The organism is Marinobacter lipolyticus (assembly GCF_018424605.1).
Taxonomy (GTDB): domain Bacteria; phylum Pseudomonadota; class Gammaproteobacteria; order Pseudomonadales; family Oleiphilaceae; genus Marinobacter; species Marinobacter lipolyticus_B.
In genome coordinates this window covers 57,672-114,661 of sequence record NZ_QTKT01000011.1, presented here as the reverse complement: position 1 = coordinate 114,661, position 56,990 = coordinate 57,672, and the positions used below count along the sequence as shown (strand labels likewise).

Genomic DNA, 56,990 nt, shown 5'->3' with positions numbered 1-56,990 from the left:
CGCCGTAGGAAATTTCCGCGGCGATGGTGTGGATTCGGCTCTCGAGGCCGACCTGATGCAGGGCCTTTTCCGCCGCTTCACGGACCAGTTTGTTGGAATGACGCGACGCGAACAGGTTGAAGCTGCCGGTGAAACGGCGCTGGGCGGCTACCGCACAGTTTTCCAGGCAGGTCACATCGGCGTAGATGTTGGTTTTCTGGAAGCTGCGGCCGATGCCGCGGCGCACGAACTTCCAGGGTTTCATGCCTTCGATCTGTTCGCCCTTGTGAAAGATGCAGCCGCTGGTTGGCTGCAGGGTTCCGCACAACATGTTCAGTAGCGTGCTCTTGCCGGCACCGTTGGGGCCGACCACACCGTGGAGCTGGCGGTCGTGGAACTGCAGTGAAATGTTGTTCAGTGCCTTGATGCCGCCCCAGTGTTTGCTGAGGGATTCGGTTTCCAGAATGATGTCGTTGGCCATGATTATTTCTCCAGCAGCTTTTCAAGGTAACCGGCCAGGCCTTTGCGCAGCAGCAGGACCATCAGGATGATGGCGCTGCCCATCAGCAGCATCCAGTCCTGGGTCATGTGCTCGAAGAGGTACAGCAGGCCCTCGTAGGTGATGGTGCCGAGAATGGCGCCGTAGATGGTGCCCATGCCGCCGAGTATCGCCATCACCAGCGCGGTACCGGACATTTCCCAGGTCATGAACTGCGGGTTGACGTAGCCGTACTGCAGGGCAAACAACAGGCCGGCATAGGCCGCCAGGGTGCTGCCGATGACGTAACTGATCAGGCGGAAGGCGAAGATGTTGTAGCCCAGGGCTTCGGTGCGCTCCGGGTTCAGGCGGCTGGCCTCCACAATGCGCCCGAAGCGTGAGCGCAGGATGACCTTGATAGCCAGCAGGGTGACCAGCACGGCCAGCAACGCCAGGTAGTAGAAGTGGGTGGGGTTATCCAGATTAAGGAAGCTCAGGCCGAAGATACTGGTTTCCGGCTTCATGAAAATGAACAGGCCGTCGTTGCCACCGAACTCCAGCGAATCGAAGAAGTAGTAATAGGCCATCTGCGATATCGCCAGGGTGATCATGATGAAGTAGATACCCGAGGTGCGCAGCACCACCGCCCCGATCACCAGCGCAATCAGGGCATTGAGCCCCAGAATGTAGAAGGCATACACCCAGAAGTTGACCGCCTCGTACTCCGGCGTGAGGATCACGAACAGATAGCCCCCCAGCCCGTAGAACAGAGCGTGCCCGAGGGTCACCAGGCCGACCCGGCCAACCAGGAAATCCAGCGACATCACGAACACCGCCAGAATCAGGATGGTGGTGACCTTGCCCACGAAGAAGGAGTTGGCCTCCAGGAACAGGGGAATACACAGGGCGATCGTGAAGAAGATCGCCAGGAAAATGCGCTCGGTGCGTTTCTCGAAAATCATGTTCGGCTCCCGCTTACTTGGCGAACAGGCCCTGGGGCTTCACCAACAGCACCAGGATCATGAAGATGTAGATGATCATGTTGGACATGGTGGGCATCAGCACCGCGGCAAACGTGCTGATAACGCCGACCAGTAACGCACCCACGAAGGCACCTTTGATGGAGCCCATGCCGCCGACGACCACCACCACGAAGCAGGTAATCAGCACGCTTTCGCCCATGCCGGGCACGATGGAGCGCATCGGCGCGGCGATGATGCCGGAGATGGCGGCCAGCATGACGCCGATGGCGAACACGATGGTGTAGAGGCTTTTGATGTTGACGCCCAGGGCCTCCACCATTTCCCGGTTGGATTCGCCGGCACGGATCAGCATGCCCAGGCGGGTCCGGCTCACCAGGAAGTAGAGCGCGGCGGCAATGGCCACGCAGATCAGCGCCGCGAAGATGCGGTACACCGGATAACTGGAGTTGTCGGTGAACGGCACAGCGCCGCTCAGGGCCTCGGGAACCGCAACGCCGTAAGGGTCGTTGCCCCAGAGAATGCTTTGCAGGGAATTGAATACGAAGATCATGCCGATGGTCAGCAGCACCTGATCCAGGTGGTTACGGTTGTAGAGCCGTTGTATCAGCACCCGCTCGATCAGTATGCCGAGCCCCAGTGCGATCACGGCCGAGAGTATGGCGGAGGCGGTAAAGCTGCCGGTCACGGCGACGAAGTACCACACCAGATAGGCTCCCACCATGTACATGGAGCCATGGGCCAGGTTGAGGATGCCCATCACGCCGAACACCAGGGTCAGGCCCGAGGCGATCAGGAACAGCAACAAGCCATACTGGAGACCATTGATAAGTTGTACGAAGAAAAGTTCGGTAGACATAGTGATACCCAACGGTTTTACGGATAAGTCAGTTCAGGGGCGGGCGGGCAGCGTGGGGGATGCCCCCGGCGGTTGCCGGGGGCTGACGGAACCCGGGCTCAGATCCTGCAGCCGCGGGCGGGATCTTCCAGCGCTTCCGCCGCCACCGCCTGAACCACATTCACGCCATCCTTCACCTCCCGCAGGTAGATGTTCTGGATCGGGTTGTGGGCCCTGGAGAAGGTGAACTCCCCCCGTGGGCTGTCGATAGTCAGTTGCTCCATGGTGCTGATCACGGCCTGCTTGTCCGAAATGTCACCCTCAAGCTGGTCAATGGTGCTGGCGATGGCCTGGCCCGCGTCGTAACCCTGTACCGCATAGATATCCGGGTAGTGGCCGTATTCGGTATGGAAGGCTTCGCGGAAGGCCTGGTTCTTGGGAACGTCGAGCTGCTCGGCGTAGTGCAGGCCGGTCATTACCCCTTCGGCCGCTTCGCCCTGGGCCTGCAGGGTGCCTTCGGTAAGGAAGCCGGAACCCAGCAGCGGAATCTTGCCGCGCAGGCCCATGGCGTCGTAGTCCTTCACGAACTTGATGGCGCCGCCACCGGCGAAAAAGGTAAACACGGCATCCGGCTGCTCGTCGGCGATGTCACTGACGTGGGACTGGAAGTTGGTGGAGGGGAACGGCAGCAGCACCTTCTCGACGATCTCGCCGCCGCCGGCGGTAAAGGACTCTTCGAACGCGTCCAGGCTCTCACGGCCCATGCCGTAGTTCCAGCTGATGGCGTAGACCTTCTTGTAGCCCTTATCCAGCGCGACCTTGCCCATGGGGTAGGAGGGCTGCCAGGAGGAGAAGGACGTGCGGAACACATTGGGTGCGCACAGCGGGCCGGTGGCGGCGGCAGAGCCGGCGTTGGGGATAATCATGATGGTGTCCTTGCCACGCAACATCTTGATCATGCCCATGGCAACGCCGGAGTGAACCGGGCCAATCACGAAGTCGGCTTCGTGCTGATTGAGCAGGGACGACGCCAGCTCCGGCGCGCGGGAGGGCTTGGCTTCGGTGTCCAGTTCGATGAACTCCACCTTGGAGCCATGCAGCTGCTCCGCCTGTTCTTTCAACGCCAGCTTCAAACCATCGCGACCGGCTTCGCCGAGTTGCGCGTAGATGCCGCTGAACGGCAGCATGATGCCAATCTTGACCGGGTCGCCGGCGGCCGCCAGGGCAGAGGTAGAGAACCCGGCGGTAAGGGTGGTTGCCAGTACAGCACTGGCAAGCGTAGTGATCCTGCTCATTTCAACACCTCAGATTGTTGTTGTGGGTTCTGTCATTAGAGGCGTGATAGCGCGGCAGCAATATCCATTTTCTGCACAGGGGTGTCCGGTGGTTGCAGAGGATGGCTGCCGCCCGGTTTTCTCAGTGGTTTGAGAGTGCGTGGTTCGAGTGCGCACTGAGATCGCCGTACAGTTGTTGGGTGAGCGCGCGCTGGACCTGCAAGCGGTCGGTGATGCCCTGCACCACTTCCATGCGGGCCACGGCTCCGGCCTGGATGTCCTTCATGGCCTGCAGGGCGTCCCCGGACTGGTTCAGGCACTGGTCGCAGGATGCGCGGATCTTCTCCATGCCGTTGCTCGCCTCAACAGAGGTGGCATTGAGGCTGTCGGCAATGGTGCCAATGCCTTCGCTGGAGGCGTTGGCGCGTACCGCCAGGTGGCGCACCTCGTCGGCCACCACCGCAAATCCGCGGCCGTGTTCCCCGGCGCGGGCGGCTTCAATGGAGGCATTCAGCGCCAGCAGGTTGGTCTGTTTGGCGATGTCCTGAATGTTGCCCACGATGCTGCCGATTTCGGCGGACTGTTTGCCCAGCTCGCTGAACACCTCATCAATCCGGGCCATGAAGTCGGCCAGTTCGCGGATGGACGCTTCAGACCCGGAGATGCAACTGGCGCTCTGGGTGACCTTGGCCCCGGACGCTTTGGCCAGCTTGCCGGCTTCCGCCATCTCCTCAAGAATGACATCGACGTTGCTGCGCAGCTCATCCAGGTGGCCAAGCAGCTCGGGATCGGGGGATGGCGGTGCCGGCGCCGGCGGTTCGGGCTCCTGCACCGCTTCGGGTTCAGGCTCGGAGGCCGGCGCCTGCTCGCGGATGGTCACCACGCGCGGCCGCAGGCGCGCACACAGGGTGAGGGCGGTGGCGTTCAGGGCGAGGGCGGCCGTCGCAACCAGGGCCGGGATAATGCCGTCCGCCATGATCAGCAGGAGTGTGGCGCCGGTCATGGCCGGCACCAGTGTTGCGTAAACCGGAGTTTTGGACGAGCCGGGCTCGGACGTTTGTTCGAAAGTGAGGGTGTTATCCATGGTTCTGTTTCCGCAGGGCAAGGGTTCGCATCGTGCGGAAACGCTAAGGGGTTCTGGGGGGCGAGCCTATCCGCTCAGTGCAGAGGTGTATCCGTATTCTGAAACGCCGGCGGTAACGAGATCGGGGCCGGCCGCGAACCGGCCCCGGAACACAGTAGGGGGTCAGCTCAGGTTGTCGAGTAGCAGCTCGGCCAGCCTTGGGGGGCATTCCACCGAGGGCACGTGACCGACCTGTTCCAGAATCACCAGCGCGGGTGCGCCGCTGCATTGAGACAGCGCCTGTAGCGCTTCCGGCGGCGTGGCCACGTCGTCCGCGCCGGCAATCAGCTGCAGCGGCACCCGGTGCGCACCGAGCTGCTCGCGGAAATCCGCTCTCCCCAGCATTTCACACAGCAGCGCGTAGCTGCGGTCGTCACCGCGCGCCATGATCACACGCCAGCCTTCAATCAGCGCTGGCTGCTGCTGGCAGGCCACCGGGCCAAACCAGCGCGGCACGATATCCACGGCCATGGTGGCCAGGCCAAGTTCCAGCACACTGGCCGAGCGGGTGTTCCAGGCATCGGCGGTACCAATCACCGCACCGGTGTTGGTGAGGGTGGCCGACAGCACCTTGTCTTCATGCTGGCTGACCAGTTGCTGACCGATCACGCCCCCAATGGAAGTGCCGACAAAGTGAAAGCGTTCGGCACCGGCGGTTGCCGCCAGTGTCAGGGCTTCCTGCGCCAGGTCTTCCGGCGTGATGTGGTCGGATTCTTCCGGCCAGGCGGCGCTGGCGCCATGCCCCGGCAGGTCCCAGGTCAGTACCCGGACGCGGTCCAGCAGGGCCGGCAGCAGGTCGTCCCATACCCCCTGGGTCATGCCCAGCGGGTGGGCGAGTACCAGCAGCGGTTTGTCTTTATCACCGAGCAGGCGATAGCAGATGGTGCGACCGTTGTGTTTCAGAAACGCCATGATGTCTCCTTGCCTCAGACCCGTTCGATGAGTGTAGCAATACCCTGGCCGACGCCCACGCACATGGTGCACAGGGCGTAGCGACCGCCAGTGCGCTGCAGTTGGTAGGCGGCGGTCATCAGCAGGCGGGCGCCCGACATGCCCAGTGGGTGGCCGAGGGCAATGGCGCCGCCGTTGGGGTTCACCCGCGTGTCGTCGTCGGCAACGCCCAGTTCCCGCAAGACCGCCAACCCCTGGGCGGCGAAGGCCTCGTTCAGCTCGATAACGTCGATATCATCCATGCTGATGGCCTGCTTCTCCAGCAGTTTGCGAACGGCGGGCACCGGGCCGATGCCCATGATGCGCGGTTCCACGCCGGCGGTGGCCATGCCCAGAATGCGAGCCATCGGCTTGAGGCCGTGGGCTTTTACCGCGTTCTCACTGGCCACCAGCATCGCGGCGGCGCCGTCGTTGACGCCGGATGCGTTGCCGGCAGTAACGCTGCCATTTTCGCGGAATGGTGTGGGCAGGGCGGCGAGTTTCTCCAGGGTGCTTTCACGGGGATGCTCGTCGGTGTCGAAGATCAGCGGCTCCTGCTTGCGCCGCGGAATGGACACCGGCACGATTTCCTCGGCAAAGATACCCGCCTGTTGCGCCCGGGCGGTTTTCTCCTGAGAGCGGAAGGCAAACAGGTCCTGATCCTCCCGCGACACCTTGTACTGCTCGGCCACGTTCTCCGCGGTTTCCGGCATGGAATCGATGCCGTATTGTTTTTTCATCAGCGGATTCACAAAGCGCCAGCCGATGGTGGTGTCTTCGATCTTCTGGCCGCGGGAGAACGCGGAGTCCGCCTTGCCCATCACGTAGGGCGCGCGGGACATGGATTCCACGCCGCCGGCCAGCACCAGATCCATCTCGCCGGCACGAATGGCGCGGAACGCCGTGCCCACCGCATCCATGCCGGAACCGCACAGGCGGTTGAGGGTGGTGCCGGGCACCGAGGTGGGCAGACCGGCCAGCAGGGCAGACATCCGCGCAATGTTGCGGTTGTCTTCGCCGGCCTGGTTGGCGGAACCCATCATCACTTCGTCGATGGCGGCGGGGTCGAGGCCCGGCGCCTGTTCCAGTACCGCTTTGAATATATGAGCGGCCAGGTCGTCCGGGCGCACGCCGGCCAGGGTACCGCCGAAGCGGCCAATGGCCGAGCGGCGGGGGTGGCAGAGATAAACGTCAGTCATGGTGAACCTCACTGTTGGCCGGCATGATGGGCGTTGGTGCGCGCTTTCAGGTCACGAAGGATTTCCAGCTCGTGGGCGGTCGGCTCCGGGGTGGTGTCCAGTTGATCCGCAAAACGGATCTCCCAGCCGGTGGCTTCGATCACGTCGTCGCGGGTCACGTTCGGGTGCAGCGAGGTCACCACCAGCTCTTTGGTGTCCGGGTCCGGCTTCAGGATGCACAGGTCGGTGATCACCACCGTGGGGCCGCGACCGATGTTGGGAACGTTGTCCCGGGCTTTGCCGTCACGGCCGAAGCCGACGGTGGTCACGAAGTCCACGTCCTTCACGAAAGTCCGCTTGGAGTGTTTCACGGTAATGAACACTTCCTTCGCGTTGGTGGCAATTTCCGGTGCGCCGCCACCGCCGGGCAGGCGCACTTTCGGTTCACGATAATCGCCAATCAGCGTGGTGTTCAGGTTGGCGTAACGATCGATCTGGGCGGTGCCCAGGAAGCCAACGCTGATGTGGCCACCCTGCAGCCAGTAACGGAACATTTCCGGCACCGACACGGTGGTGAGGGCGGATTCGCACAGCTCGCCGTCACCGATGGACAGCGGCAGCACATCCGGCTTGGTCTGCAGGGTGCCGGATTCGTAGATCAGGGTGACATCCGGGGCGTGGGTCAGGCGCGCCAGGTTGGCGGCCTCACTGGGCAGCCCGATGCCGACAAAGCAGGTCATGTCGCTGGTCAGTGCGCGGGCGGCAGTGACGCTCATCATTTCCGAAGAGGTAAATTCAAGGCTCATCACGCAGCTCCTTTTTCAAACACGTTGTCTTTCAGCCAGGTCTGGAAGGTTTCCCGGTCCCGGGCAATGCCGTCCCACTCTTTGTAGAAGGCGTTGTCGCGCTCGTAATAGCCCAGTGCGTAGGACGGGCTGGCGCCTTTCGGCGCTTCGGCGATGGCGGTGACCGCCCAGGACGGCAGCACGCAGGCGTTTACGCCGGCGTCCAGGTCATCGACGATTTCCTCAACGGTGACGATGCTGCGTTTGGCGGCCAGCACCACTTCCTTCTGGATACCCACGATGCCCTCAATCAACACGTTGCCCTTGCGATCGGCCCGCTGGGCGTGGATCACCACCACATCCGGGCGCACCGACGGCACCGCGGCCAGGCGCTCACCGGTGAACGGGCACTCGATGAATTTGATCTGGTCGTTCACTTTGGGCAGGTCGCTTCCCACATAGCCGCGCAGTACCGCGAACGGCAGTCCGGCGGCGCCGGCTTCATAGGCGCAGGCCATGGCAGCGTGGCTGTGCTCGAGGATCTCCAGTTTGTTCGGCCAGCCCTTCTCAACGGCATCCCGCAGACGATGCAGGGAGCCCACGCCCGGATTGCCGCCCCAGGAGAAGATCAGTTTCTTCGCGCAGCCAGCGCCGATCATCTGGTCGTACACCAGGTCGGGCGTCATGCGGATCAACGTCAGGTCACGTTTTTCCTGGCGAATGATTTCATGGCCGGCGGCGAACGGAATCAGGTGGGTGAAGCCTTCCATACAAACGGTGTCGCCGTTGCTGATGTGGCGGCTCACGGCCTCCTGGAGGGAGAGAAATTCAGCCATCACGGTATCTCCATTGCAGTGATTGTCAATAAGTTCGATATGCGAACATAAGTTTAATATGCGAACATAATGACGCGATGGTTTTGTGGTCGTCAAGTACAAATTTTCACCAATTGCCAAAAAGTGCACGGATGTTCGGATAGCGAACGAGCTGCTACCATGCGCAATGGCTGTCATGAGGCGAAGAAGGAGCAGGAATGGACGATCAGATTCTCAAGCCCGGCGACCGGGACTATGTGGGCGCGCTGGCTTCCGGGCTGGAGGTGCTGCAGGTGTTTGATGCCGAGCACCCCCGCATGACCCTCAGCGAGGTGGCGGCACGCACCGAGATGGATCGGGCCAAGGCTCGACGGTTTCTGCTCACCTTGCACGCCCTGGGGTTCATCAAGCGCAACGGCCGCCAGTTCGAACTGACGCCGCGGGTGTTGCAGCTGGGTTATGCCTACCAGGCCTCGAACCAGTACCGCGCGGTGATCCAGCAGTATCTGGAGGACATCACCGCCGAACTGGGCGAGTCGTCGTCGCTGGCGGTGCTGGACGGGGACGACGTGGTCTATGTGGTGCGCTCATCGGCACGGCACCGGTTGATGGCCATTACCCTCTCGGTGGGTACCCGCCTGCCGGCAGCCTATACCTCCATGGGCCGGGTATTGCTGGCGCAGTTGCCGGAGCCGGAACTGGACGCGTTTCTGGCCCGGGTGAAGTTGGAGGCGTTTACCGCTTTCTCCATCCACAGCGCCGATGCGCTGAAAAAGGACATCATCAAGGTCCGCAAGCAGGGCTACTCAATCGTCGACCAGGAGCTGGATTCCGGGCTTCGCTCCGTGGCGGTGCCGGTGTTTGCCGGCAATGGCGAACTGCTCGGAGCGATCAATATCAGCACCAATGCGGCGCGGGTGGATATGGATACGTTGCTGGGGGTGTATTTGCCAAGGTTGCAGCAGGCGGCCGAGGCGGTGCGGCGGACTACGCACTGAGCCCTCGGTGTCGGATTACGCTTCGCTAATCCGACCTACAGGTTGCATGTTCCCCCGTAGGTCGGATTAGAGCCGCTAGGCTCGTAATCCGACAAACCTCTCACGGATACCGCCCCGTCAACCGGTTCTCCACCAGTTCATCCAGAATGGTCTTGGCCAGGCGCATCACCGCATTGGGGTTCTCGCCCTTCCGCCGCGAGGCAATCACCGGCACGGTAATGTTGTCGTCCTCCAGGGGCATGTAGTCCACCCCTTCGCGCTGAAGTTTGCGAACCTGGTCGGGTACCAGGGTAAACCCCATGTCGGAAGCAACCAGCGACAGCGCGGTCTGCACGTCGTTGACCTGCTGCATCACGTTGATGCGCAGGCCGCGGCGATGGAACAGGCCCTGGGTCAGGTCGGCGAAATTGGGGCCCGGCCCGGTCGGGAAGGTGATCATTGGCCACTCCGCCAGTTCTTTCATTGACGGCGGATGGCGGGTCAGCGGGTGGCCGGCGGGGACGGCGGCGATCATCGGCTCATCGAACAGCAGTTCCTGCTCCACGTCGGGGTCATCGATCCGTACCCGACCAAAGCCGATATCGATCTTGCCGGCTTTCAGAGCATCGACCTGCTCCCGGGTTTTCAGTTCGTGCAGGATGATCTCAAGGTTCTTGTTGCGCCGCAGGCGCCGCACCATCAGCGGCAGCTGGCCGTAGAACACCGAGGGCACGAAGCCAATGGAGAACACCGTCTTGCGGTGCTGGGCAATGCGGCGGGTATCGTTCACCGTGGCTGCGACCTTGTCGAGTATCTGCCGTGCCTGTTCCAGAAAGTACTCGCCGCCGGTGGTCAGTACCAGGCCCCGGGGTTTGCGGATGAACAGCTCCACCCCCATTTCTTCTTCCAGCTGTTTGATGGCCCGGGTCAGCGGTGGCTGGGCGATGAATAGTTTTTCCGCCGCCCGGGTGAGGTTCAGTTCCTCGGCCACCGCCACGAAGTAGCGCAAGTGTCGCAGCTCCATCCATACCTCCAGGGTATCGGTTAGTACCTAATCAATATTGGTTCATACCCGTGAAACTTCGTACTGTTCGAATCACAGCCTTTTCAACCTGCGATTCGGAGCGTACATGTCCGCCACCATTCAAGCCATCGAAGCCATCCTGGTCGACATTCCGACCATTCGGCCGCACAAGCTGTCCATGACAACCATGGGGGTTCAGACCATGGTGATTGTGCGAATGAAGGACTCTGATGGACTTGAAGGCCTGGGCGAAGCGACCACCATCGGCGGTCTCGCCTACGGCCCGGAAAGCCCCGAAAGCGTGAAACTTACCATTGACACCTATTTCAGGCCACTGCTGATCGATCAGCCTGCTGACGCTATCAATACCCTCAGGGTAAGGCTAAACCGTGCGACCCGCGGAAACAACCTGGCCAAGTCTGCGATCGAAACCGCACTGCTGGACCTGCAGGGCAAGCGCCTGAACCGCCCGGTGTCAGAGCTTCTGGGCGGCGCATTGCATCAGCACCTGCCGGTGCTCTGGACCCTGGCCAGCGGCGATACCGCCAAAGACATTGATGAGGCCCATAGCCTGATCGCGCAGAAGCGTCACTGTGACTTCAAGCTGAAGATCGGCGCCCGCGCGGTGATGGACGACGTACGCCACGTTGCGGCTATTAAGGAAGCGGTGGGTGACCGGGCCAGTGTGCGGGTGGATGTGAACCAGGCCTGGGATGAAACCACCGCGACCAAAGGTATGGCCGAATTGCAGGCGGCGGGCATCGATCTGGTGGAGCAGCCTACCCCCATGAAGGACCTTGGCGCGCTGGTGCGGCTGTCCGAGAAGTTCAACATCCCGATACTGGCCGACGAGGCCGTGGCCGACGCCAAGGACATGTTTGCCCTGGCGGCCGCCGGATTTGCCGGTGCCGTGGCGATGAAGATTGCCAAGGCCGGTGGCCCGGCCCGCGCCCTGGAGCAGGCCACCGTGGCTCATGCCGCAGGCATCGGCCTGTATGGGGGCACGCTGTTGGAGGGCACCATCGGCACCGCCGCGTCCCTGCACGCCTGGTCCACCCTGGAAACCCTGCACTGGGGCACGGAAATGTTCGGCCCGCTGTTGATGAAAGACGACATCGTGGCGACGCCGCTGCGGTTCCATAACAACGGCGTTGATTTGCCGAAGGGCCCGGGCCTGGGGATCGCGCTGGATGAAGACAAGCTGGCCTATTACCGGCGCAAGCCATAGCGCGCCGCAGCCAGAGTACCGCAAAGATCAGTAACCGGAGGAAAGCACATGCTGTTCAAAGTCGAGATGAAGGTGAACATCCCCCACGACATGCCCGCCGACGTTGCCGCGGACATCAAGGCGCGGGAAAAGGCCTACGCCCAGGACCTGCAGCAGCAGGGCAAATGGCGCCATCTGTGGCGCGTGGCAGGCAGCTACGCGAACGTCAGCATTTTCGACGTTGAGGACAACGCCGAACTGCAGGACCTGATCAGCAACCTTCCGCTGTTCCCCTATATGGACATCACCGTTGCGCCCCTGTGCCGCCACCCGTCCTCCATTCATGAGGACGATCGCTGAGCAGGACCCGTTAACCCGAGACCGGCCCCGCCACTGAACCGGGGGCGGCAAAGATGATGTTGCCAATTGATGGGATGTCTTGAGCAACAACAACAAGAGACCGAGGAGACCGACAATGACCATTAAGACCATGCAAACTGCCGAGGTGAAAGAGCTGCTGGAAAAAGTCGCCGGCTTTGATCAGCAAGGCGGAAATGAGCGGGTAAAGAAGATTGTTCACCGCGTGATGCACGACATTTTCCAGCTCGTGGAAGACTTTGATGTCACGCCGGAGGAGTTCTGGAGCGCCGTTTACTACGTCGGCGAACTGGGTGCCAACGGTGAAGCCGCCCTGCTGGCGCCGGGCCTGGGCATGGACCGTTACCTGGATATCCGCCAGGACGCCGAAGACGAGCAGGCTGGTCTGACTGGCGGTACGCCTCGCACCATCGAAGGCCCGCTTTACGTGGCTGGTGCTCCCATCGCCGAGGGCTTTGCCCGCATGGACGACGGCTCCGACAAGGAGGCCGAGGTGATTCTGATCAAGGGCCGGATCACCGATGAGAACGGCGCGCCGCTGGCCAACGCCGTTGTGGACATCTGGCACGCCGACACCAAGGGCGCCTACTCCTACTTCGACCAGTCCCAGAGCGAGTACAACCTGCGCCGCCGCATCAAGACCGATGCCGAGGGCCGCTACGCCGCCCAGAGCATCATGCCGTCCGGTTACGGCTGCCCGCCTGAAGGCTCCACCCAGCAGTTGCTGAACCACCTGGGCCGCCACGGTCAGCGTCCGGCGCACATTCATTACTTTGTGTCCAAGCCGGGCTACAAACACCTCACTACCCAGATAAACATCGCTGGCGACGAGTACACCTACAGCGACTTCGCCTTTGCCACCCGTGAAGAGCTGGTGGTGGAAGCGAAGCAAGTGACGCAATCCGAGGACGGCGCCCGGCACGGCGTTACCGGCCCGATCACCGAGGTCGAGTTCAATGTGGCCCTGGTAGCCACCGACAAGCCTGAGCTTCAGGAGCGCCACGCCCGCCGCCGCGCCCTGGAAACCGACGCTGCGTAAGCGCCACCCAAGAACAAGACGGAGTGAACGACATGACCAGCAAACTCGAAAAACTCGCCGACAAGGTCCGCAACGCGGTGGTCGATGACCCGGAAACCGGTCGTTTCCAGTGTGACCGGAGCATTTTTACGGATCGCGAACTGTTCGATCTGGAAATGAAGTACATTTTCGAAGGCAACTGGGTGTACCTGGCCCATGAAAGCCAGATTCCGGAGCCGGGCGATTACTTCACGGTGACCGTGGGTCGCCAGCCGGTGATCATTACCCGCACCAAGGATGGCGAACTGAAAGCCATCCTCAACACCTGCTCCCACCGTGGCGCCACCCTGTGTCGCAAGAAGCGGGGCAACAAGACTTCCTTCACCTGCCCGTTCCACGGCTGGACGTTCCGTAACGACGGCCAGCTGCTGAAGGCGAAAGACCAGAAGAAGGGTGGTTACCCGGAGCAGTTCAACACCGACGGCTCCCACGACCTGAAGCAGATGCCGAAGTTTGGTAACTACCGTGGTTTCCTGTTTGGCAGCCTCAACGCCGATGTGGTTCCTCTCGAGGAGCATTTGGGTGAAACCACCAAGATCATCGACAACATCGTGGATCAGTCCGAGGACGGGCTGGAAATCCTGCGGGGCAGCTCGACCTACACCTACGAAGGCAACTGGAAGCTGACCGCCGAGAACGGCGCGGACGGCTACCACGTCGGCACCGTGCACTGGAACTACCTGTCCACCATGGGCCAGCGTAACTACGACAAGGGTGGCACCGAGGCGGTCGACGCCAAGAGCTGGTCGGCCGAAGGCGGTTTCTACTCCTTCGAGAACGGCCACATGATGCTGTGGACCCGCCTGCTGAACCCGGAAGTGCGGCCGATCTTCAGTCAGCTGGAGCGCCTGGAAAAGACCTACGGCGAGGCGCGGGCTGACTCCATCGTGCGCACCACCAAGAACCTGTGCCTGTACCCGAACGTGTACCTGATGGACCAGTTCTCCACTCAGATCCGGGTAACCCGGCCCATCGACGTCAACAAGACCGAAGTGACCATCTACGCCTTCGGGCCCAAGAACGAACCGGCGGAACTGCGCACCAAGCGTATCCGTCAGTACGAGGATTTCTTCAACGTGACCGGCATGGGTACCCCGGACGACCTGGAAGAGTTCCGTGCCTGCCAGAACGGCTACGAAGCCCGGGACATGCGCTGGAACGACATGAGCCGCGGCGCGGTGCACTGGATTGATGGCCCGGATGAGCACGCCAGCCAGATCGACATGAAGCCCACCATGAGTGGCGCGCGGCCCGACGACGAAGGCCTGTACGTGAATCACCACAAGCATTGGCAGGTGGAAATGACCCGCGCCATCGAGGCCGAGCGTGCCCGTTTCATTCCAGTGACTTCAGAGGAGGCGTCGGCATGAGCCTGAGCTATCACGACATCGAGCAATTCATCATCCGCGAGGCCCGTTTTCTGGACGACCGCGAGTGGGACAACTGGCTGGCCTGCTACCACGAGGACGTCACCTACTGGATGCCGGCGTGGGACGACGACGATGAGCTGACCGAAGATCCGCAAAGCGAGATCTCGCTGATCTATTACCCCAACAAGGACGGCCTGGAAGATCGCGTCTACCGCATCAAGACCGAGCGTTCCGGCGCCAGTTCCATGCCGGAGCCGCGCACCACCCACTTCACCAGCAACCTGGAGATCCTGTCCCAGGATGAAAACGAAGTGAAACTGCGGTTCAACTGGCTGACCAAGGCTTACCGCTACAAGCAAACGGCCGAATTCTTCGGAACCTCGTTCTACACCCTGGACATCAGCGGCGGGGAGCCGCTGATCCGCGAGAAGAAGCTGGTTCTGAACAACGATTGCATCAATCAGGTGTTGGACGTTTACCACCTGTAATTGATGGGGAGAGCATCATCATGAGTTACAACATCGCGCTGAACTTCGAAGACGGGGTTACCCGTTTCGTGTCCTGCAACGAAGGCGAAACGGTACTCGACGCCGCCTACCGTGCGCAGATCAATCTGCCCATGGACTGCTCCGATGGCGTGTGCGGCACCTGCAAGGGTGCCTGCCACCAGGGCGAGTTCGACATGGGGGAGGAATACATTGACGAAGCGCTGTCTGACGAGGAAGCGGAACAGGGCATGGTGCTGACCTGCCAGATGGTGCCCTCCAGCGATTGCGTGGTGGAAGTGCCGGTCGCTTCCACCCTGTGTAAGACCGGCAGTGCCGAAGTCACCGGCACCGTGGCCGAGGTCAACCTGATTTCGCCCACGTCGATCGAGCTGAAGATCACCGCGGACGCCGATATCGGCTTTCTGCCGGGCCAGTACGTGAACATTCAGGTGCCGGGCACCGACCAGTCCCGCGCCTACTCGTTCAGTTCCAGGCCCGGTAGCCGCGACCTCAGCTTCCTGATCCGCAACGTGCCGGGCGGGCTGATGAGTTCCTGGCTGGTGGGTAAGGCCCGCACCGGCGACAGGGTCACCCTGACTGGCCCCATGGGCAGCTTCTACCTGCGCCCGATCGAGCGTCCGGTACTGATGCTGGCCGGTGGCACCGGTCTGGCGCCAATGCTGGCAAAGCTGGAACACATGAAGGCCAACGGTTGTGACCTGCCGACCCATCTGGTGTACGGCGTCAGCAACGACGACGACCTGGTGTGCCTGGACATCCTGGATCGTTTTGCCGAGGCGCTGGATAACTTCAGCTATGTCACCGTCGTGTCCGGTGAGGAGAGCGACCATCCGCGCAAGGGCTATGTTACCCAGCACATGGACGAAGCGCCCCTGAATGAGGGCGATGTGGATGTCTACCTGTGTGGGCCGCCGCCGATGGTGGATTCCGTACTGGGCTTCTTCCGCGAGAAGGGCATCGAGCCGAATTCGTTCCACTATGAGAAGTTCACCCCGAGCGTGCCGGCGGCGAAGGAGAAGGTGGCATGAAAGCCCGTTTCACCGACAAGGTGATGGTGATCACCGGCGCCGCCCAGGGCATTGGCAAGCGTGTCGCCGAACTGGCGGCCGCCGAAGGCGCGCGGCTGCTGCTGGTGGATATCGCGGATTACGTGCAGGGTGTTGCCGCGGAACTGCGCGACCAGGGTGCAGACGCTGCTGCGGTTCAGGCCAACCTGGAAACCTGGGCCGGTGCCGAGATGATTATGGCCGAGGCGCAAAAGCAGTTCGGCCGTATCGACATCCTGATCAACAACGTGGGTGGCACGATCTGGGCGCAGCCGTTCGAGCACTACACGCCGGAGCAGATCGAAAAGGAAATCCAGCGCTCGCTGTTTACCACCCTGTGGTGTTGTCGCGCCGTGCTGCCCTACATGCTGGAGCAGAAGGGCGGGGTGATCGTGAACGTGTCGTCGGTGGCGACCCGGGGCCTGATGCGCGTGCCCTACGGCGCGGCCAAGGGCGGCGTGAATGCTATGACCGTGAACATGGCCTATGAGTACGCGCCCCACAATATCCGCGTGAATGCCGCAGCGCCCGGTGGCACCGAAGCGCCGCCGCGCCTGACTCCCCGCAATGCCACCGAGCAGAGCGAGCAGGAAAAGGCCTGGTATCAGACGCTGATCGACCAGACCACGGAAAACAGCTTCATGAACCGATACGGAACTCTCGATGAACAGGCCGAACCGATCCTGTTCCTCGCATCGGATGCGTCTTCTTACATGACCGGCACTGTCCTGCCCGTGGCAGGCGGCGATCTCGGTTAATCAATCCCATCAACTCCGCACAACAACAAACGCGGAAGTGAGAGATTATGAGAAACATCGACGTAAACGACGTTATCGATAACGCCGCATTCAACAAGTTTCACTGGAAGGTGCTCTTTTGGTGCACTCTGATCATCATCTTCGATGGCTACGATCTGGTGATCTACGGCGTGGTACTGCCGATCCTGATGGATCAGTGGCAGCTGAGCCCCTACGTGGCTGGCCTTCTGGGCAGCAGTGCGCTATTCGGGATGATGTTCGGGGCCATGGGCTTTGGCATGCTGTCGGACCGGGTGGGCCGGAAAAAGGTGATTATTGGCTGCGTGGTGCTCTTCAGTGTCACCACGGTGATCAACGGCTTCGCCACCACCCCCTGGCAGTTCGGCATCCTGCGCTTTATTGCCGGTCTAGGCATTGGCGGTGTGATGCCCAACGTGGTGTCGCTGATGAGCGAATATTCACCGGCCCGTAAGCGCAGTACCCTGGTGGCGCTGATGTTCAGCGGCTACGCCGTGGGCGGCATGATGTCCGCCGGGCTGGGGATCTGGATCGTGCCCAACTTCGGCTGGGAAATCATGTTCTATCTGGCGGTGGTGCCGATGCTGATGCTGCCGTTCATGCTGAAATTCCTGCCCGAATCGGTGGCCTTCCTGATGGCCCGGAAGCGGGAGGGCGAGGCCCGCGATATTCTGGTCCAGGTGGCGCCGTTCAAACACATCAATGAACAGGATGTGCTGCAGGTGCCACCAACCACCGACAGCAAGGCTCCGGTGCTGGAGCTGTTCCGCGACGGCCGCGCCATGAGCACGGTGATGTTCTGGATCGCGTTCTTCTGTTGCCTGCTGATGGTTTACGCCCTGGGCTCCTGGTTGCCGAAGCTGATGTCCAACGCCGGTTACGCCCTGAGTTCCAGCCTGATGTTCCTGATGGTGCTGAATATTGGTGCAATCGTTGGAGCGGTCGGTGGCGGCTGGCTGGCGGACCGGCTGTCGCTGCGCTCGGTGCTGGTGTCGTTTTTTATCCTGGGCTCCGGTTCGCTGGTGCTGTTGGGTTATGAAAACCCCATGTGGGTGCTGTACACGCTGGTGGGTATTGCCGGCGCCACCACCATTGGGTCCCAGATCCTGCTATACGCCTACGTGGCTCAATACTACCCCACCAGCATCCGCTCCACCGGGCTGGGCTGGGCCTCCGGCATTGGCCGCAACGGCGCCATCGTCGGGCCGTTGCTGGGGGGTGCGCTGCTGGCCATGGCGCTGCCGCACCAGATGAATTTCCTGGCGCTGGCGGTGCCGGGGGCCATTGCCACGGTTGCCATTGCGCTGGTGGGCCGCCGTTGGCTGGACCCGGTACAGGAGCCGGCGCTAGAGAATGTTGGTATGGCCCCCAGTGGCCAATGAGATTTTGGAGCGTTGATGCGACCCACGGGTAGACTGTCAGTCTGACCCCTTCTAGCCCCGGCGCGACAGCGCCCGGGGCTCTTTTTCGTAAAGCCGGACCATAAAATCAATAACGGATTCACGCTTATGTCGAAATTTCTACAAGACCTTTCCCTGCCGGCGATTGTGGCCGGTTTCCTGGCGGTTCTGGTGTCCTATTCGGGCCCGTTGGCCATTTTTTTCCAGGCTGGAGCCAGCGCCGGTATTTCCACGGAGATGATGACCTCCTGGGTATGGGCGATCTCCATGGGCGCGGCACTATCCGGCATCATCCTGTCGATCTGGTTGAAAGCACCGGTGGTCACCGCCTGGTCAGCGCCGGGCACGGCATTGCTGGTGGCGCTGTTTCCTGATCTGTCGCTGAATGAGGCTATAGGCGCCTACATCTCCGCCGCAATCATCATCTTTTTCATCGGCGTGTCGGGTACGTTCGACGCCTTTGTGCGTGCCATTCCCAAAGGCATTGCCGCCGGCATGATGGCGGGCATCCTGTTCCAGTTCGGAGTCGGTGCATTCGCCGCCATCGAAACCACGCCGGCCCTGGCCATTGGCATGCTGGTGTCCTATGTGGTGTTCCGCCGTCTGTTTCCCAAATACACGCTGGTGCTGTTGTTGATAGCCGGCGTGGTGCTGGCGGTGTTCCTTGAGGGCGCGTCGCTGTCTGGCGTGCGCTGGAGCATCGCGGTGCCGCAATTCATCGAGCCGGAATGGACCCTGGGGTCGACCCTGAGCCTGGCGATTCCGCTGGTACTGGTAAGCCTCACCGGGCAGTTCCTGCCGGGGATGGCTATCCTTCAGGGCGCGGGGTACCGGGTCAGGGCCAAGCCGATTATCGGCGTGACCAGCCTGGTGTCGTTGCCGATGGCGTTTTTCGGCGGTATCACCACGGTGGTGGCGGCGATCACGGCGGCCATCTGCACCGGCAAGGACGCCCATGAGGACCCGTCGCGCCGTTACGTGGCCGGCGTGTTCAACGGCGTGTTCTATCTGGTGGGCGGGCTGTTTGCCGGCACCATCGTTAGCCTGTTCACCTCGCTGCCGGCGGCGTTTGTGGCGGTATTGGCGGGGCTGGCACTGCTGGGGGCGATTGCCGGCAACCTGTTCGCGGCATTGGAAGACGCCAGCCACCGGGAAGCATCACTGATCACCTTTGTGGTCACCGCCTCGGGCATGTCCCTGTATGGGCTGTCTTCGGCATTCTGGGGCGTGGTCATCGGTTACGGCTGTTATCTGGTGTTGAACGGCCGGACAGGCAGAAACTGATCGGCCGATGGGGTAGGCTTCAGGTTCATCCATATCGGCAGATTGAGCAACCATGACTGAACAAACTGACCAGCCGTTCCGCTTCCGGTTCCGCGTGCGCTATAGCGAATGCGATGCCCAGAGTGTGGTCTTCAATGCCCGCTACGCGGACTTCGTGGATATTTCCGTGAACGAGTACATCCGCACGCTGTTCGGGGATTACCAGAACCTGCTGGATCAGGATCTGGACATACAGGTGGTCAGCCTGACGGTGAACTACCGGGCGCCGGCGCGCTTTGATGATGTGCTGGAGGCACGGATCAGGGCCGGGCGGCTGGGCAACACGTCGTTTACCCTGCATCTGGAGTTCGTCCGCCACGGCGACGAACAGAGGGCGGCCGAGGCAGACATCACCTACGTGCTGATTCAGCCTTCGCAGATGGCGAAGACAGCGATTCCAGCACGGGTGCGGGAACAACTGGAGGTGGGAGCCCCCGGCGTACTGATCAGTCACGCCGGGGAGTAGCCGCGTTGGTGGTTCAGTCCTCCTGCAGTGCCTGCACCACCGCCTTGGCCGCACCCTCGGACGACGCCGGGTTCTGGCCGGTGATCAGTTTGCCGTCGACCACAATGTGAGGCGCCCAGTCGTCACCTTTGGAGTAGGTGGCGGTGTTCGCCTTCAGCATGTCCTCCAGCAGGAACGGTACGATGCCGGAGAGCCCGACCGCGTCCTCTTCGCTGTTGCTGAAGCCGGTTACCTGGCGACCACCCACGATGTTCTGGCCGGGCTTAACTTCCACGTTCTTGAACACCGCCGGGGCATGGCACACTGCGCCGATCACCTTGCCCTGGTCGTAGGCGGTCTTGATCAGTCCAATGCTTTTCTGGTCGTTCACCAGATCCCACATCGGCCCGTGCCCACCGGGGTAGAAGATCGCGTCGAACTGGTTCATATCCACATCCGCCAGTTTTTTGGTGCTGGCCAAGGATTCTTTGGCGTGGGCGTCTTCGCTGAAACGGCGGGTGGTTTCTGTCAGCGCATCGTCCGCCTCGCTGTTGGGATCGACCGGTGGCTGGCCGCCCTTGGGCGACGCCAGCGTGATTTCTGCACCGGCGTCCTTGAAGACGTAGTAGGGGGCGGTGAACTCTTCGAGCCAGAACCCGGTCTTGTGGCCGGAATCGCCCATTTGATCGTGGGAAGTCAGAACCATCAGAACTTTCATAGACGCTGTCCTTGTGATTGATTGATGGATGAAGGGGACTTCGTACTTTCGTTGACTGCTTAAATCTAAGACCTTGTGGCCTGGGAAGGCAATTTCAACCAGCAATACGGAATCCGGTCCCGGTCAGATCTTGAAAGGGCTATACTCGGGGGCAATCACCACTACAACGAATTCTGTGCCCGTCCTTCATGGCAGGAAAAGCAGCGTTGAATTCTCTTAAACAGGCGCAAACGTGACTCCGGACCACAACGACCTCTGGTTTCTGCCCCTCGGAGGCACCGGCGAGATCGGTATGAACCTCAATTTGTACGGTCACGATGGCCAGTGGCTGATGGTGGATTGCGGCGTGACCTTTCCCCGACCGGGGCGTATCGCCGCCGGTGGCACGGTTCACCACTCCGGCGAGCCGCCGGTGCAGATGGCCGACCCGGAATTCATCGCCGACCGTCGTGACCAGCTGGCGGGGCTGATCATAACTCACGCCCATGAAGACCACGTTGGTGCGGTGCCCTATCTGTGGCCGCTGTTGCAGTGCCCCATCTACACCAGTCGCTTCACCGCCGAGATTCTCCGCCGCAAGCTCGCGGAGTTCGACATGCTGCACCGGGTGCCGATCATCGTGGTCGACACCGGCGAGCACCGGCAGATCGGCCCCTTCAATGTGCAATGGCTGGCGCTGACCCACTCGATTCCCGACCCCAATGCCCTGATGATCCGCACCCCCCTGGGCAATATCTTTCACAGCGGCGACTGGAAGCTGGACGACCGGCCACTGGTGGGCCACGGCTATTCCCCGAAAACCTTCACCGACCTCGCCGACGAAGGCGTGGCGGCCATGGTGTGTGACTCCACCAACGCCACCGTGGCCGGCCACTCGGTCTCCGAAGCCGCCCTTCACAAGGGGTTACTCAAGGCCGTTCAGGGCGCCGAAGGCCGTGTGGTGGTCACCTGTTTCGGCAGCAACATCGCCCGCCTGCACACGCTGGCGATGATTGCCCGGGAAACCGGGCGCTACATGGGTTTGCTGGGGCGCTCGTTACTCAATATGAGCGGCGCCGCGAAGGCCGCCGGGGTATGGGACACCGCTGATCAGCTTATTAATGCCGCCCACCTGGGCTACCTGCCGCGCCATGAGGTGCTGGCGGTGGCCACCGGTAGCCAGGGCGAGCCCCGCACCGCGCTGAGGCGTCTGGCCAATGGCAGTCTGCGGGATTTCGAGCTGGAAAGTGGCGATACGGTGATCTTCAGTGCCCGTGCCATCCCGGGCAATGAAGACGCCATCGAGGGGCTGATTGAACGCCTCAAGGCCATGGGTGTCACGGTGATTACCGCCGAGGATGCAGAGCTGCCGATTCACGCCTCCGGCCATCCGGCCCGGGAGGAGCTCGAAGCCATGTACCGCTGGGTGCAGCCAAACGTGGCCATTCCGGTGCATGGCGAAGCCGAGCACATGGAGGCCCATGCCGGTATCGCCCGGGCCTGCGGTGTGCCGCGCTCGCTGGTCGGGCGCAATGGCGACCTGTTCATGATCCGTCCGGTGCCCGGCATCCGCCGCCAGGTGGTGGAGACCGGCCGGCTGGGCTGGCAGAAACACGAGCTGGTGAGAGTGGACTGAGCTCGGACCAATTTCCAATAGTCGTTCGCTTCCTAACTGGATAGACTGGTGGTTCCGATCAAACAACAGACCACACTCGGGAGACTGACGCGCAATGGCAATCTGGACCCAAACGCCGAACCTTGAACAGATGATGAAAGCCAGCCAGAACACGGCGGTTCACCACATGGGCATCGAGTATCTGGAAGTGGGGGATGACTTCGTCAAGGGGCGCATGCCGGTGGATGAGCGCACGGTTCAGCCGTTCGGCATCCTCCACGGTGGCGCCTCGGTACTGCTGGCGGAAACCCTGGGCAGCATGGCGGCGAATTGCTGCCTGAAAGATCCCAGCACTGTGGCCGTGGGTCTGGACATCAACGCCAACCACATCCGGCCAGTCACCGGGGGCTGGGTTTACGGCACTGCCACGGCGCTGCACATCGGCAGTGCCACCCAGGTGTGGGAGATTCGTCTGGAAAACGAAGCGGGCAAGACCACCTGCATTTCACGGCTGACCATGGCGGTCACCAACGGCCCTAGCTCGTGATGTCGCCACAGACGATACGGCGTCTGTGGCAGCACTCCCGGCTAGCGACCCTGCAGCATGAAGGTCTCGTACTCAAGCTGATCGAATTTGCGTGACAGCAGCCACAGGCCGGTCAGCGCAGAGATCAAAGTGGCACCGGCAAAGCCGTATCCGTAGAACGAGGCCCCCATCTCAATGGTGATCAGCGTCAGCACAATGTTGCTGGCAAAGAACAGCGTGCACAGGGTGACGTTGATGCCGCGGGCATCGAGATAAAACAGCACGTTCTGGATGGCCAGTAACAGCAGCTGGATACTCACGCCCACCAGATCGATGTAGAACAGCGGCAGATACAGCGTGGAGATGCCGATCGCGGTCAGGATTTCTTCGGCCCAGAAGAACAGCAGAATCACCGTCAAACCCTGCACCTTGAAGATCTCGTAGATGCCGTTGCGTGCCACGATCACCATCCGGTCCCGGAACTGATTGATGCGTGCCAGGGTGTCCCCTTCCCGCACCGCGTTGTAGAAGTGGTCGTAGGCTTCGGCAAAGTCGGTTTCCATACGCACGAGAAACACCGCCATACCGGGGATGATCGACAGGTAGGCCAGGAAAATCGGCAGATCATAGATCACCGATGCCCGCAGCAGACCAACGATGGGCTGGGAGGTATCCGGGTGGAACCAGAAAATCACTTTGTCGGCCCAGACTGCAGCATTGAACAGCAGGCCGGTGAGAATCAGCGCTGGAAAGATCTGCTTCCGGTCACTGAAATCGAAACGGATCAGGCTGTCGCCCGGGTACTGCCGGATGATGGTATAGAAAAAGCTGAAGAACAGCAGGCTGTGGCCAAGTAGCAGTCCGGTCAGCAGCCCTTCGAGACCGAAACGGGCGAGCACCATGGAGGCCACCACCGCCGTCGCATAGCCCAGGGTGAACACCACCACGATGCGCCGATAGGACTTCATGCTGGACAGGAAGATGGTCACGGGCCACAGATTGCACAGCACCACAAAGTTGGCGAGCATCAGCAACCGGTACATCTTCGACGTATCCGGCATCAGCCAGATCATGGCAATCATCCCGAGCGTCACCGACATCAGCGTGGACACCCAGATCAACCCCATCAGGTTGGGCAAAATGATGGTGTGCTGGTTGTTGTAGAGCCGGTCTGCCACCCAACGGGTGAAGACGTGCTGGAACAACCCCGACAACGTCAGGGAGATGGCCATCAGGTAGGTCACCGAGACCAGAAACTGCACCACCTCACTGCCGGCCACCGTCAGTGACAGACTGATGATGCCGATCAGCATGACCCCCAGTACCGACAGGACCCAGGGGCCGGAGCTGATGATGCCGGCCAGCCCGTAAGCTTCCAGCAGGTTAAGGAAGCTGTCCCGTTTCAGAATGCGCCGCAGTTCAAACCCGATACCCGCCATCAGCGCTGCTCCTCGCCGGGCTGGTGCAAGTGTCGTTGGTAGATGCTGCGGTAGGCGTCGAACATGCTGCCCAGGGTATAGTAGCGTTTTACCCGCTCCAGTCCCGCTGCCTGTGCCTTGCGCCACAACTCCTGATCGGAGATCAGGCGCACGGCTTCCCGTGCCGTGGCTTCCGGGTCAGCAATCGGTACCACGGCGCCACTGGAGCCGAGCGCGCGGTCGTCTTCGCTGCTGCCTTCGATTAACTCGCGACAGGCGCCCACATCGGTGGCCAGGCACGGCAGACCGGCAGCGTGAGCCTCGAGAATCACCAGCGGCAAGGCTTCTGAGATGGACGTCAGCACCATCAGCCCCAGCCGCGGCAGGATGTCGTTGATGTTCTGGAAGCCCAGGAATTTCACCTTGCCGTCCAGCCCCAGGCTACTGACCAGTTCCTTGCACTCTTTGACGTACTCGGCATCCTCGTCTTCAGGACCGACGATCCAGCCTTCCGCTTCCGGAATGACTTCACACACGGACCGCATGGCGCGAATGAAGGTCTTGATGTCCTTAATGGGGACGACCCGCCCGACCAGGCCCAGCACCTTGGGGGTCGCATAGGGGCGCGCGAGACGGGCGGCGTTGAAACGCCCCGGCTCAATGCCGTTCGGAATAATATCGGTGCGGCTTTCGTCCGCACCATCCTGCAACTGCCGCTGCCGGTTGCCCTGGTACAGGGAGATGATCGGGTCGGCCTGCTGATAGGCCAGGCGACCCAGGGCCTCGAAGAAACGGATCCATAGGCGTCGTATGTAACCCAGCTGATCGCTCAATGTACCGCTGACTTCGTCTGAGGGGTCGCTGATCCACTGGGCTTGCGACAGATCGATTTTCCGTTCCTTGGTGTAAATGCCGTGTTCACTGAGCGCGTAAGGCAGCCCTCGCTGCTCGCTGGCAATTGCCCCCAGAAGCCCGGCGTAGCCGGTGGATATCGAATGCAGCATGCGCACCGGGGGTAGCTCCCGGGCAATTTCAGCGAGCTGGAACAAGGGCGCATGCATAATGCGGATGGTCCAGAAATAATCGACGAACGAGGGCTCGGTACAGAAACGCCGGTAGCTATCATCGATCATGTTCCAGCTTTCCTTGCTGTGCAGAAAGTCTTCCCGGCTGATGCCGTTGTCACGTCCCAGGTCTGCGAAGACCTGTTGCAGCACCTTTGCCGGCACCGGGGTGCCGGACTTGAACTGCTCATGAAGTTCTCTCTGTGCCTGGAACGCCTGCCGGTTGCCCTGTCGTGGCCGTGGCCGTGGCCGTGCTTCGGTGTGAGTGTCCATCAGATAGTGACACTCCAGGTGCGTGACGTTCGCCGGCAGCTCGTATTGCTGTTTCCCGTAATGCCCGCGATCACCGCCGAGGAACACCAGGGCGAAAGTATACTCCGGCAGGCCGGTGATGATCTGATGAACCCAGGACGATACCCCGCCGCGAATGAAAGGGTAGGTTCCTTCCAGTAGCAGGGCGATGTCCGCCCGTGGTTTCTCTGGTTGGCGCGCTCGACGGGTCATAACCACGCCTCCATCAGTTGCCGGTTCGCGGGATGTACCTTATTGCGGGGGCAGGTGGCCAGGCAATATCGCACCCGCTGGTAGTCCCGTTGCAAAAAGGCCACTTCGGCCTGATAAGGGAGGATAATTTCGGGTGGCGCACCGGCGTTGAGCGCGGCCGAGAAGGCGCCCTCCGCCGCCTGAAGATTGTCCAGAGCGAGCTCCACACGGCCCAGGAGGCGCCAGTCATTGTGCTGGGCGCGGCGTGCCGTCAGTTCCGTCAGCAGCTTGCGGGCATTGTGCAGGTAATACTGGCGCAGGCTGCCCTGGGCCAGGCCGAGATACGCCATTTCCCACCATACCTGGGCCAGTCTCCGTCGCAGCGGAATGCTGTCCATGTCATTGGCGGTCTCAAGGGCACCTTGCAGGTTCCTGGCCCGCTCAGCGAGGGTTTTCTCTTTTTGCTCCAGCATGGAGTAGGCCAGCAACCGGACATCGTCCGTTGGATCCCGCAGGGCTTCCCGGAGGATATCGATGGCGGCGCGGTCGTCCATTTGCCGCGTCGCCAGCAACGCCTTCAGGCGCTTGTTGGGGTCATTGGCTTCCCGCAGTACCTGGCGAAGCCCGCCTTCGCTGTAGATTACCTGGGCATCCATATCCACCGGCTGGAACGGCAGTTCGGGGATGTCCATTTCCTGCCAGGGTACCTCCCGCATGGATCGGGGCAGATACAGTGCCAGCAGAATGCCGCCGATTACCCCAAGGCTTCCGAGGAACGGGATGGCAAATTGCAACGAGAACAGGAACAGCCCTGTCAGCAGGGGTTGCCCCCGGTATCGCGTTGGCAGCAGCGGAAGCATCACCAGGCTGAGCGCAACGCAGGCGAGGGCGTGGGCCAGCAGGTAGCCCGCCAATGTCGCTGTCACGGAGAAGCCGGCCAGCAGGCCCGCAATGCCCGCGATTTCCAGCGCCACTGCGATGATCACCAGAGCCGTGCTTTTCATTGTCCGGCATCCTTATGGAGCACCGCGTCGAGCCAGTCACTGGCGGCCTGCCGGCTTTTCACCAACACACTTCGGGGCGGAATGAGCTGCTGGTGCTGTTGTTCCCCGAGGGTTTCCCGCAGCTCGTCATTCAGGCGCTGCAGGTAGCCGGCGAGACCCAGTTCATCGGTCAATGGCATAAGGATGATCACATGCTGCACCCGGTGGTCATCGGTTTGCGCGACCACGTCCAGTCCGCGCCGGATTCTGCGTATATGCTCGGCAATCGTGCTGGCCTGCCGCGGATCCCGGAACTCCAGCGCGACGAGGGCGGCTGGCAGGCCGAACCTTTCCGCATCTTTGCCGGCGCGGGCCAGCTGGAGGTGAAAATGCCGCCATTCCTGGGTGTTGCCGGCGGGTATCGCCTGTTGTTCCTGAACCATATCTGCCATATGGCCAGCCAGAATAGCCAGCAGCCTCAATGATTTGGGCTGGAAGTTGAAAAACGGCATCGCTTCAATCAGGCAAATCGCGATAACCCGGTCCTCGGAATCGATCAGCGGGATAGCCGCCAGAAGATCGGTGTTCAGGTCCTCCATGTGTTTGCGGTATTCCGTCTGCACCGATACCAGGGTGTGTTCTTGCAGCGCGTGCACAAGCAGCGGGTCATTGTCACGCACGGGGCGAAACGCACCGACGGTGGCCATGGGTGAGTCGCCAAGCCGGTTGTCGGAGATCGGATAGATGGCCGCGATTTGAAGCTGGCCGTAACGCACCAGTAGCTGGAGCATCAGTCCTGCACTTTCTTTGTTGAGTCCGGCCGAGCCGGTGTGGGCAATTTCCGCGTACAGGCGCCGGAGCGCTTCGCGCAAACTGCTGGAACTGCCGGCCAGCTGCTGCTCCAGCCGATCATGGGACACCTTGAGAAGGTAGAAGTTGCGGGTAAACTCCTCGAGCCGCACCTGCCGGTAGCGATTGCTTGCAGTGAGTTTCTCCAGCCGGCGTTCCCAGTAATCGCGAAACTCACCGGCCACCAGGCTGACCGCCATCATGCCCACGGCCCAGGTGAAGGGAAACGCCGGACCGCCGCTCTGGCGAAGATGGATGCCAAGCCCGCCAATAATCAGCAGTACCGATACCAGCGCCATGAAAAAGCCATAACGCAGGCCCACCAATAGCGGGGCCAGCACCGACCAGGGGAAATCACCCGTCACGTAGAACGGGTCGTCGGGGCGATTCCAGGCACCGAGCGCCAGCAGGAAGCCGGTCACCACCAGCGTTTCCAGCCATTTCATCCAGCGCGGCACGGCCTCGTCGGTGGTCAGTGCCGGATTCTGTTTCCCGAACAAATGGTTCATGGGGTCGGCTTACCTGCTCCCGGAAACGAGAGGCATGGCGTCTACCAGTTTCTGCAACACCTTGTGGCCAGCCACGCTCAGACTTTCACGGCCCCATCCGGTGCGCGCCGATGTGCCCGACCAGACAAGCTGGTTGCCTTGCACGCGGCGTACTTCCAGGGTAACGCCAACAGCGGGTTCGCCGTCCAGCCCGCTCTTATAGCGCCACTCATCAACCGTGCCGGTGAGGATGAAGTCCGCGCCGTCCCGAGTCGCTTCCTCGATGGCCTCCCGTTGACGTTGCCGGCTTTCGTATACCAGCGGGTTTTCGCCGTCAGGCAGATACAGCCGGACCTGTTCCGCGCCGTTGGCGCGCAGAATGGCGGACAGCACGCTGGCGGCCTGGTCGCCCGCCTGGGGGGTCTGGGACAGGTTGTTCAACGGCACCACAGCGAGCTTGCTGTCGTCGGGCACCGGCTCGCCATCCTGGCTCTGGATGACGGAACAGCCGGCCAACAGGGCCAGTGCAAGCCAAAGTGTTAATTGACGCTTGATCATGTGCGGTCTCCTTTAATGACCAAAATACAGGGTGTAGGTCAGATTCACATCCGTTCGGACGTTGCCATCCAGGTTTTCAGACGACCAGCGTCCGGACAAAGCCAGTTCGTCATCGCCCAGTACCCGCCATCCCAGGCCGGTTTCAACGCTGAAATCCGGTGTTGAGGTGGACAGTACATAACCGGTGCCGATTCCCACAAACAACCGCGGGGACGGCGAGCTGCGATACAGCGCATGGGGGGCTCCGTGGCTCCAGCGGGCGCTGATGCCGATACGTTCGTAATCCGGTGTAATCAAGCCCTCGGGAGTCAAGGGCTCGTCCAGCGCTGCCTGGGTGTCCGGTGCCAGGGCCTCACTGAGTGACAGGCTTTGTTGCTGGTAGCCGGCGGAGACCAGCCAGGACGGATCGTTGCGGAATACCGTGTAGGTGGCGTTGAGGTTCAGTCCGCTGCCGCTGCCCAGAGTTTCGCCGTTGAGTTCGCTGATATCGATCCATTCTGCCCGGGCGCTCAGGTCAAGGCGGGAGAAAGGCTGGTAGCTGATGTTGATAAAGCCCCGGTCGCGGGTGGTCAGCCACCAGGCTTCCGCACTGTCAGGCGTGCGCTCGCTGACATGATAGCCTGCGTCGAGCGCTATCCGGTCGGTCACCGCCCCGCCCAGTTCCACGCCCGCCGTGGGGCTAGTGTTCTCGAACCGGTCCAGCGCCCCGGCCATGAGCCAGAGCCGGAGGTTGGTGTTGTTGGCTTCGAACGTCAGCCTGCCCTCACCGTCGCTTTGGGGGCGTCGACGCAGACGTCCGCTGTCGTTGGCCTGGTAGCGATTCGCCGCAAACAGCCAGCGAAAACGGTCATGGCTGAACTGGCCGGCGACCTCGTTTCCGGCAACGGTGAAATTGCCGAGATTCTGCCGGCGGTAGCCCACCTGTAAGGCGCGGTTGTCGTGGCTGAACCTTGGCGGGGGTGCAGGGTAGAGCAGGTCCCGTTCTGCCGGCGGCAGTATCGCTTCTGCTGCCAGGCTGTTGTTCTGACTGGCCGCCAGCTGGGCGAACGCCAGGCGATACTCCGCGTCTTCGATGTTCAGCCTGTCGCCGGCGCTCTGGTAGCGGGCGAGCTCCTGCCAGGCCCGACGATGCAGATGCTCAGCACGGTACAGTTCCAGTCGGCTGGTGCGATCTGTCGCTGTGGTGCTCATGCGTGCAGCCACGCGCTGGCGAAGATCACTGGCGGTACCGTGGGCACCGGTCTGATCCAGAGTGGATGCCATGGATACCAGCCAGTTGTTGTCGTCGCCGTAAAGGGCCAGCCCTTCACGAAACCAGTGCAGTGAACGATGGTAGGCCCCGAGGGCACTGTAGCCATAGGCGAGTACCGGGTAGGCGCCTGGGCCGGGACTCTCCGCCAGGCGTTGCAGCAGGTACGGCAGGCGATCCGGCAGCATGGCCGGCCGGCTGATCAGGAACCAGGCCCAACTGACCTGTACCTCTTCGCTCTCCGGTGCCAGGCGTGCGGCCTTCTGAAAGGCGGTCATGGCGGCATCGGCGTTGCCCCGTTGCTGACTGACCGCGGCCTTGAGTGTCCAGTACCGCGGGGTTGCCGTGGCCTCGGCATCGCTGTCCTCCCACTGCACGAGTGTGGCTTGCAGTTCCCCGTAATTGCGCAGAATCAGGTGGTATTCCGCTTCGCCGGCCAGGTAGCGGGGGTTGTCGGTGGTCTGAAAGCGCGCCTCACTCAGCGTCACGGCGTGCTCGAACTCACCGAACAGAACCGCGAGATTGAGCAGCCGTTCCTGTGTGTCGCTGTCGTCGGGGATGGGGTTCTGTGTGGCCCAGCGTTGGTATTCTTCCCGCAGTACGTCGGTGCGGCCGAGCAGCACGGCCAGATCCATCCGCATTCCGGAAGCTTCTGTGGCTAGCCCGGGATCGGCGGGGGTGAAATCGAGAAGTGACAGCGCGGTGTCCGGCTCACGGATGCGCCAGTACAGGTTGGCCAGTTGCAGGCGCTCGGCATCCTGAAGATTGGGCGAGCGCTCCAGCAGCGCAATGGCGTCCGGGTACCGTCGACTGTTGACCAGTAGGGTCAGTTTGCGAGCGCGGAGGCCGTCGGCTTCGGGGTATTGGTTCAGGCCCTCGGCCAGGCGTTGCTGAGCGCCCCGGAAATCCCCGATGTAGATCAACGCATCGGAAAAAAGCGAGTAGTCCTCTGGCTCAAGGCGTCCATTGGCGGCGGCCCGATCCAGCACTTGGGTCAGTATGTCCCAGCGGAACAGGCTGCGGGCCAGGGCTCGTGAACGCTGCAGCGACTCCTCCGAGCCATGTTGCCGATACAGAGCGAGCCACGCTGTCATGGCTTCTTCGGGCCGGTCGTTCCACTCCAGTACCCTGGCGATCTGTTCGCGATCGTCGCGGGTCAGTTGGTCTTCAACGGCTTGCAGACGCCTTACGGTCACCAGGGCCGCCCCAACGTTGCCTTCGCCGAGCTGAAGGCGCAACAGCTTCCGCTGGGTCGCGATGTCAGTGGGCTCAAGCTGCGCCCGTTGGAGCAACCAGCGACGGTATTGCTGCTGATCGCCGGCCAGCTGGGCCAGATCCATACCGCGTTGCAGAGAGCCGGAGTCCATGGGTGGATCGGTATATTCCTGTTCAAACAGTGACAGCGCTGCCTTTGGATTGCCGGCGGCCAGCTCCAGCCGGATCAGGTCGTCGAGGATCGGCTCCCGTTCGCGGGCAGATACATCCTGAGCCACCTGGCGCAAGGTGTTTGCCGCACCCGCGACGTTGCCACCCGCTTCCTGACGGCGGGCCACTTCCGTCGCGATGGCAAGTCGCCGGGAATCCGCGCCGGGGCTGGCCTGAAGCGAGGTCAGGACGGCGAGGTACTGCTCTTCGTTCAGCCAGGCTTCGGCCGGTTTCAGCAGGGCCAGGCGACGGTCAATGTCGTAGTTCTGGTCAGGCAGTTGCTGGTAGACATCAAACAGCTTCTCACGACGCTTTTCGCGGGCCGCTTCCCCGGTTTCCGCAAACATCTGGCGGGCCAGGAGGCGGGTGTAGGTTTCAAAGGCCAGTGACGGAATGCGGTCCTGCTGCATCAGAGGGGCTAGTGTCCGCTCGGCCTTGTCCAGCTGGCCCGAGCGGCTGAGCATGGTGCCCAGGTTGATGCGCAGTGAGGTATTGTCCTGATCCGATCGCAGAAGCACTTCAAGGTACGCGATGGACAGGCCATCCGGATTCTCCAGATAGTTGACGTCTTCAAACACCGCCTGTCGGGGAAAAAGCAGGTACAGCGCTCCGCCGACAAGCGCGCCCATCACCAGCAGTGCTGGCAGGCTGAAGAATGCGACGCGGCGTTGCCCCATGCTTAGCGGCACTCCAGCGACAATCGGCTGACCTGGTTGACCGGCAACGTCAGTCGCAGGTTGTTACCGGCAAAGGTCGCGGTTACGTCGTCGGGTTGCATGACGCGACAGCCGCGGGCGTTGGCAAACACCGCCTCCAGCGGCTGGTAGGCCGTCAGGCCGATATCCAGCTGCCAGACCCCGGAGGCCCTTTTGCGGTGCCATCCTGTGATCACGGCGTTGGCGTCCGAAAGATAGGGACCTTCCGGTGCAGCGTTGCTCAGGTAAAGCGTGGGGTCATCACCGGTCAGGTGCACGAAACGGGCACCTGCCGCATCATGAAAGCCGGCCACCCCTGTGCTGCGCTCAAGGTCGGGATACTGATCGGTGCGAATCCGCACCGTGGTGGGCGCATGCAGTCCCCGCCAGCGGTAGCCGCCGTCCTGCGATTTCATCAGGGCAGAATAGTACTGGGCCTGCACACGCTCGGCATACTCGCTGAGGTAGAGTGGTGTTACCGGTTGCGCCAGAGCGTACTGATATATTTCCCCCAGCGCATTGAGAGCTCCGGGTTTGGTGCCCGAATAGAAGTGGTAATAGATGCCCATGGGCTTCAGGCGACCGCGCTTCTCCAGAATCTCGAAGGTATCGATCACGTAGCGAAATCCGTAGAAGGGCCCGGCCCATTCACCGGTGTAGACGTTTTCATTCATCACCGGGGCATAAACCTGCAGCTCGTCGCCGACCGGCTTGGCATCCGGCCAGGTGCCGGCCAGTTCTGCCGAATAGGGCAATGGATGTGTATCGCCGCCGTTTACATTGACCAGCCCGGCTTCGCGAACTTTTTCCAGCGCTCGCTGGCCCGGGCGTGCATCCCCGGTCCACAGGAAGATCGACACCGGTTTGTCTGGGGGCGCCAGTGACCGGTTGATGTACGCCACGGAACCGGCGATCTCGCGGTCCAGGGAGGCCTGGTAATCGGGAATGTTCATGAAATAGCCGTAAAGCGTGTTCTCCAGCCGCGGCGCCGGGCCGCCTTCAAGGGATTGCCAGAAGAACGGATGGCTGTAGGAATGTGACGCCACCTCGACGTTCGGCATACGGAACATGGCGCGGGCAAGGGCTTCCGTTTCTTTGCTGATCCGCGGGTAGAGCCCGGCGGGGGAGGTTTCGGCTTCGATGACCGACACGGTATGGGGGATATCAAAGCGCTGCAGAATTTTGTCGGTAATCACGGCGCCGCTCAGGGGGCTGCCGGGGAATTCGCCGCGGGAAACCAGGCCGTCGCCGTCAATGTGAGCCGTCAGGATGCGACGGCCGGATTCGGTGGTGCTGTCGATGGCCGGAATCCGCGGCTGTCCGAGCGCTTCGCTCAGGAACGAGAACGGATCGAACAGCCAGTAGACGTCATCATCGGGGCCTGGCTCGAACAGAAACGGTGCAAGGGCCACTCCACCACCCGCGAAGGTGTAAACAGGGTGAAAGGGCCGGCCGCTGGTGTCGGTGGCGGTGATCCACGGCGTGCCGGTGCTGACGGTGGGAAGTACTGCGGCGGGTGCGGCGGGCAACCGCCGACCCTCGAACTCGGCGACCGTGGGCGCCAGCCCGGAGAAGGTCAGTGGCGTGGCAGGCAGGGCAAACCCATCGGCCTCAAACAGTTGCCGACAAGGGCTCTCGCCGGGCGTCAGGCCCATGAACACCACCGGCACGTTCTGCTGGCGAACATCTTCCAGCCACCGGCAGATGTCGCGGTGGTTGCCGACACTTTCCCACCACAGAACCACGCCCAGGTAGCGATCACTCACCGGTTCAGCGGGCACCGGTTGATGGCTCGATCGATACTGTGGCACCAGCCCCATGCGCTCAAGCACGATCCCCAGGCGCCGGTGGGCGTTACTCTGGTCCATCCGGCTGGCCGGCAGATCATGTATAACCAACACATGTCGGGCCTGTGTCGCGGGCAGGGTCGGGCCAAGGCGGGTCAGCGCGGGATTGGTGACAACGGGCACCAGGTTATCTTCGCGTAACCGGGCTGCCAGCTCCGGGGCCCGGGATGCATCCTGTACGTAATCGATTGCGATCAGGGGGATGTCCGGCCGCTGTTCCCGCCAGGGCGCAAGCTGCGATTCCAGCCACTGGCGGTCCTGATCGGACACCGAATAGTACCGCTTGCGACCGGGGTCGTAACCCTCGCGGTAGGATTCGAAGGCAACGCCATCCACAAGGTCATCGATCGCGCCGGTCAAATGGAACCCGCGGTTGAGGATTATCTTGGTGTCAGGAAAGCGGGCCTTGACGTCGCGAATGAAGTGCTGCTGTCCTGTGGCAAAACCATCCGGATCCGTTTTTCCCGGCGCGACCAGAAGGTGGCTGTCCAGCGTGTCGAGAAACACACCGCGAAAGCCTCGCGCGATGGCCGGCGCGACCAGGCGCTCGATCAGAAACCGTCGCACCTCGACATTGCGCAAATCAAGCACGGCGCTGTTCCAGTCCGGGTTTTCCCCCAACTTCCATGAGGCATCGAGTTCGGCGTACAGCCGGTGGCTCCGGGCCATCTCGCCCACGCTGACGTACGCCAGTGGTAGCGTGCCTCCCTGAGCAAGCAGTTGCAGGCGCGCATCCGGCACCTGATCCTGCTGGAGGATCAGCCAGTCATAGGCGTAAAGCGAGCCTATTGGCGACTCGTTGCCATAATAGAAGCCGATATTGTCGGGTTTGGCATGAGCTTCCGAGAGGGGCAGTAAGAACGATATAAAACACAGTAGCAGCAGTGGTGATCGCATCGTGTACCGATAATGAGGCGCGGACTGCAACTTCAGGTACCGTGGGCGCGCTTTGTAAATGTGTGGCTTGCGTCGATTGTAGATAACTCGTAAACCTGAGGCTACGATAAAACGACGTCGTTGATACGTGTGACAACTGAAAAAGTTGCACCGCCGCGCGCATTAATCTTTCACCAGCTCAGGATCGTTGGAGTGAGGGGTTATGTTGAACAGCAATTCATCGATTCCCCTTTGGTGGCTGGCGCTTGCCGCCGGCCTGATACCTCTGTTGACCATTCATACCACGTTTATGGTGTCGGTGCTGGAGGGTCATGTGTCGTTCTGCATACCCTACTGGGACAGCTGCACCAGCATCAGCCGCACCGGTCGCCACGGTACCTCCTATTTCATCTTCAAGGGCACCATGCTGCCGGCGGCGATCCTCGGCATTCTGTTCTGGTGGCTCAACGGCCTCTGGCTGCGCCAATTGGGGATTCACACCCGCGGCGTGGCCTGGGTGCCGTGGCTCGGGTTGATCGCCTGTGTGGCGCTCGGTGCCTACACACTGGCCTTGGGCCATGCCGGCGACGGTTTCCATCTGACCCGCCGTATCGGTGTGGTGCTGTATTTCGCGTTTACCTTTATCTGCGAACTGCTGGTCAGTGCTGCTCTGCGCACCCATCCACGCTGGCATCGCAGCGGAACCCGGCTACTGAATCTGTGCCAGCTGACGCTTTTCGTGGGTATCCTGTCGGTGATTCTCGACGGTGTGGTACCGGAATTCTACGATCGCAAGGACGATGCCTTCGAGTGGATTCTTGCGCTGCTGATCAATGCCCACGCGCTGTGGCTGGCCTGGCTGTGGCGCCAGAGCCGTTTTCGCGTGCACCTGGGGGCCGGGTAAGGCCGCGGCGATATTGCTACACTGGCGCACCCGAAACCCGAGCAAACAGACCGACGCCTGATGACCCAGTATTCTCCACAATCCCTCTGCCCCTGCGGCAGCGAGCAAACCTACGGCGAGTGCTGCCAACGCTTTCATCGCGGCGAGGCGGCCCCGACACCGGACGCCCTGATGCGCTCCCGCTATTCCGCCTTTGTTCTGAACCTGCCTGACTACCTGCGCGCTACCTGGCATCCGGACACCCGTCCTGACAGCCTTTCGCTGGAAAACGGGCCACAGTGGGCGTCATTGCAGATTCTCGACCACTCGCAAGCGGGCGATAAGGGCGCGGTACACTTTCGTGCAATCTACCGTTTGGGTGATGGCTGGGGATTTCTTGAGGAAGCGTCCGAATTCGAGCGTGAGGCGGGGCGCTGGTATTACCTGCAAGGCGATACCCGCGAAGGGACGCTCAAACCCGGGCGCAACGACCCGTGCCCCTGCGGCAGCGGCAAGAAACACAAGGCCTGCTGCCTATGAAAAACGCCACCCCGGAAGTCACCAAAGGTGTGTTCTTCGGTCTCGCTGCGTACAGCATGTGGGGCTGTTTCCCCTTATATTTCGCGCTATTCGCCGGAGTGCCAGCCTTCGAGGTGCTGTTGCACCGGGTTATCTGGTCCTGTGTGTTTCTCGCGGTTGTGGTGAGTATTCTCCGGCGCTGGCCACCGATCACCGGCGCACTGGCCCATCCGAAGAAGCTCGGGGTGGTGTTCGGTTGTGCGGTGTTTATTGCGCTGAACTGGGGGGTGTATATCTACGCGGTGGAAACCCGCCACGTTCTGCAGGCCAGCCTCGGCTATTTTCTTACCCCGCTGGTGAACGTGGGGCTGGGTATGCTGGTGTTGCGCGAGCGCATTACCCGGCTGCAGATCTGGGCGGTGGCCCTGGCCACGGTCGCGATACTCTACCAGCTGTTCCTGTTGGGAGTGGTGCCCTGGATTACCCTGGTGCTGGCGTTCAGTTTCGGCACCTACGGTTTGCTTCGCAAGCAGGTCGAACTGGACGGGCTCTCCGGGCTGTTTGTGGAAACTCTGCTGTTGTTGCCCCTGAGCCTGCTGGCGCTGGCGACCCTGAGTGTGACGGGCCGCTCCCACTTCGCCGAGGGCCCCGGCCTGACGCTGCTGCTGATTTCCAGTGGCGTTGTCACCGCCATCCCGCTGCTGGCGTTCGCCGGGGCGGCGCGCCGGCTGCGTCTGGCCACGGTGGGTTTTCTGATGTATATCAACCCCACCATCCAGTTCCTGATTGCCTTGTTTGTATTCCACGAACCCCTCAGTAACGAGAAGCTGCTCAGCTTCGCGATGATCTGGGTGGCACTGGGGCTTTATTCCTGGTCGGCCTGGCGGGGGCGCGCTTCGGTGGCGGTCAGTGACGAGGTAAAGCAATGAAGCAACCCATCATCGGCTACCACAGCGATGAGGAGAGCCATTGGGTTGCCCAACTGGCCTGTGGCCACAATCAGCATGTGCGCCACACGCCTCCCTGGGTCAATCGGCCCTGGGTAATGACCGGGGAAGGTCGGCAGTCCATGCTCGGTTTTGAACTGGATTGCCGCAAGTGCGACGAGCACGCGCCGCCGGATGCCCGCCCCTGATGGGGCAGGCTTTCCCCTCTTTACCTTACGCCGAATCTCCAGCGCTGCAGCTTGCACAGGCGTATTTGCGATCAAAACGCCTGTCCGCCCAGTTTTCGTAAACCCGTGAGGCCATCGGGAAGATGCCCGGCCACAGCAGTGGCCTGAACAGGAACCCGAACGGTGTGTGCGACCACGCGCGGACGTTGGCCGCAAGGCCAGTGATCCATTCGCCGGTCCAGGTCATCAGGTGCAGTCGCCGGAGCAGAGCCTCCTGGCTGGGGAGATGGCTATTGCCACTGCGCTGTTCGTGGATGTCTGCGAAGATCAGCCGGCCGCGCTGCAATTTGCGAAGGGTACGGATTTCCCTGGCGCAGAGCGGGCACTGGCCATCGTAAAACAGGGTGTCATAGCGGGGCTCCATCGAGTCCTCCAAGGGCCAGAATCTGCCGGCGGGTTTCCGCCTTGCGATCGTCCAGCGTGTGCCTGATATCTGCGAGCGCGGTCGGCAGCACGTCTGGCGCCGCCGCGCGGAAATGGGCCAGGAAGTCGATCTGCACATGCAGATCCTGAAAATGGCCATAGAGTTCCTGCCTTGCCCTGACCGTTTTCAGCAGGCTTTTCCAGTTCCCGGCATCCAGTTCCATCAGATAGCGAATGCGTTTGAGTTTCTTGCGCAGCCGATGGATGTCCTCGTCCGGTGAGGTGTGCATCAGCTCCGCCGTGCGCCTGTTGAACAACCTTATACGGCGCCCGACGACTGTTTGGATGTCTTTGCGGTTCAATGCCCGGGTCAGTTTCTGGAATCTCTGGGACTCAATTAGATTGCGCCAGTCACTCATGCTCTGGTGATAGCGCTTGCTGCCAAGGCGCTTGGTAAGTTTTTTGTGCCTGTGCGCCGCCTCCTTGCCAAACCAGTTCTGAAGGGCCGCCCGCACTTCGAAACTGTCACCGCACAGCTCCGGCAGCTTCTGCTGCCACACGTGCAGATCCCGCAGGGAACCGGTGGCGCGGGCGTGGCGCTTCAGGTCTTTGACGGCTTTCGCCAGGGTCTTGTCGCGGACCACCTCCTGGAGCGCTTCGGCGAGCGCCCGGCTGCGGCGGAGCGCTATGCGGTATTGGTGCAGAAACTCGTCATCCAGCCCCAGAATGACCCCGTTTTGCAATTGCTCCAGCCGCTGTGACTGGTGCACAAGCGCCGACTGGACACCCTGCGCCGGCTCGCAGATGCTGCCCTGTTTACGGAACTTGCGGGCAAAGTGGCTGTAGCTGAAATCCGTCGGCGTCCGCAGTGCGATGAGCTTACCTTGCCCCTGCTCGAGCTGGTGCCATTGTTTGATGGGCAAGCGGAGGTGGATGAAACTGCCGGTGGGTAACTGCTCCGGCGGGTGTTTGAGCAGCCACTGGGCCAGTTCCAGCAAGGCGGGGTTGTGCCCTACAACCAGTAAGCGGTCGTCCTTGCCCTGTTGACGCAGCCACGCCAGCAGGCGCCGGAAATCGAAGGTGTAGAGTTCACTGAGGGCGTGGCGTTTCACGTCCGTAGAGGCAGCGGGCAGGATGCCCTCCAGGGTAGCGCGGGCGCGGGTGGCATCGCTGCAGAATGGCTGGGCCTCGAAGGCCCCGGCTGCCTGCAAGGCCCTGCCCAGGGGCGCAAGCTGGCGCTCGCCGCGGGGATTCAGCGGCCGGTCCCGGTCGCAAAGGGCATCGTCTGCCCAGCTGGATTTGGCGTGGCGAACGAGAAACAGATGCTTCATGGGCCGGCCCTGTGTGATGGTCCTTTAGTCTAATCCCTGCTCAAGCCGTTTACATTACGGCCGATACCCACCTTATCTCAGAACGCTACATTCAAAGACGTTATACGACCGCACAGGCCGGGGCAGGCAGGTTTCGGAAACGTTGCTTAACATTCTGGAACAGTCCCGGCCGCGCAGTGTGTAGATAATGCACAACGAGAACAAATATCCGGGAGCAAGGCACCATGAATTTTCTGAACCGTTTCACCGTTCGATCGCGTCTGCTGGTGGGCGCACTCGTGCCCGTACTGATTACGGCAGCGACCCTGGCGTGGATTACCGCCAATCAGATTCAGGCCAACGGTGAAGAGGAACTCAAGCGCCTCGAAAGCAGCTTGCTGGAAGCCCGTAAAGGCGGTCTGAAGAACCTGGTGGATGCGGCCCGGGCGGTCGTCCTGGAGGCCAAAAACGATCCGTCGTTGAACGAGCGCGAAGCCAAAGAGGCCGCGGCTTCGCGACTGCGCTCCATTCGCTTCGACAAAACCAATTACGTGTTTGCCTACACCCGTGATGTGTACAACCTGGCCTACGCGCCGGACCCTTCCAAGGAAGGTCCGACCAGTAACCCGACTCTGAAGCGTCTGGTGGGGGATCTGTTTAAAGCTGGTGAGGGCGACGGCTTTTACGGTTATGACTGGATGAACCCGGCTTCCGGCAACGAAGAACCCAAGATGTCCTATTCCACCATCATCCCGGACTGGGACTGGATGATTGGCGCCGGTGTCTACATCACCGATATTGAGCGGGAAGTCGCCGCCGCCCGTGCGGTCATCGAAGAAAGTAAATCGGCGACCCTGGGCTTCATCCTGCTGGTCACCCTTGTGGTGGTGGCAATCGCGCTTGTGATCGGGGTGCTGGTGGGCCGTACGGTGACCGTGCCGCTGAAAAACGTCAGCAACATGATGCAGGAAATTGCCGATGGCGAAGGCGACCTGCGCCAGCGCCTGCCGGAGGACGGCAAGGACGAACTGGCAGAGCTTGGCCGTCGTTTCAACGCGTTTGTGATCAAGATCCAGAACACCATCCGTGAAGTGGGCTCGACCACGGATCAGGTGGCCTCGGCCGCGGAGGAACTTAGCCGGGTAGCCAACGAAACCCGCGCGTCGGTGCAGGAGCAGGGCTCGGAGACCGACCAGATTGCCTCGGCGATCAATGAAATGGCCGCCACCATCCAGCAGATTGCCGGCAATGCCAACGAAGTGGAAGCGGCCGCTTCCGACGCCGACCGCATGGCGCGGGATGGCGGCGAAACGGTTTCCAACGCCCAGCAGGCCGTTAACCGGCTGTCTGGCGAAATGGAACAGAGCGCCCGCAGCATCAATTCCCTCGCGGAGAAATCCGACGACATCCAGAAAGTGCTGGATGTGATCCACGCGGTCACCGAGCAGACCAACCTGCTGGCGTTGAATGCTGCCATTGAGGCTGCTCGTGCCGGTGAGCATGGCCGTGGCTTCTCGGTGGTGGCGGACGAGGTGCGGCAGCTGGCCAAGCGCAGTGCAGAGTCGGCAGAACAGATTCGCGAGATGATCGACGGCTTTGTCAGTGAATCACGGGCCGCAGTGGAGCGCATGAATGCCTCCCGCGACCACTCCACCGAAACCGTTGAGCGCATCAACCATGCCACCGGAGCACTGAGCACGATTGAGACATCGGTGGGCCAGATCCACGATCAGGTGACCCAGATCGCTACTGCTGCAGAGCAGCAAAGCCAGGTGGCGGAAGAGATCAATCAGAACGTGGTGCGCATTGTGGATGCCGCCCAGCGCCGCGACACCGGGGTAACCCAGACCAACGAAGCGAGCCACGAACTGGCGCGTCTGGGTGAAAGTCTGCGGGAGCTGGTCGGGCAGTTCAAGGTCTGACATCGGCACGGCGGAAGGGGGATTACAGGCATTGGCGATCCTCCTTTCGCCCGCTATGATGAAACCCGACTGTTCAACCAATACAACAACAGGAATCCATCCCGCTATGTCCATGCACACGCTGAAATGTCTGGCTGCGGCCCTGGTGCTGTCGGTAACCAGCACCTCGCTGATGGCCGAGAAAACCTACACCATTCGCCTCGCGGAAACTTGGGGCCCAAATTCGCCGATTCTGGGGGAGACACCCCGCAGCATGGCGGCCATGGCCGAGAAAATGTCCGAGGGCCGGCTGCAGTTCCGCATCGATTCCTCCAACAAGCACAAGGCGCCTTTCGGTATTTTCGATATGGTGCGCCAGGGTCAGTACGACATGGGCCACACGGCGTCCTATTACTACAAGGGCACCATCCCCAACGCCATGTATTTCACTACCGTACCGTTCGGCATGCTGGCCCAGGAACAATACGCCTGGTTCTACTACGGCGGTGGCATGGAGTTGATGGAAAAGGTCTACAAACCACATGGCCTGCTGTCGTTTCCCGGCGGCAACACCGGCAACCAGATGGGTGGCTGGTTCCGTGAGGAGATCACTTCCCTCGAGGACCTGCAGGGCCTGAAGATGAGAACCCCCGGCTTTGCCGGCGAGGTGATGGCGGAAATCGGTGTGGCGGTCACCAACATTCCGCCGGGCGAGCTGTATACCGCCCTGGAACGCGGCACCATCGATGCCCTCGAATGGGTGGGACCGGCGCTGGATCTGCCCATGGGCTTTCACCAGATTGCGGATTACTACTACTCCGGCTGGCAGGAGCCGGGAGCCGAGGTGCAGTTCCTGATCAACCAGAAAACCTGGGACAGCCTGCCGGCGGATCTCCAGGAAATTCTGCGGGTATCCATGCGCACCGCGGCCTATGACATGTACATCCAGAGCACGCACATGAGCGCGGAGGCCTGGGACCGCATGAAGGAAGACTACCCCAACGTCACGCACAAGACGTTCCCGCCGGAGGTGATCGACGCCTTGCGGGATGCCACCAACAAGCTGTTGGAGGAGGAGGCGGAGAAGGACCCGCTGGCCAACGAGATCATTACCTCCCAGCGCGAGTACCTGCAGAAGGTTCGCAAGTGGACCAACATCTCCGATAAGGCCTATCTGAACAGCATCGCTACCGACTGATCAGGAAATACCGAAAAAGGGCGCGCCGGGCCAGTACAAAAACCCGGCGCGCCCTTTTTGTTTGCAGTGGTTTCTGGAAAAATAGGCCCCTCATTAATAGGGCTGGGCCGATGAAACAGACACTGCTATCTCTGCGGGGCGTCAGCAAGGTGTTCGGTGACCGAACCGTACTGGATGCCCTCGATCTTGATATCGACGATGGCGAATTCATCACGTTGCTCGGGCCGTCCGGTTGCGGCAAGACCACCCTGCTGCGCCTGATGGCGGGCTTTGAGCAGGCCGATGGCGGCCAGATTCTGCTGGCGGGCAAGGACATCAGCCACGCCCCCCCGGAGCACCGCCCCCTCAATACCGTTTTCCAGCATTACGCGCTGTTTCCCCACATGACCGTGTTCGACAACGTCGCCTACGGCCTGAAAATGGAAAAGCGTCCGCAGCAGGAAATCCGCGAACGGGTTGAAGAAGCCCTGGCGATGGTGCAGCTGGGCGACTACGCCCGTCGCAAACCCCATCAGTTATCCGGCGGCCAGCAACAGCGCGTGGCGATTGCCCGGGCTGTGGTCAAGCGGCCGCGCCTGCTGTTGCTGGACGAACCGCTGTCGGCCCTCGATTTCAAGCTACGCCGCACCATGCAGGTGGAGCTGAAACGGCTGCAGCGGGAGCTGGGAATCACCTTCGTGTTCGTGACCCACGACCAGGAAGAAGCGTTGTCCATGTCGGACCGGGTGGTGGTGCTGAAAGAAGGCGTCATCCAGCAGCTGGGCACGCCGCGGGAAATCTATGAGCGCCCCGCCAATCTGTTTACCGCACGCTTTGTGGGCGAAACCAATCTGTTCCCCGGTCGCCTGGAACGGGTGACCGACACCTCCATTACCGTGGACGTGTTCGGTGTGCACCGGACCCTGCGCAAACCGGATTTCCCGGTCCTCGAGGGGCAGGATGTCAACGTGCTGCTGCGACCGGAGGATATTCGGGTGCTCGAGCCGGACGCCGATCACGGTCTGCCTGGCAAGGTGGTGGAGCGCAATTACAAGGGCAGTACGCTGGACTCCGTGATCCACCTGAACGACGGCACGGAAGTGCTTGCCAGCGAGTTCTTCGACGAAGACGATCCCACCTTTGATTATCGTCTGGGTGAGCCGGTACGGGTAAGCTGGGTGGATGGTTGGGAATGGCTGCTGCCGTCGGAACCCCACGACTCCGCCTCCGAGCGTCTGATCGATGCATAGGGTGTTACAGCAACCCTTCAAAACCGCCGTGCTGTTGCTGGTGTGGGGCTGGCTACTGCTGCTGGTCCTGACCCCGAACCTGCTGGTGGTCGGTGCCAGCCTGATGACGCGGGACGCGGGCAGTTTTCTGGCCCTGCCCCTGAATCTGGACAGCTACCGGCGCCTGCTCGATCCCCTGTATCTGGAAGTGTTCCTGCATTCGCTGTACATGGCGGGCGTGACCACCGTGTTCTGTCTGCTGATTGGCTACCCGTTTGCCTGGGCCCTGTCCCGGATCGGCAAACAGCGTCAGACCCTGCTGATTTTCCTGTTGATCGTGCCCTTCTGGACCAACTCCCTGGTGCGCACCTACGCGCTGAAGCTGCTGCTGGCCACCAACGGGCTGATCAATAATGCGCTTATGGGGCTCGGCCTGATCGACGAGCCGCTGCAGCTGCTCTATACCGAAGGGGCGGTGATTATCGGTCTGGTCTACCTGCTGTTGCCGTTCATGATCCTGCCGCTGTATTCGGTGTTCGAGGATTTGCGTCGTGAGCTGCTGATGGCCTCCCACGACCTGGGCGCCGGCAAGCTGGCCACGTTCATGCACGTGATTGTGCCGCTGACCCTGCCCGGGGTGCTGGCGGGGGTGATGCTGGTCCTGCTGCCCGCCATGGGGCTGTTTTTCGTGGCGGATATTCTGGGTGGTTCACGCAACCTGCTGGTGGGCAATGTGATCAAGAACCAGTTCCTGGACGCCCGTGACTGGCCTTTCGGCGCAGCCGCCAGCATCCTGCTGACGGTGGCGATGGCCGTGCTGCTGTTTGCCCACCGGCTGAGCCGGCGGCGCCTCGGGGATGAGGAGCCGGCAACATGAAGCACTGGCTGCCCCGCGCCTATCTCACCACCGTTTACGCGCTGCTGTACCTGCCGATCCTGGTGCTGGTGGTGTTTTCCTTCAACAGCTCGCGCACCGGTTATCGCTGGGGCGGACTGAGCCTGCAGTGGTACGAGTCCCTGTTCAGTAACCACGCCATGGTGCAGGCGATGTGGAATTCCCTTTGGCTGGCGCTGGCGGCGGCAACCGTGTCGACCATCATTGGCGCGCTCACGGCACTGGCGCTGCACCGGTATCGATTCCGTGGCAAGCGGGTGCTGCGGGGCATGCTGTTCGTGGTGATGATGTCGCCGGAAATTGTGCTGGCCATCTCGCTGCTGGCGCTTTTCCTGCTGGTGGGGCTGCAGCTTGGCTTTGTCTCGCTGCTCCTGGCCCATGTGACCTTTTGCCTGCCGTTCGTAGTGATTACCGTGATGGCGCGCCTCAGCGGCTTTGATGAGAGCCTGCCGGAAGCGGCCCGGGATCTGGGTGCCAGTGACTTCACCATGACCCGCACCGTACTGATTCCGGTCATTATGCCGGCGTTACTGGCGGGCTGGCTGCTGGGCTTTACCCTGTCGCTGGACGATGTGGTGGTCAGCACCTTTGTCAGCGGCCCCAGTTATGAAATTCTGCCGCTGCGCATCTACTCTATGGTGCGGGTGGGGCTGAAACCGGAAGTGAATGCGCTGGGCACCCTGCTGCTGGTGTTTTCGCTGACCATGCTGATACTTTCCCAATGGATACTGACAAGGAGCAAACGATGAGAAAACTGGCGCTGGCAGGCCTGATTGCCGTATCCCTGACCGGTTGTAGCGGTCAGGAGGAGACCGAAGTCCTGAATCTTTATAACTGGTCCGAGTACATGCCCCAGGAAGTGCTGGACCGGTTTGAGGAAGAGACCGGCATCCAGGTGGTCTACACCACCTATGACAGCAACGAAGCCATGTACGCGCGCCTGAAGCTGTTGGAAGAGGGCGGCGAATACGATCTGGCGGTCCCGTCCACCTATTACGTGAACAAAATGCGCAAGGAAGGCCTGCTGGCGGAAATTGACCACAGCAAGCTGGAGGGTTTCGACAACCTCGATCCGGAGCTGGTGGATCAGGAATTCGACGAAGACAACGCCTACAGTGTGCCCTATCTGTGGGGCACCACCGGCCTGGCCTACGACGCCGCTGATCTGGACGGTGAAAACGTCACCGCCTGGGCTGACCTGTGGAACGACAAATACCAGGGCAAGGTCATGCTGACCAATGACATGCGCGAGGTCTTTCACATTGGCCTGCGGGTATTGGGGTACTCCGGCAACAGCACCAGCCCGGAAGAGATCGAGCAGGCCTATGAGAAGCTGGCGGAGCTGATGCCGGCGGTCCGCACTTTCAATTCGGATGCGCCGCGGATGCCCTACCTGGAAGGGGAAACCGACATCGGCATGATCTGGAACGGCGAAGCGGTGATGGGCAAGGAAGACATGCCATCACTGGAGTATGTCTATCCGGAGGAGGGCACGATTGTCTGGCTCGACAGCTTTGTGATCCCGAAAAACGCCAATAATGCCGACGCCGCCCACCAGTTCATCAGCTTCGTGATGCAGCCGGAAATATCCGCGCTGATCAGCGAAGAGATTGGCTATGCCACGCCGAACCTGGCCGCCCGTGAGCTGCTTCCGGAGGCCGTTGCCGGTGACCGCTCGAGCTATCCGACCGCCGAGGACCTCACCAACGCGGAGTTCCAGAAAGACGTGGGCGATGACGCCATGCAGGTCTACACCCGCTATTGGGAACGCCTCAAGTCGGGCCGCTGATCCGGCGCCCGTAATCGAAAGCCGGCCCCAGTGGCCGGCTTTTTGCGTGTAAGTGGACTGTTAAAGATTGTCGTTGCCGGCAAGAATGCAGTGTGAACGCGGTGGTTGGCCTATAATCAGGGCAGATCAATCCGGCAGGATGCATTCAGGATGGGCTCCGTATCGCTTTTGTTTATCAGGCTGATCTTTCTGTCAGCCTGTCTGTGGACGTTCGCCAGTGCGTCCGCCTCGCCGCTGGCCTTGTCGGAGGGGTGGCAATACCGCTGGGGCGATTCGCCGGTGACCGACAATGGCGTACCGGCCTGGGTTCTCGAGGATGCGGCTACCGAAGAGTGGCGCGCCATCAGTTTCCCCTCCAACCCGCCGAACCGCCAGGGCCGCGAACAGGTATGGTTCCGCATCACGCTGCCGGATGGCGATTGGCGGGCGCCGGTGTTGTACATCTACAGTGTCGACCTGATTGTCCAGGTGTTCCTGGACGGCGAAAGGATCTACCAGTACGGCACCTTCGACGAAACCGGCGCCGGCCGATTCGAAGGCTGGCCCTGGCACGCGATTGCCCTGCCCGAGGGTTTTGCCGGCAAGACGCTGTATTTCCGGGTGTTCTCCAACTACACGGATATCGGCCTCTGGGGCGAAGTGTCGATCATGGATCGGCCGGACCTGGTGCTGTACATCCTCGACAATTCCCTCGAGGCACTGGTCATTGCCGGATTTTCCGCACTGATCGGCTTGCTCGCGATTATTTTCGCCGTGCTGCAGACCGAAAAAAAGAGCTTCGGCAGCATAGCGCTGTTTGCCTTCGCCTCGGCGGTCATGCTGGTGGCCGAGAGCCAGGCCAGCCAGCTGCTGTGGAACCAGCCACTGGTCTGGGATTACCTGGCCGCGGGCTCCTATTATCTGCTGCCGGTGGCCATGGCGCTGTTGCTTGAACAGTGGCTGGCCGATCACCGACCGTGGATCATCAATCTGATCTGGAAACTGCACCTGCTTTACGCCACGGTCGCGCTGGGCCTGTCGGCCGGTAGCGCCATTGATCTGTCGTCCACCTTTCCGCCTTTCGATGCGCTGTTCCTGGTGTCGCTGGCCACCAGCACGGTTGTGGTGATGCAGCGTTTCCGCACCCTGGTGACCGAACAACGGGTCGTCCTGCTCAGCTGCGGAATTTTCTGTGTGCTGCTGGTGGTCGACATGGCGGTTGCCCATGGGGTTCTGCCCTGGGGCAGGGTGCCGGTCAGCTGGGGAACGCTGGCGTTTTCCGTGTCGGTGGTGCTGATTTCCCTTTTCCACTTCTCCCGTCACCAAGAGGCGCTGCATACCCTGAACCTGTCGCTGGAACAGCAGGTGACCGAGCGCACCCGCAAAGCCGAGGCGCTGGTGCGGCGGGAGCGGGCGCGAGTGCGCCTGCTGACCTTCGAAAACGAAAAAAACCGGGTGCTCAACGACATCATTGCCGGCCTGCAGGACTGCCTCAGCCTCAGCCAGGCGCTGAATTATCTGGCCCGGGTCATGGCCGACCTGTGTAGCCCCTTGAAAGGAGCGCTGTATCAGCGCATTGAAGATGGCCGCGCCTATGAACGCCTTGCCCACTGGGGCTACGCCGGAGAAGCGCCGGCGTTTCCGCTGATCCTCGCAACTGCAGGCGGCGTGCCGGAAGCCACGCCGTTGCCGTCCCGTTACCACAATCTGCCGGATGACGAGGCGCCTGACAGCTCGCCCTGGCGGGAGGGCGCTGTATGTTTCCACATCGACGTGCACTCGGCGAGTGAAGGCGTGCAGACGCTGGGCCTGTTGATGGTGGAAGTGCCCGAGAATTTTTCCTCCAGGAGTGCAGATTACGGTGCGGCGCGCCTGTTCCACGCGTTGAATCAGGGGCTGGAGCGCATTGGCATAACCCTCTCCAGTATTACGCTGCACGAAGAGCTGCAGAAGTACTCCTACGAGGATGCCTTGACCGGCCTCAAGAACCGGAGGTATTTCAATCAGCTGCTGGAGCACGAAAGTGCGGTGGCAGAGCGCAGTAAGGTGTCGCTGGCGTTGCTGGTAGTTGATATCGACCACTTCAAACGTTTCAACGATAACCACGGGCATGAGGCCGGCGACAGCGCCCTGAAAGCCGTTTCCCGGGTTCTGCAGCAGCAGTTCCGGGACAGTGATGTGGTCTGCCGCTTTGGTGGCGAGGAATTTGTGGTGATCATGCCCGGGGCCAAGCTGGCCGGAGCGCGGGAAAAGGCCGAAAATCTGTGCCGGATGATGCGCGCCACGCCCATCCAGCACCAGGGCCGGAACCTCGGCATTATCACCCTTTCGGTTGGTGTGGCGGCGTGGCCCGAGTGCGCCCGCGACCCCGATGACCTGCTGGGCCTGGCCGACCGCGCGCTTTATCGCGCCAAGGAAGGGGGGCGGGACCGCATCGAGGGCTGCTCGACGGACCTGCCCGCCAGTATGGGCTGAGGCCAGGCCGCTGTCGTCAGTGCCAGATGTCGCTGTCGATTTTCTCGTGCAGTTCCGGGTAGTCCTTCGAGCGGAAGTGCGGTACCTCGCCCTGTTGGCGCTGGGCCAGATAATCCCGGGTCAGTTTCACCACCGTACCGGACAGCAACACAATGGCGATCAGGTTGATGGTAGCCATCAGTCCCATGGAGGCGTCGGCCGTGTTGAACACGGTAACCACCGCTTCGTAGCCGCCCCAGATCACCATGCCAAGCGCGGCAAGCCGCAGCAGGGTAACGCCGAGGGTGGTGCCGCCCTTGAGGTAGTAGAGGGCGTTCTCCGCGTAGGTGTAGTTGGCCACGATTGAGGTGAACGCGAAAAACAGGATGGCAATGGCGATGAAGTAACCGCCGAACTCGCCCAGATGGGCTTCCATCGCTTCCTGGGTGAGCTGCGTGCCTGTGACGCCGGAGCCGGGCTCCAACACCCCGGACAGCAGGATCATCACCGCTGTGGCGGTACAGATGATGATGGTGTCGACGAATACGCCAAAGGCCTGCACCAGCCCCTGGGAGGACGGGTGGTGCGGCGCGGGTGTGGCGGTTGCGGCGATGTTGGGCGCCGACCCCATGCCGGCTTCGTTGGAGAACAGGCCACGCTTGATGCCATTGAGCATGGCGGCGGTGACGGAGCCTGCGGCGCCGCCAGCCGCTTCCTCAAGACCCAGCGCACTTTTGACGATCATCGCGAGCACGCCTGGCACCTCGGTGATGTTGACGGCCATGATGCCCAGGGCGATCAGCACGTAGGCGCCGGCCATGAAGGGCACCACAAACTCGGCAAAGCGCACAATCTTACGCAGACCGCCGAAGATAACGATGCCGGCAAACACCGCGATGACAATCCCCACGGTCAGTTTCTCGAAACCGAAAGCCCCTTCCATGGCATCGGCGATGGAGTTGGCCTGTACCGCGTTGAACACCAGCCCGAACGAGAGAATCAGGCAAACGGCGAAAATGCCGGCCGCCCAGGGCGCCTTCAGTCCTTTGGCTATGTAGACCGCCGGGCCGCCCCGGTATTGCCCCTTGCCATCACGGACCTTGTACAGCTGCGCCAGGGTACTCTCGGCGTAGCCGGTCGCCATGCCCACCAGTGCCACCATCCACATCCAGAAAATGGCGCCGGCGCCACCGAGATAGAGTGCCACGGCCACCCCGGCCAGATTGCCGGTGCCAACGCGGGATGCCAGGCTGGTACACAAGGCCTGAAACGGTGAAATACCGTGTACGTCACTTTCCCGGGAGCCGCGGATGGCGCGGATCATTTCGCCGAAGTTGACGAACTGGAGAAAGCCCAGGCGGATGGTGAAAAATACGCCGACGGCCAGCAGGCCATACACCAGCACGTAGCCCCAGATAATGGAGTTGAGGAAATCGACAATCGCAGTCATTTTCAGGCCTTATGGTTATTCGATTTGAATTAAGGATAGGCCAAAAAGTTTAGCAGGGCGGTTGTCGATGGATGTTGCGGATATCCGAAGTTGACCCGGATATCCGCAGGTGCTTGCTAGCGGGCGGGGAAGTCGGTCCAGCCGTCCAGCCAGCTGGATTGCAGTCGCGGGTTCAGGGCGCCGGCGTAGGTCGCCGACTCATCGAAAAATTCCGACTTCGGCGGCTCTGCCGGGGTCATCTGACGCATCTGCACGCGGGTCTGGAAATGCGGGTTCTGAGGGTCCCGGGCATTTACATGTAGCGCGCTGTCGAGGCGACGCTGATTGTTATTGGCCGGAGCCATCAGCCAGTGGCTTTCATTAAATCCGTAATCGTCATCTCCGTCCCCGGTTTCGTCAGTTCCTTTGCCAAGTTTGCCGGTGTTGGCAATAAGGTTGTTGGAGAAGCTCAGGCGGCCTGCACGGACCAGAGAGGCGGCTTCATCCCGCAAATCCATCACTTCCAGCCCGTAGCTGTCGATGATCATGTTGTGGAAATGTCCGCCGGTGCCTTCCCGCAACACCATGCCCCGATGGGTCCTGGCGGTTTGTCCGGTGCCGGCCAGGGTCACGTTATAGAACACCGGCTCGGAACGCGGCCGGGCCTGATGGTCATTGCCGTTGTTATCGCCTTCGAACGCGTTATCGCCGACATCGGCATGTTGCTGTACCACCAGGAACTGGACGCGGCCGGTCCAGCCCCAGTCCCAGTCAATGCTGTCGTCGGCGGCGCCGGTTACAACAATATTCTTGAGGTCAACGGTACCGCCGAACATCTCGATGCCATCGTCGAGGGCGCGATGGACCTGCACATTCCGCACGATGGTGTCGCTGCCGCAGCCGCCCAACGTCAGGCCGTTGAGTTCGTTGTTCTTGTAGACTTCGAAGCCGGCAAATTCAATGCGGGTATATTCGACGACGCCACAGCTGTGACGGGCGTCGTCACCGCCGAAACTGCCGCGGCTATCGTTTGAGGCGACGCCTTCAATGGCGGCCGAGGGCTGGTTGACCGGCGCCTTGCCGAGGATCACCACGCCGCCCCAGTCGCCCCGTGCGCGCTGCCCCTCGGGCTGGTTGCTGGTGAATACCACCGGGCTCTCAGGCCGCCCGCGGGAGAGCAGCTTGCTGTCTTTGGTGACGATCAGTGCCGAACCGTAGTCGCCTTTCACGGTGACACCGCTCTCGATGGTGAGCTGGGCGCCCTCGACGAACACCGGCTGTTCCAGGATGTAGGTTTTGCCGGATTCCCACACGGAGTCGGTAATGATGTCTTCGTGAACACGGATGGTCTGTGGCTCGAAGGCGGTAAAACCGACGGTGGCCACGGCTGCAGCGACCGCTGCAGGGGTCAGCCAGACCAGATTTCGGCGTAGCCAGGAAGGTCGGGTTGACTTGGCTTCGGGTTCCACCAGTTTCTGCGGCGCGCTGGCCGGCGTTGCCATCAACGGCACGCCGGAGTCGGCCGCGCGGATGTCCAGGGCGAGCCGCTTCAGCCGGTCGGAACCGGTGGCCTCGACCCGACGCAGCACATCGGCGCGGTAGCCGGGTTCCCGCAAAAGATTGTTGAGGTGAACGAAGGTGACGGCAGGGCATTCGCCCTTATCGATCAGACGTTTGAGTTGCCAGAGTTTTTCCACCAGCAAAGATGATTGATCCGACATTGATACAGCTCCACAAAAAATGTCGGATCTTTTTTACCTTGCCAATATGACGTCCGTGTGACGAGTGTGCGCTACGTCACAATGCGTTACACCACCAGCACAGGGCATTTGGCTTGGGAGGCCACCCGGTGAGACACACTGCCCAGCAGCATTCCGTCTTTGTCGCTGTGGGTGCCGCGGGTGCCTACTACGATCAGGTCTGCCTCCTTATCCTGGGCAAACTTGACGATTACCTTGGAGGGGCGGCCACCCTTGACGAAGCCGCGCACCTTGGTAGCGCCGTGTTCCTTTGCCAGTTCCTTGGCGTGGTTCACCACGCCCTTGGCATACTCCGACAACACCTTGTCGGGGATGTCCAGCTCAACCGGTCGTCCCATCGAAAGCGACGCTTCGAACAGGCTGTGATGCTTGAATACGCAGAGGATGTAAATTTCTGCCTCCGGCATCAACTTCTGCAGATCAATCGCTTTGTCCAGTGCCTTGAGCGAGGTTGTCGAACCGTCCACCGCGACCAGCATCTTTTTGAACATGACTTTCTCCCATTAGCTAAGGCCCGGTCACTCTCATTCCCGGAAAGCGAGATCGCGCAGGAACAGGGCAATGTCAGGGAACGCAATGATCAACCCGGCCGCTGCCACCAGTATGAAAATGAACGGCGGTGTGCCGCGAATCACTTCCAGATAGGGTCGTTTGAAAATCGCGATGGCCGTGAATATGTCACAGCCGAACGGCGGTGTTGCCGACCCGATGGCCACCTGCAGGGTGATGAGCACGCCCACCAGTACCGGGTCCAGACCGGTGGACTCGATGGCGGGTGCAAAAATCGGTGTCAGCACCAGAATGACCACAATGGGGTCGACGAACATGCAGGCGATGAAGAATGCGATACAGATGGCTACCAGTACGCCGACCGGCCCGGCATCATTAACCCCGACCGACTCCAGGATCGCCTGGGGAATCTGGGCAAACGAGATGATCCACGAGAAGCCGTTTCCGACTGCGACCAGAATGAAGACAACTGCAGTAATCAGCCCGGTGGATTTGGCAATGCGGTATACGTCCGGGAGCTTGAGTGAGCGAAACACCACGAATTCCAGCAAAAACGCATAGAGCACACAGACAGCAGCCGCTTCGGTCGGGCTGAATATGCCGCCATAAATGCCGCCGACAATAATAACCGGAAAGAACAATGGCCACAGCGCATCGCGAACGGACGTGGCACGCTGTCCCCAGGTGGCCTTTTCCTCGGTCGGGACGTTGTTCTTGTAGGCGTAGATCAGGCAGTAGACGGAGAACATGAACAGAATTAATACGCCGGGGCCTATGCCGGCTATGAACAGTTCGGCAATGGAAGTTCCGGAGACGACCCCGTATATGATCATGCCGATGCTGGGGGGAATCAGGAAGGCAATGTCACTGGAGTTGATGATCAGTGCCAGCGTAAACGGGTCTGAGTAACCTGCCTTGAGCATCTTCGGGCGCAGTGGTGATCCGACCGCCACCACGGTGGCCTGGGTGGAGCCGGATACTGCGCCGAAAAGGGTGCAGGACGTCGCCGCACTTATGGCCAGGCCGCCTTTCACGTGGCCGATAAAAGCCATCACCATGTTGATCAGGCGATCGGCCGACTGGCCGCGCGTCATGATGTCGGCGGCGAGAATGAACATGGGAACGGCGATCAGTGAGGCGGGACGGATGCCACCCATCATCTGCTGAATGAATGTGCCCATCTGACCGAAGCCGTCGAACATCATTACGAAGCCGACCACCGAGCCGACGATCAGCGGAACCATCATCGGGAAGCCCAGCAACAACAACCCGATCATGACCAACATCATTATAGTTGCCATGTTTTCTTATCCTTTCTGATTAGGTCTGCAGGGGTCAGACTTCCGATTCGGTGTCTGCATAGCCATCAACCACTCCGGTGGAGAGATACACGTCCTTGCTGGTGAAATTCTTGATTGCGGTCAGCAGATACTGGATACCGGTTATCGCAAAACCGATGGGAACCCAGATATAGATCCACCAGATCTCAAACCCGAGCGCAGGCAGAATGCGACCACGGCCGTAGAGTGTTTCAACATAGCCGTAGGAGTAATAGCAGAGGAAAAACATCACCACGGAGGTAAACAGGGCAATGAAGATCATCAGCACCTTGCGGCCCTTGGTGGGGATCGCATCGTAAACCGCTGACATACGGATGTGGCGGCCATGGCGGGCGGCGTAACCGATGCCGGCGAAGGTGATCAGGATAATCAGGATGCGGTTGATTTCACCCGAGAAGAACAGGCCTTCACCGAAGACAAACCGTGCAATCACGTTCACGCAGGTGTTGATGGCCATCAGGATCACGCCAACCGCCAGCATGATGGCTTCAACTTTACTGATAAAGACGTCGATGGTTCCCAGAAACCCGGGCAGGCCGGACTCGTAGGTGCCGGTATCGTCTTCTAACTCCGGGGATTTCTCGGACATGGATTCTGCTCCAGAACATGTCGCTCCCGGCCGGTGGGTGTTCCCCGGCGGGGCGGGGGTTAAACAGCTTCCCGCCGGCAGGCCGGCGGGAATGGTTCACCTGGGTTCAGTCGTTCTGAACTTCTTCCAGGTCTTCTTTGAACTGCTCGAGCAGTTCCTTGCCGCGCTCACCGGTCATCTCGATGAACTTCTCTTCCACCTGCGGTGCCCGTTCCTTGAACGCTGCGATCTGCTCGTCGTTCAGGCGGGTGACGGTTACCTCGTCACTGGCGTCCTGGATCTTGGCCAGCGCTTCGTCGGCCAGGCCGTCGATGTGCACGATGATCTCTTCGAACGCGTGGTTCGCTGCGTCCTGAACCAGCTTCTTGTCTTCATCAGACAGACCTTCGTAGAAGTCCTGGTTGGCCATCATCGCGGTGGTGAACCAGCCGTGGCTGGTGAACACCAGGTTCGGAGACACTTCATACAGACCGCCGGACTCGATCCAGAAAATCGGGTTTTCCTGACCCTGGATCATGTTGGTCTGCAGGGCGCCGTACACTTCACCCCAGGGCAGCGGTGTGGGTGTGGCGCCAAAGGCGGAGTAGGTTTCCGACAACAGCGGGTTGGTCATGACCCGGATCTTCTTGTTGTTGAAACCTTCAGGGCTGGTGACCGGCTCGTCCACGGTGACCACCATTTCGCCTTCCGGATACATCTTCAGCAGCTCAAGCCCTTTCTCGGCGTAGAGCTCCGGGAAATCTTCGTTGATGGCCTCACTTTCCCGGAAGAACTCGATGACCGTTTCCATGTCGGTGGGCATCAGGTAAGGGATGAAGAAGATCTGCGCCTCGGGAATCAGCGCGCCGGTGAAGCCGGGGGACTGGTTAACAAAGTTGAGGATGCCGGCCTGGGTCTGCTCCATGATGTCATCGGATTCACCGAGCTCACCGAAGCGGTACACCTGCAGGGTATGATCGGAATTTTCCTCGATGTATTCCTTGAACTTGTATGCGAAGACGTCCTGAACGTCACCCTCGTATTCTTCGTGGGCATAGCGCCAGTTAGCGGCGTTCACTGAGTTCGCCGCAGTCATGGCTGCGAAAGCGATCGCGGATACACCTGCCAGTTTTTTGAATTTACTCAAGCTGCTCATCGTGTTGTCTCCGTTTGATTTTTTCGCTGTAATTTATTGTTACATTATTAAAGACTGGCAAAACAAAGCGATTTTCGCAAGGAAACGGCCAATTTAGGCAGCAAACGGAAATTCAGGAGGGTACGCACATGGGCAAAGGAAAACGTGACTGCAGGTTGCTGGTCGTCGTGGGTTGGGTGCTGGTCATGGCCGGATGCGTTTCCCAGCCCCTGCCCGTTGGCGCTGGTCCGGACGGCGCGGTGCCGTTGACCAACACCTACTGGAAACTGACGGAAGTGGCGGGCAATGAGGTAGCCGCTTCGAAGACCGGCAATGAAGCGCACCTGATCCTGCGTGACGACGGCGTTGCCAATGGATTCAGCGGCTGTAACGCCTTTCGTGGTGAATACGAAGTGATTGAAGGCCGCAACCTGGTGTTCAGCAGCATGGCCAGCACCCGCCGCACGTGCCAGGATGCCGACAACCCGGAGCGCGCCCTGTTCGAGGCCATGGCCAATACCGCCGGTGTGCAGATGGAGGATCGCCGCCTGCGGCTGCTGGATACCGACGGCCAGCCACTGGCCACCTTCGAGGCTACACGCCAGCCCTGATCAGGAAGCGGTGAAATTCGTCCACCACCCGTTCAAGGCTGTGTTCAAGGCGATGGCCGTCCGGCAGCATCAGGATGGGCAGTTTCTGTTGTTCCGCCAGTGCGAGCACCGGCCGTGGCGGAACCACGTCGTCGTCCCAGCCGTGAATGATCTGCACCTGATCCGCGCGAATGGTCGGGCTCGACTGCGGATAGTCTGGCAACGCCAGCGCCGGCGCCAGCAGGAAACAGCCCCGTACCGGTTGCTCCGCGCTGGTCTGCGCGCAGACCCAGCCACCCATGCTGGAGCCGGCCAATATGGTGTGTTGCGGATCGGCGCCGGCCTGCGCCATGGCATCGCGCATCTGCGCCAGCCGGGTTGCCGGATCTTTGCTGCTGCGATGATCCACCGCCACGGCGGTGACCCCGGTAAATCGCTCCGCCGCGGCTTTCATCGCCTGGATTTTGGTGCTTCCCGGACCGCTCTCGAGGCCGTGGGAGAGAAAAACGTGCGTTTTTGTGGTCATGGCTGACGACTGCCCTGTGATGATGGCTGTGTAACGCAGGTGTGTGTTCGGTTCACGCCTGGCTGAGAATATCCAGTGCGTGGCGTCGTTTCTGCGGATCGTAAATATCGACGGTGAACATCAGTTCCTCCACCTCCACGGTGGCCAGCAAGCGGTCCAGTTGTTCCTTCACGGAATCGGGGCCTCCCAGTATCTGTAACCCCAGGAAATCCCGCACGCTGGCTTCCTCGCCGGCATTCCACAGGCCTTCCATGGAGTCCACCGGCGGCTTCATCCACAGCGGCTGCCCACGGAACAGGGCGAGGATGCGCTGGTAACTGGTGGTGGCCAGCCACCGTGCTTCCTCATCGGTGTCTGCCGCAATGGCCGGCACGGCCAGCATGGCGTGGGGTTTCTGCAGTTGCGCGGAAGGCTGGAAGTGGTCGCGATAGACCTTCAGCGCCTCACGATATAGTCGGGGCGCAAAGTGGCCGGCGAAGGCATAGGGCAAACCGCGCATCGCTGCCAGTTGCGCGCTGTACAGGCTGGAACCGAGCAGCCAGATTGGCACATTGGTCCCCGCGCCAGGAATCGCCTTGACCGGCTGGCCGGGCTGCAAAGGCCCCAGCAGGGTCTGCAGCCGTGCTACGTCGTCGGGAAACTGCTCGGCGCCCAGGCCGTCCCGCCGCAAGGCGCGGCTGGTGATCGGGTCGGTGCCCGGCGCGCGCCCCAGCCCCAGATCAATCCGCCCCGGATAGAGGCTTTCCAGGGTGCCGAACTGTTCGGCAATCACC

Annotated in this window: 53 protein-coding genes (2 of these 53 cut by a window edge); 25 read left to right on the top strand and 28 right to left on the bottom strand. The window is 61.2% G+C overall.

Features of this window, described 5'->3' with window-relative positions; genetic code table 11:
- The 9 genes from DYI22_RS14710 to DYI22_RS14670 form a co-directional block, all read right to left on the bottom strand.
- Positions 1–460, bottom strand: partial view of an ABC transporter ATP-binding protein gene (locus DYI22_RS14710; protein WP_213478836.1) — the 5' portion only. The gene continues 311 nt to the left of window position 1, outside the view; 460 of the gene's 771 nt are visible here — the first part of the coding sequence; its start codon is at positions 458–460; the stop codon falls past the left edge of the window.
- 2 nt (positions 461–462) lie between these two features.
- Positions 463–1,419 (bottom strand): branched-chain amino acid ABC transporter permease, encoded by a 957-nt coding sequence (locus DYI22_RS14705; RefSeq protein WP_213478835.1) that lies wholly within the window; start codon positions 1,417–1,419, stop codon positions 463–465.
- A gap of 13 nt (positions 1,420–1,432) precedes the next feature.
- On the bottom strand, positions 1,433–2,296 hold the full coding sequence (locus DYI22_RS14700; RefSeq protein WP_213478834.1) for a branched-chain amino acid ABC transporter permease: 864 nt from the start codon (positions 2,294–2,296) through the stop codon (positions 1,433–1,435).
- A 98-nt stretch (positions 2,297–2,394) separates the two neighbouring features.
- A complete protein-coding gene (locus DYI22_RS14695) occupies positions 2,395–3,570 on the bottom strand; it encodes an ABC transporter substrate-binding protein (protein WP_213478833.1) in 1,176 nt (391 codons plus the stop codon).
- 121 nt (positions 3,571–3,691) lie between these two features.
- The gene (locus tag DYI22_RS17655; protein WP_213478832.1) at positions 3,692–4,633 is read right to left on the bottom strand and encodes a methyl-accepting chemotaxis protein; all 942 of its coding nucleotides are present in this window, start codon (positions 4,631–4,633) and stop codon (positions 3,692–3,694) included.
- A 162-nt stretch (positions 4,634–4,795) separates the two neighbouring features.
- Positions 4,796–5,584, bottom strand: a complete 789-nt coding sequence (locus DYI22_RS14685) for an alpha/beta fold hydrolase (RefSeq protein ID WP_213478831.1) — start codon at positions 5,582–5,584, stop codon at positions 4,796–4,798.
- 14 nt (positions 5,585–5,598) lie between these two features.
- Positions 5,599–6,801: a 3-oxoadipyl-CoA thiolase gene (pcaF, locus tag DYI22_RS14680; RefSeq protein ID WP_213478830.1), complete on the bottom strand. Its 1,203-nt coding sequence runs from the start codon at positions 6,799–6,801 to the stop codon at positions 5,599–5,601.
- Between the two features lie 8 nt (positions 6,802–6,809).
- Positions 6,810–7,586, bottom strand: a complete 777-nt coding sequence (locus tag DYI22_RS14675) for a CoA-transferase subunit beta (protein ID WP_213478829.1) — start codon at positions 7,584–7,586, stop codon at positions 6,810–6,812.
- Entirely contained in the window at positions 7,586–8,401 is an 816-nt protein-coding gene (locus tag DYI22_RS14670; RefSeq protein ID WP_213478828.1) for a CoA transferase subunit A, read from the bottom strand. Before DYI22_RS14670 ends, DYI22_RS14675 begins: the two co-directional genes overlap by 1 nt.
- 197 nt (positions 8,402–8,598) lie before the next feature.
- On the opposite strand from DYI22_RS14670, the gene DYI22_RS14665 reads away from it, so the two are divergent.
- Complete coding sequence (locus DYI22_RS14665; protein WP_213478827.1) at positions 8,599–9,378, top strand: IclR family transcriptional regulator domain-containing protein; 780 nt, start codon at positions 8,599–8,601, stop codon at positions 9,376–9,378.
- Between the two features lie 100 nt (positions 9,379–9,478).
- Here the strand turns inward: DYI22_RS14665 and DYI22_RS14660 are convergent, their stop codons facing one another.
- The gene (locus tag DYI22_RS14660) at positions 9,479–10,381 is read right to left on the bottom strand and encodes a LysR family transcriptional regulator (protein ID WP_213478826.1); all 903 of its coding nucleotides are present in this window, start codon (positions 10,379–10,381) and stop codon (positions 9,479–9,481) included.
- Positions 10,382–10,487: 106 nt separating this feature from the next.
- Between DYI22_RS14660 and DYI22_RS14655 the strand changes: the two genes are divergently transcribed.
- The 10 genes from DYI22_RS14655 (at position 10,488) to DYI22_RS14610 (ending at position 19,934) form a co-directional block, all read left to right on the top strand.
- Entirely contained in the window at positions 10,488–11,609 is a 1,122-nt protein-coding gene (locus DYI22_RS14655) for a muconate/chloromuconate family cycloisomerase (RefSeq protein ID WP_213478825.1), read from the top strand.
- 48 nt (positions 11,610–11,657) lie between these two features.
- A complete protein-coding gene (catC, locus tag DYI22_RS14650) occupies positions 11,658–11,948 on the top strand; it encodes a muconolactone Delta-isomerase (RefSeq protein ID WP_213478824.1) in 291 nt (96 codons plus the stop codon).
- Positions 11,949–12,063: 115 nt separating this feature from the next.
- Entirely contained in the window at positions 12,064–13,005 is a 942-nt protein-coding gene (catA, locus tag DYI22_RS14645) for a catechol 1,2-dioxygenase (RefSeq protein WP_213478823.1), read from the top strand.
- Between the two features lie 32 nt (positions 13,006–13,037).
- The gene (locus DYI22_RS14640) at positions 13,038–14,414 is read left to right on the top strand and encodes a Rieske 2Fe-2S domain-containing protein (protein ID WP_213478822.1); all 1,377 of its coding nucleotides are present in this window, start codon (positions 13,038–13,040) and stop codon (positions 14,412–14,414) included.
- Positions 14,411–14,902, top strand: coding sequence for a benzoate 1,2-dioxygenase small subunit (gene benB / locus DYI22_RS14635; protein WP_213478821.1), 492 nt, complete (start codon positions 14,411–14,413; stop codon positions 14,900–14,902). The genes DYI22_RS14640 and benB overlap by 4 nt, the downstream gene beginning before the upstream one ends.
- Before the next feature lie 20 nt (positions 14,903–14,922).
- Entirely contained in the window at positions 14,923–15,951 is a 1,029-nt protein-coding gene (gene benC, locus DYI22_RS14630) for a benzoate 1,2-dioxygenase electron transfer component BenC (protein ID WP_213478820.1), read from the top strand.
- Entirely contained in the window at positions 15,948–16,727 is a 780-nt protein-coding gene (gene benD / locus DYI22_RS14625) for a benzoate diol dehydrogenase BenD (RefSeq protein WP_213478819.1), read from the top strand. Before benC ends, benD begins: the two co-directional genes overlap by 4 nt.
- Before the next feature lie 47 nt (positions 16,728–16,774).
- Positions 16,775–18,127, top strand: a complete 1,353-nt coding sequence (locus DYI22_RS14620) for an MFS transporter (RefSeq protein WP_213478818.1) — start codon at positions 16,775–16,777, stop codon at positions 18,125–18,127.
- Positions 18,128–18,253: 126 nt separating this feature from the next.
- On the top strand, positions 18,254–19,429 hold the full coding sequence (locus tag DYI22_RS14615) for a benzoate/H(+) symporter BenE family transporter (RefSeq protein ID WP_213478817.1): 1,176 nt from the start codon (positions 18,254–18,256) through the stop codon (positions 19,427–19,429).
- A gap of 52 nt (positions 19,430–19,481) precedes the next feature.
- Positions 19,482–19,934, top strand: coding sequence for an acyl-CoA thioesterase (locus DYI22_RS14610; protein ID WP_213478816.1), 453 nt, complete (start codon positions 19,482–19,484; stop codon positions 19,932–19,934).
- A 13-nt stretch (positions 19,935–19,947) separates the two neighbouring features.
- Here DYI22_RS14610 and DYI22_RS14605 read toward each other — a convergent pair whose 3' ends face one another.
- Positions 19,948–20,631: a type 1 glutamine amidotransferase domain-containing protein gene (locus DYI22_RS14605; RefSeq protein ID WP_213478815.1), complete on the bottom strand. Its 684-nt coding sequence runs from the start codon at positions 20,629–20,631 to the stop codon at positions 19,948–19,950.
- 232 nt (positions 20,632–20,863) lie between these two features.
- On the opposite strand from DYI22_RS14605, the gene DYI22_RS14600 reads away from it, so the two are divergent.
- A complete protein-coding gene (locus tag DYI22_RS14600; protein WP_213478814.1) occupies positions 20,864–22,246 on the top strand; it encodes a ribonuclease J in 1,383 nt (460 codons plus the stop codon).
- Positions 22,247–22,340: 94 nt separating this feature from the next.
- Positions 22,341–22,772, top strand: a complete 432-nt coding sequence (locus DYI22_RS14595; RefSeq protein WP_213478813.1) for a hotdog fold thioesterase — start codon at positions 22,341–22,343, stop codon at positions 22,770–22,772.
- Between the two features lie 41 nt (positions 22,773–22,813).
- Here the strand turns inward: DYI22_RS14595 and pelG are convergent, their stop codons facing one another.
- Genes pelG through DYI22_RS14560 form a run of 7 tightly spaced genes read right to left on the bottom strand, consistent with a single transcriptional unit; the run spans position 22,814 to position 34,707 of the window.
- A complete protein-coding gene (pelG, locus tag DYI22_RS14590) occupies positions 22,814–24,190 on the bottom strand; it encodes an exopolysaccharide Pel transporter PelG (RefSeq protein WP_213478812.1) in 1,377 nt (458 codons plus the stop codon).
- The gene (gene pelF, locus DYI22_RS14585) at positions 24,190–25,737 is read right to left on the bottom strand and encodes a GT4 family glycosyltransferase PelF (protein WP_213478811.1); all 1,548 of its coding nucleotides are present in this window, start codon (positions 25,735–25,737) and stop codon (positions 24,190–24,192) included. The genes pelG and pelF overlap by 1 nt, the downstream gene beginning before the upstream one ends.
- Positions 25,734–26,720 (bottom strand): HEAT repeat domain-containing protein, encoded by a 987-nt coding sequence (locus tag DYI22_RS14580; RefSeq protein WP_213478810.1) that lies wholly within the window; start codon positions 26,718–26,720, stop codon positions 25,734–25,736. Before DYI22_RS14580 ends, pelF begins: the two co-directional genes overlap by 4 nt.
- Positions 26,717–28,057 carry a PelD GGDEF domain-containing protein gene (locus tag DYI22_RS14575; protein ID WP_213478809.1) on the bottom strand — a complete coding sequence of 447 codons (1,341 nt, stop codon included), beginning with the start codon at positions 28,055–28,057 and terminating at the stop codon, positions 26,717–26,719. The genes DYI22_RS14580 and DYI22_RS14575 overlap by 4 nt, the downstream gene beginning before the upstream one ends.
- Before the next feature lie 9 nt (positions 28,058–28,066).
- Entirely contained in the window at positions 28,067–28,594 is a 528-nt protein-coding gene (locus DYI22_RS14570) for a hypothetical protein (RefSeq protein ID WP_213478808.1), read from the bottom strand.
- Between the two features lie 12 nt (positions 28,595–28,606).
- Positions 28,607–31,945 carry a tetratricopeptide repeat protein gene (locus DYI22_RS14565; protein ID WP_213478807.1) on the bottom strand — a complete coding sequence of 1,113 codons (3,339 nt, stop codon included), beginning with the start codon at positions 31,943–31,945 and terminating at the stop codon, positions 28,607–28,609.
- A gap of 2 nt (positions 31,946–31,947) precedes the next feature.
- Positions 31,948–34,707 carry an endo alpha-1,4 polygalactosaminidase gene (locus tag DYI22_RS14560; protein WP_228301055.1) on the bottom strand — a complete coding sequence of 920 codons (2,760 nt, stop codon included), beginning with the start codon at positions 34,705–34,707 and terminating at the stop codon, positions 31,948–31,950.
- 202 nt (positions 34,708–34,909) lie between these two features.
- Here DYI22_RS14560 and DYI22_RS14555 point away from each other — a divergent pair, with 202 nt between their 5' ends.
- The 4 genes from DYI22_RS14555 to DYI22_RS14540 are packed head-to-tail and all read left to right on the top strand — an operon-like array spanning position 34,910 to position 37,223.
- The gene (locus DYI22_RS14555; RefSeq protein WP_213478806.1) at positions 34,910–35,590 is read left to right on the top strand and encodes a hypothetical protein; all 681 of its coding nucleotides are present in this window, start codon (positions 34,910–34,912) and stop codon (positions 35,588–35,590) included.
- A gap of 60 nt (positions 35,591–35,650) precedes the next feature.
- Positions 35,651–36,109, top strand: a complete 459-nt coding sequence (locus DYI22_RS14550; RefSeq protein ID WP_213478805.1) for a YchJ family protein — start codon at positions 35,651–35,653, stop codon at positions 36,107–36,109.
- Entirely contained in the window at positions 36,106–37,017 is a 912-nt protein-coding gene (rarD, locus tag DYI22_RS14545) for an EamA family transporter RarD (protein WP_213478804.1), read from the top strand. The genes DYI22_RS14550 and rarD overlap by 4 nt, the downstream gene beginning before the upstream one ends.
- Positions 37,014–37,223 carry a DUF3565 domain-containing protein gene (locus tag DYI22_RS14540; protein ID WP_213478803.1) on the top strand — a complete coding sequence of 70 codons (210 nt, stop codon included), beginning with the start codon at positions 37,014–37,016 and terminating at the stop codon, positions 37,221–37,223. Before rarD ends, DYI22_RS14540 begins: the two co-directional genes overlap by 4 nt.
- A 25-nt stretch (positions 37,224–37,248) precedes the next feature.
- Here DYI22_RS14540 and DYI22_RS14535 read toward each other — a convergent pair whose 3' ends face one another.
- Both DYI22_RS14535 and DYI22_RS14530 read right to left on the bottom strand, forming a co-directional pair.
- Entirely contained in the window at positions 37,249–37,626 is a 378-nt protein-coding gene (locus tag DYI22_RS14535; RefSeq protein WP_213478802.1) for a thiol-disulfide oxidoreductase DCC family protein, read from the bottom strand.
- Positions 37,610–38,956, bottom strand: coding sequence for a CHAD domain-containing protein (locus DYI22_RS14530; protein ID WP_213478801.1), 1,347 nt, complete (start codon positions 38,954–38,956; stop codon positions 37,610–37,612). The genes DYI22_RS14535 and DYI22_RS14530 overlap by 17 nt, the downstream gene beginning before the upstream one ends.
- Positions 38,957–39,180: 224 nt before the next feature.
- On the opposite strand from DYI22_RS14530, the gene DYI22_RS14525 reads away from it, so the two are divergent.
- From DYI22_RS14525 to DYI22_RS14495, 7 genes are all read left to right on the top strand, one after another.
- Complete coding sequence (locus DYI22_RS14525; protein ID WP_213478800.1) at positions 39,181–40,857, top strand: methyl-accepting chemotaxis protein; 1,677 nt, start codon at positions 39,181–39,183, stop codon at positions 40,855–40,857.
- Positions 40,858–40,963: 106 nt separating this feature from the next.
- The gene (locus DYI22_RS14520) at positions 40,964–42,034 is read left to right on the top strand and encodes a TRAP transporter substrate-binding protein (RefSeq protein WP_213478799.1); all 1,071 of its coding nucleotides are present in this window, start codon (positions 40,964–40,966) and stop codon (positions 42,032–42,034) included.
- A 110-nt stretch (positions 42,035–42,144) separates the two neighbouring features.
- Entirely contained in the window at positions 42,145–43,263 is a 1,119-nt protein-coding gene (gene potA, locus DYI22_RS14515; protein WP_213478798.1) for a spermidine/putrescine ABC transporter ATP-binding protein PotA, read from the top strand.
- Complete coding sequence (potB, locus tag DYI22_RS14510) at positions 43,256–44,119, top strand: spermidine/putrescine ABC transporter permease PotB (protein ID WP_213478797.1); 864 nt, start codon at positions 43,256–43,258, stop codon at positions 44,117–44,119. The genes potA and potB overlap by 8 nt, the downstream gene beginning before the upstream one ends.
- Positions 44,116–44,886: a spermidine/putrescine ABC transporter permease PotC gene (gene potC / locus DYI22_RS14505; RefSeq protein WP_213478796.1), complete on the top strand. Its 771-nt coding sequence runs from the start codon at positions 44,116–44,118 to the stop codon at positions 44,884–44,886. The genes potB and potC overlap by 4 nt, the downstream gene beginning before the upstream one ends.
- The gene (locus DYI22_RS14500; protein WP_213478795.1) at positions 44,883–45,926 is read left to right on the top strand and encodes an extracellular solute-binding protein; all 1,044 of its coding nucleotides are present in this window, start codon (positions 44,883–44,885) and stop codon (positions 45,924–45,926) included. Before potC ends, DYI22_RS14500 begins: the two co-directional genes overlap by 4 nt.
- 150 nt (positions 45,927–46,076) lie before the next feature.
- Positions 46,077–48,380, top strand: coding sequence for a GGDEF domain-containing protein (locus tag DYI22_RS14495; RefSeq protein ID WP_213478794.1), 2,304 nt, complete (start codon positions 46,077–46,079; stop codon positions 48,378–48,380).
- Positions 48,381–48,396: 16 nt separating this feature from the next.
- Here DYI22_RS14495 and DYI22_RS14490 read toward each other — a convergent pair whose 3' ends face one another.
- From DYI22_RS14490 to dctP, 6 genes are all read right to left on the bottom strand, one after another.
- Entirely contained in the window at positions 48,397–49,809 is a 1,413-nt protein-coding gene (locus DYI22_RS14490) for an alanine/glycine:cation symporter family protein (RefSeq protein ID WP_213478793.1), read from the bottom strand.
- 116 nt (positions 49,810–49,925) lie between these two features.
- Entirely contained in the window at positions 49,926–51,509 is a 1,584-nt protein-coding gene (locus DYI22_RS14485) for a hypothetical protein (RefSeq protein ID WP_213478792.1), read from the bottom strand.
- A gap of 86 nt (positions 51,510–51,595) precedes the next feature.
- On the bottom strand, positions 51,596–52,039 hold the full coding sequence (locus tag DYI22_RS14480; protein WP_213478791.1) for a universal stress protein: 444 nt from the start codon (positions 52,037–52,039) through the stop codon (positions 51,596–51,598).
- A 33-nt stretch (positions 52,040–52,072) separates the two neighbouring features.
- Positions 52,073–53,359, bottom strand: coding sequence for a TRAP transporter large permease (locus DYI22_RS14475; protein WP_213478790.1), 1,287 nt, complete (start codon positions 53,357–53,359; stop codon positions 52,073–52,075).
- A gap of 34 nt (positions 53,360–53,393) precedes the next feature.
- Complete coding sequence (locus tag DYI22_RS14470; RefSeq protein WP_213478789.1) at positions 53,394–53,987, bottom strand: TRAP transporter small permease; 594 nt, start codon at positions 53,985–53,987, stop codon at positions 53,394–53,396.
- 106 nt (positions 53,988–54,093) lie between these two features.
- The gene (gene dctP, locus DYI22_RS14465; RefSeq protein WP_213478788.1) at positions 54,094–55,122 is read right to left on the bottom strand and encodes a TRAP transporter substrate-binding protein DctP; all 1,029 of its coding nucleotides are present in this window, start codon (positions 55,120–55,122) and stop codon (positions 54,094–54,096) included.
- 128 nt (positions 55,123–55,250) lie between these two features.
- Here dctP and DYI22_RS14460 point away from each other — a divergent pair, with 128 nt between their 5' ends.
- Complete coding sequence (locus DYI22_RS14460) at positions 55,251–55,712, top strand: META domain-containing protein (protein WP_213478787.1); 462 nt, start codon at positions 55,251–55,253, stop codon at positions 55,710–55,712.
- On the opposite strand, the gene DYI22_RS14455 is transcribed toward DYI22_RS14460, so the two are convergent.
- Together DYI22_RS14455 and DYI22_RS14450 are read right to left on the bottom strand one after the other, a co-directional pair.
- Positions 55,696–56,217, bottom strand: coding sequence for a YqiA/YcfP family alpha/beta fold hydrolase (locus tag DYI22_RS14455; RefSeq protein ID WP_213478786.1), 522 nt, complete (start codon positions 56,215–56,217; stop codon positions 55,696–55,698). The two genes, DYI22_RS14460 and DYI22_RS14455, sit on opposite strands and share 17 nt — an antisense overlap.
- 52 nt (positions 56,218–56,269) lie before the next feature.
- On the bottom strand, positions 56,270–56,990 hold the 3' portion of the coding sequence (locus tag DYI22_RS14450) for an LLM class flavin-dependent oxidoreductase (RefSeq protein WP_213478785.1). It continues 263 nt past the right edge of the window; 721 of the gene's 984 nt are visible here — the last part of the coding sequence; its start codon lies beyond the right edge, outside the window; its stop codon occupies positions 56,270–56,272.

Excerpts from the sequence above, each read along its gene's own strand:
- DYI22_RS14705 (WP_213478835.1), bottom strand. The coding sequence starts at position 1,419 with ATGATTTTCGAGAAACGCACCGAGCGCATTTTCCTGGCGATCTTCTTC.
- DYI22_RS14700 (WP_213478834.1), bottom strand. The coding sequence starts at position 2,296 with ATGTCTACCGAACTTTTCTTCGTACAACTTATCAATGGTCTCCAGTAT.
- DYI22_RS14695 (WP_213478833.1), bottom strand. The coding sequence starts at position 3,570 with ATGAGCAGGATCACTACGCTTGCCAGTGCTGTACTGGCAACCACCCTT.
- DYI22_RS17655 (WP_213478832.1), bottom strand. The coding sequence starts at position 4,633 with ATGGATAACACCCTCACTTTCGAACAAACGTCCGAGCCCGGCTCGTCC.
- DYI22_RS14685 (WP_213478831.1), bottom strand. The coding sequence starts at position 5,584 with ATGGCGTTTCTGAAACACAACGGTCGCACCATCTGCTATCGCCTGCTC.
- pcaF (WP_213478830.1), bottom strand. The coding sequence starts at position 6,801 with ATGACTGACGTTTATCTCTGCCACCCCCGCCGCTCGGCCATTGGCCGC.
- DYI22_RS14675 (WP_213478829.1), bottom strand. The coding sequence starts at position 7,586 with ATGAGCCTTGAATTTACCTCTTCGGAAATGATGAGCGTCACTGCCGCC.
- DYI22_RS14670 (WP_213478828.1), bottom strand. The coding sequence starts at position 8,401 with ATGGCTGAATTTCTCTCCCTCCAGGAGGCCGTGAGCCGCCACATCAGC.
- DYI22_RS14665 (WP_213478827.1), top strand. The coding sequence starts at position 8,599 with ATGGACGATCAGATTCTCAAGCCCGGCGACCGGGACTATGTGGGCGCG.
- DYI22_RS14660 (WP_213478826.1), bottom strand. The coding sequence starts at position 10,381 with ATGGAGCTGCGACACTTGCGCTACTTCGTGGCGGTGGCCGAGGAACTG.
- DYI22_RS14655 (WP_213478825.1), top strand. The coding sequence starts at position 10,488 with ATGTCCGCCACCATTCAAGCCATCGAAGCCATCCTGGTCGACATTCCG.
- catC (WP_213478824.1), top strand. The coding sequence starts at position 11,658 with ATGCTGTTCAAAGTCGAGATGAAGGTGAACATCCCCCACGACATGCCC.
- catA (WP_213478823.1), top strand. The coding sequence starts at position 12,064 with ATGACCATTAAGACCATGCAAACTGCCGAGGTGAAAGAGCTGCTGGAA.
- DYI22_RS14640 (WP_213478822.1), top strand. The coding sequence starts at position 13,038 with ATGACCAGCAAACTCGAAAAACTCGCCGACAAGGTCCGCAACGCGGTG.
- benB (WP_213478821.1), top strand. The coding sequence starts at position 14,411 with ATGAGCCTGAGCTATCACGACATCGAGCAATTCATCATCCGCGAGGCC.
- benC (WP_213478820.1), top strand. The coding sequence starts at position 14,923 with ATGAGTTACAACATCGCGCTGAACTTCGAAGACGGGGTTACCCGTTTC.
- benD (WP_213478819.1), top strand. The coding sequence starts at position 15,948 with ATGAAAGCCCGTTTCACCGACAAGGTGATGGTGATCACCGGCGCCGCC.
- DYI22_RS14620 (WP_213478818.1), top strand. The coding sequence starts at position 16,775 with ATGAGAAACATCGACGTAAACGACGTTATCGATAACGCCGCATTCAAC.
- DYI22_RS14615 (WP_213478817.1), top strand. The coding sequence starts at position 18,254 with ATGTCGAAATTTCTACAAGACCTTTCCCTGCCGGCGATTGTGGCCGGT.
- DYI22_RS14610 (WP_213478816.1), top strand. The coding sequence starts at position 19,482 with ATGACTGAACAAACTGACCAGCCGTTCCGCTTCCGGTTCCGCGTGCGC.
- DYI22_RS14605 (WP_213478815.1), bottom strand. The coding sequence starts at position 20,631 with ATGAAAGTTCTGATGGTTCTGACTTCCCACGATCAAATGGGCGATTCC.
- DYI22_RS14595 (WP_213478813.1), top strand. The coding sequence starts at position 22,341 with ATGGCAATCTGGACCCAAACGCCGAACCTTGAACAGATGATGAAAGCC.
- pelG (WP_213478812.1), bottom strand. The coding sequence starts at position 24,190 with ATGGCGGGTATCGGGTTTGAACTGCGGCGCATTCTGAAACGGGACAGC.
- pelF (WP_213478811.1), bottom strand. The coding sequence starts at position 25,737 with ATGACCCGTCGAGCGCGCCAACCAGAGAAACCACGGGCGGACATCGCC.
- DYI22_RS14580 (WP_213478810.1), bottom strand. The coding sequence starts at position 26,720 with ATGAAAAGCACGGCTCTGGTGATCATCGCAGTGGCGCTGGAAATCGCG.
- DYI22_RS14575 (WP_213478809.1), bottom strand. The coding sequence starts at position 28,057 with ATGAACCATTTGTTCGGGAAACAGAATCCGGCACTGACCACCGACGAG.
- DYI22_RS14570 (WP_213478808.1), bottom strand. The coding sequence starts at position 28,594 with ATGATCAAGCGTCAATTAACACTTTGGCTTGCACTGGCCCTGTTGGCC.
- DYI22_RS14565 (WP_213478807.1), bottom strand. The coding sequence starts at position 31,945 with ATGGGGCAACGCCGCGTCGCATTCTTCAGCCTGCCAGCACTGCTGGTG.
- DYI22_RS14560 (WP_228301055.1), bottom strand. The coding sequence starts at position 34,707 with ATGCGATCACCACTGCTGCTACTGTGTTTTATATCGTTCTTACTGCCC.
- DYI22_RS14555 (WP_213478806.1), top strand. The coding sequence starts at position 34,910 with ATGTTGAACAGCAATTCATCGATTCCCCTTTGGTGGCTGGCGCTTGCC.
- DYI22_RS14550 (WP_213478805.1), top strand. The coding sequence starts at position 35,651 with ATGACCCAGTATTCTCCACAATCCCTCTGCCCCTGCGGCAGCGAGCAA.
- rarD (WP_213478804.1), top strand. The coding sequence starts at position 36,106 with ATGAAAAACGCCACCCCGGAAGTCACCAAAGGTGTGTTCTTCGGTCTC.
- DYI22_RS14540 (WP_213478803.1), top strand. The coding sequence starts at position 37,014 with ATGAAGCAACCCATCATCGGCTACCACAGCGATGAGGAGAGCCATTGG.
- DYI22_RS14535 (WP_213478802.1), bottom strand. The coding sequence starts at position 37,626 with ATGGAGCCCCGCTATGACACCCTGTTTTACGATGGCCAGTGCCCGCTC.
- DYI22_RS14530 (WP_213478801.1), bottom strand. The coding sequence starts at position 38,956 with ATGAAGCATCTGTTTCTCGTTCGCCACGCCAAATCCAGCTGGGCAGAC.
- DYI22_RS14525 (WP_213478800.1), top strand. The coding sequence starts at position 39,181 with ATGAATTTTCTGAACCGTTTCACCGTTCGATCGCGTCTGCTGGTGGGC.
- DYI22_RS14520 (WP_213478799.1), top strand. The coding sequence starts at position 40,964 with ATGTCCATGCACACGCTGAAATGTCTGGCTGCGGCCCTGGTGCTGTCG.
- potA (WP_213478798.1), top strand. The coding sequence starts at position 42,145 with ATGAAACAGACACTGCTATCTCTGCGGGGCGTCAGCAAGGTGTTCGGT.
- potB (WP_213478797.1), top strand. The coding sequence starts at position 43,256 with ATGCATAGGGTGTTACAGCAACCCTTCAAAACCGCCGTGCTGTTGCTG.
- potC (WP_213478796.1), top strand. The coding sequence starts at position 44,116 with ATGAAGCACTGGCTGCCCCGCGCCTATCTCACCACCGTTTACGCGCTG.
- DYI22_RS14500 (WP_213478795.1), top strand. The coding sequence starts at position 44,883 with ATGAGAAAACTGGCGCTGGCAGGCCTGATTGCCGTATCCCTGACCGGT.
- DYI22_RS14495 (WP_213478794.1), top strand. The coding sequence starts at position 46,077 with ATGGGCTCCGTATCGCTTTTGTTTATCAGGCTGATCTTTCTGTCAGCC.
- DYI22_RS14490 (WP_213478793.1), bottom strand. The coding sequence starts at position 49,809 with ATGACTGCGATTGTCGATTTCCTCAACTCCATTATCTGGGGCTACGTG.
- DYI22_RS14485 (WP_213478792.1), bottom strand. The coding sequence starts at position 51,509 with ATGTCGGATCAATCATCTTTGCTGGTGGAAAAACTCTGGCAACTCAAA.
- DYI22_RS14480 (WP_213478791.1), bottom strand. The coding sequence starts at position 52,039 with ATGTTCAAAAAGATGCTGGTCGCGGTGGACGGTTCGACAACCTCGCTC.
- DYI22_RS14475 (WP_213478790.1), bottom strand. The coding sequence starts at position 53,359 with ATGGCAACTATAATGATGTTGGTCATGATCGGGTTGTTGTTGCTGGGC.
- DYI22_RS14470 (WP_213478789.1), bottom strand. The coding sequence starts at position 53,987 with ATGTCCGAGAAATCCCCGGAGTTAGAAGACGATACCGGCACCTACGAG.
- dctP (WP_213478788.1), bottom strand. The coding sequence starts at position 55,122 with ATGAGCAGCTTGAGTAAATTCAAAAAACTGGCAGGTGTATCCGCGATC.
- DYI22_RS14460 (WP_213478787.1), top strand. The coding sequence starts at position 55,251 with ATGGGCAAAGGAAAACGTGACTGCAGGTTGCTGGTCGTCGTGGGTTGG.
- DYI22_RS14455 (WP_213478786.1), bottom strand. The coding sequence starts at position 56,217 with ATGACCACAAAAACGCACGTTTTTCTCTCCCACGGCCTCGAGAGCGGT.